This is a genomic window from Trinickia fusca (genome assembly GCF_003628145.1).
Classification (GTDB): domain Bacteria; phylum Pseudomonadota; class Gammaproteobacteria; order Burkholderiales; family Burkholderiaceae; genus Trinickia; species Trinickia fusca.
Window position 1 is genome coordinate 508493 of record NZ_RBZV01000002.1, and the last position, 57237, is coordinate 565729.

Sequence of the window (57237 nt, forward strand, 5' to 3'; positions counted from 1 at the left end):
ATTCATGCAGCGCTTCTTTGAAGTATTCCGCGTCGAGAGGGGTGACTACGACTTTCATCGCTATTTTTTGATGGAAGGCGAAGGGATTCTGTATCACTTGCTGATGAGGCTACTAAGAAAGCCACATACATTTAAGCGGGAAACCCTAACCGTTGGCATGCTTCATAGGGCACTCATTAACGGAAAGTGGGACTCGGAAACGCTATCGCAAGTTTCCCCAAGTCGATGACAGTGGTTGGGCGGAGCTGGTATCGGCGACGCCCATGGTCGGAGATGGGTGTGAGTATAGGCCGAAACGCTGAACTGGCCTCGTTCAACGCAGACGACAGACCGCTCTGCAAGCGCTGCTAGCACTCCCTTCCGGAGTGCATACACTTTTCACGCCAACTGCCACGACACCCCACTCCCCAAACCACCAAAATCCCTGTAGAATTGTTGGTTCTGCGGGCGTCGTATAATGGCTATTACCCTAGCTTCCCAAGCTAGAGACGTGGGTTCGATTCCCATCGCCCGCTCCACTCTCCCCCTTCCAAGCGCTTCAGTCGCACCGCGACCAGAAACCCAAGCGCCCCTGCTGCTCCGCTACCCACTTCCTGCCGTTGTTGCCGCTGTCGTTCCTGAATCGACGAACGCACCGTTACGTCTTTACTGCCTCAATCACCGAACCGGCAGGTCGAGCACCCCATCCCCATACGTCCGGATGACTTCGGAAATGATGACCTGATACCCGTCGAGCCAACGCGCTTGATTCGCCTTGGCCTTGAGATGGGCAGGATGCTGGACGAGCGCCTGAAGCGCCTCTAGCGACTCCCAGTAGTACACATTCGAGATCAAGCCCGTGGACGGGTTTTCCCATGCTTCTTCGCCGAGATAGCCCGGGATCTCTTTCGCGACGTCCGCAATGATTCGATCGAGCCGATGGAATTCGTCGTCGAACTGCTTTTTGGCAAAAACAAACGTAGAAGAGTACATACTCGAATCGATATCCAATGGCTGGCAAAAGAGAGGAAATCGTACGCGCGTTACGCGAAGGCGCGATTGTAGCGCTGCGTCGACACCCGCCCTCTCTGATCGCACCCTTTTGAACGAACGGAATTTCCGCCGACATTTGCTGTCGATACGTCGATCAAGCTGGTCGGGAATTCCGGCCGGCGATTTTCGCTCTCCCATTTCACGCCGACGATGGAACGGTATTTCATGTCTCGCACGAGTGCTGTTGCGCTGCTGGTCGATGCGCGCCAGTCGCTCGCCGCCGAGCTTCAGGAGAAGGCCAAGCACGCACCCGAGCACAGCGAGCAGATGCTGCGCGATATCGAACGTCTGTTGCTCGACGTGCGGATCCGCCGCGTGCGCGAGTTCCAGCTCGAATACCCGACGCGCGTCTACGTGATCGTCTCCGAGTGATCGCGCCCAAACGCCCGAAAAGGAACGCTCGCGGCCCGTGAGTGCCGCACCCGTGCGCGCTTCGTCTACAATCTCGCGCACGTTGCGCTTCGCGGCCGGTCCGATCGACCGACATCCGGCACGCCAGCCGCCTCATCGAAGGCGGCCGTTTCACGCACGCGACATCGCGATTGCCCGTCGCGCCGCGCATGACTCTCACTCCGATTGCTTTATCACCGATGATTCACGATCCGAACGACGCCGGCTTGCCCGACGAACCCACCGCTTCCGACGACACCTCGGCCGGCGCATCGACCTCCCCCGTCGAGGGTACGAGCGACGACGCATCGGAGCACGTGCTGTACCGGCGCCGTATCCGCAGCTTCGTCACGCGAGCCGGCCGCGTATCGACGGGCCAACGCCGCGCGCTCGACGACCTGGGCCCGCGCTTCGTCCTGTCTTATGCGGGCGAGCCCGCGAACTGGGATGCCGTGTTCGGCCGTCAGGCTCCGCGCGTGCTCGAAATCGGCTTTGGCATGGGCGCGACGACGGCTGAAATCGCTGCCCAGCGCGCGGGCGACGATTTCATCGGTGTCGAAGTGCACGAGCCTGGTGTGGGCGCACTGCTCAAGCTGATGGACGAGCAGCAGCTGTCGAACATCCGCATCCTGCAGCACGATGCCGTGGAAGTGCTCGAACACATGATCGAACCGGGCACGCTCGATGGCGTGCACATCTTCTTCCCGGACCCTTGGCACAAGGCGCGCCATCACAAGCGGCGCCTGATCCAGCCGCCGTTCGTGGCCCTGCTCGCCTCGCGCCTGAAACCTGGCGCCTATCTGCATTGCGCCACCGATTGGCAGAACTACGCGGAGCAGATGCTCGAGGTGCTCAGCGCCGAGCCGACGCTCGAGAATACGGCCGACGGCTACGCGCCGCGCCCCGACTACCGTCCCGTCACGAAGTTCGAACGGCGCGGCCTGCGCCTCGGCCACGGCGTGTGGGATCTGGTCTTCAAGCGGCGCATCGACTGAGCGACCTCACATTCCCCAGTCGAGCCAACCACCGTAGCCGGTGACGAGCACGAGCATGCCGAACGCGATGCGGTACCACGCGAACACTGTGAAGTCGTGCGTGGCGACGTAGCGCAGCAGCCAGCGCACGCACGCGAACGCACTCACGAATGCAGCCACGGTGCCCACGGTGATCAGGTCGGCCATGCCGCCAAGCGCATGGCCGCCGTGCTTCATCAGCTCGTAGCCGGTTGCGCCGACGATGACGGGAATCGCCAGGAAGAAGGAAAACTCGGTGGCGACGCGCCGCTCGACACCGAGCAGCATCGCCCCGATGATGGTCGACCCCGAGCGCGAAACGCCCGGAATCAACGCGCAGCACTGCGCGCAGCCGACCTTCAGCGCGTCGAGCGGACGCAGTTCATCGAGGGAGCGGATGCGAGCCGGCGCATCGCCGCGTGCGCGCTCGCGCGCCTGTGCCCACAGGATCAGCACCCCGCCCGCGACGAGCGCAAAAGCAACGGGTACGGGCGAGAACAGTACATCCCGGATCGCAGCCTCGAACAGCACGCCGAGCGCGACGGCGGGAATCGTCGCGACCACGACGTTCAGCGCGAAACGTCGCGCAGCGGCATCGGTCAGCAGCCCTGACGTCACCGACCCGATACGCCGCCGGTACTCCCAGCACACGGCCAGAATCGCACCGAACTGGATCACGACGTGAAACGTCTTTGCGCCGTCATGGTTGAAGTCGAGCAGGCTGCCGGCGACGATCAGGTGGCCGGTGCTGGAGACCGGCAGGAATTCGGTCAATCCTTCGACGATACCGAGAACCAGCGCCTTCGCGATCAATGCCCAATCCATCGATGCCTCCTGTCGCCATTCGCCGCAGCGCGCCGCCGTCACTTCTCGACGATCTGCACGCGTATGCCATTTGTAAGGATGGTGATTGTACCGGGTTCGAACGTAGCCCCGGCAAATTGCAGTTGCTCGGGCTTGAACGTGTAGATCGGGTAACCGTCGAGCCATTGCGCAGCGGCCAGCGCGCCCGCGGCCTCGATCTGCTGACGATAGGCGCGCGCCTCGCCGCCGGCATCGACCTGCTCGACGCTCGGCGCCCGGAGCACCACGGCATGGCTCGCACTGTCATATTCGAGCCGGCTCGTCAGTGTGAAAGTACCGTCGACGGGCTGTTGCAGGAATGGGCTAGCCACGTGCGCATCGATGCGCACCGCCAGGCGGTTCGCATCCGGCTCGAAGCCGACGACCGGATTGCTGAGCGTCACGTTGAGCACCTGCGACACGGTGCGCCGATATGGAAACTTGCGTGCCACGGCGTCCTGCACCTGCTGCTGCGAGAACGTGTAGTGATCGGGAATGAAGGGAAACGTCGCGCTCGCGCATGCGGCGAGCGGCGCGGCCAACGCGGCGACCGCGCAAAGCGTCCGCAGGAACCGGCGCCGGTCAGGCGCAGCGGCGTGCGTCATACATAACCTCCTGCTGATTGAATCGGGAATCGGGAATGATCAAGAATACCGGGCGGACTCGCGATACCGACACAGCATCGAGATTCCGATTTCGGCAGTTCGCGGCAATTCGTTTACGCCCGGCCCGGGCGCGTAGCCGTTTCCAGCTCGGTCAGCCACACCAGCGCCTCGTCGCGCGAACTGCCGCACATCTGGGGTTGCGGCTGCAATCCCGAGCAACACGCGGGGCGCTCGGGCCGCCCGAAAATCAGGCATCGGTTGCCGTCGGCCAGTTGCACGCAGCGCACGCCCGCAGGCTTGCCGTCCGGCATACCCGGAATCGGGCTCGTAATCGACGGGGCGATGCAGCATGCGCCGCAGTCTGGGCGGCATGCATGGGTGCCGGCGGACGGCGAAACGGAAACACTCACGACCTTGACCTCGAACGTCTACAGCGCGCGTCATGCGGCGCGCCAAGTCGGCATTGTGCCTGCGTTTGCGCGCCGCGGCTTTCGCGGGTAGAAACAGACCTTGGTAAAGTAACAACCCCTTTCCACGGCAGAATCGAGGACACATCATGCGCGGCACGAAAGCCATCCACGCAGTCGAACGGCTCAAGGCACGCAGCGGCAACGCCGCCTATGCCGCGGTAAGCCTGCCAGGCGGACGCTTCCGTCTCGTCGACAAGACCGGTGGTCAGGACGCGCCCGTCGGCGAGCCACTGCCGCTCGAAGCCTTCGTGACATTCGTCGATACGCTCTCGCCAGCCCAGCCGAAAAAGGCGAGCAAGCTCGATGTCGCGTTCGAGGCGCAAATCAAGCGCAGCCAGAATCGCTAACGGCGCCTCCGCGCGCACGCGCGGTAGCGCCCCCCGGTTTGGTACAATCCGCAGGTTTCTCTCCACCGTCGTTGTCGAACCGCTTTCGCCTCAGCCCGTCAAGTCATGAACATCGAGCAAGCCCGTTTCAACATGATCGAGCAGCAAATCCGCCCCTGGGATGTGCTGGACCAGGAAGTGCTCAATCTGCTGTCGATCGTCAAGCGCGAAAACTTCGTTCCCGCCGCGTACCGCGACATCGCTTTTGCCGACCTCGAGGTGCCGCTGCCCGCTGGCCAGCACATGCTCGCGCCGCGCGTCGAAGCTCGCGTGCTGCAGGAATTGGCCATCAAGAAACACGAGAGCGTGCTCGAGATCGGTGCAGGCTCGGGCTACATGGCAGCACTGCTCGCGCATCGCGGCCATCACGTGCTGACCGTCGACATCAAGCCTGAGCTCGTCGAGCTGGCGCAGCACAACCTTGCTGCGAACGGCGTGACGAACGTGCAAGTGGCGCTCGGCGACGCCTCGCGCGGCTGGGCCGCTGGCGCGCCGTACGACGTCATCTGCGTCTCGGGCGGCCTGCCCGTGCTGCCGCAAGCGTTGCTCGAGCAGCTGAAGATCGGCGGTCGCCTAGCCGCGTTCGTCGGCACGGCGCCGGTCATGAAGGCGCAGATCATCACGCGCATCGACGACAAGCAGTTCCGCGTCAACGACGTGTTCGAGACTTACATCGAAGCGCTCGAGAACGCCGCCGAGCCGCCGCGCTTCAAGTTCTAAGTCCCTGCACAGGGGCGTGGCCGCCAAGCCATGCCCTCGCCTCTCTTTCGCCCTACTCGTTCACGATGCAAAACCTGACCGCTCCCGCACTGGCCGAATGGCTCGCCGACAACGCGCGCCACGCGCCCGTGCTGCTCGACGTGCGCGAACCGTGGGAAATCACCACGGCCCAGATCGCCGGCTCGATCTCGATTCCGATGCGCGACATTCCCGCCCGCAGCGAAGAACTCGACGACGACGCGGAAATCGTCTGCATCTGCCATCACGGCGCCCGCAGCGCCAATGTCGCGATGTTCCTCGAATCGCGCGGCTTTACGAAGGTGTTCAACCTGCAAGGCGGAATCGATGCCTGGTCGCGTCAAGTCGACGCGTCGGTGCCGCTTTACTGAACACGGCAAGCGATATAAGAAAAAGCGGCCTGCATCCTCGATGCCGGCCGCTTTTTCTTTGGGTTCCTCATGGCGTGAGGCGGCTCATGCGGCATACCCGAAGCGCTCGAGACATTGCTGAACATCCTGCGGCACCTGTGAGAAGTCGTGGCCGCCATACGTTTCCCATGCGCCGACACTGCCCTTGAAGACGGGGCTCGTTTTCGCTTCCGACCAGCTCCGGTAGGCCGGCGACAACATCTCGTTCAGGTCGCTTTTGTGAAACCGGCGGTAATCGGTTGCTGTGCCGGGCTCCAGCATGCGAGGCTCGTACGCGATTTGCAGAAATACGCATATCTTGCGTAGTTCGCGTTCGGGGTCTTGAACGAAATCTTCATAACGAACCGTAAGAACCTGCTCCGGGCGCAGCATCTGTTCGCACGAGGTAGCGATCGCGCTCGCTTCCACAGCCCACCGAGCCAGATTCCGGCCGACGTCCTTGTGCCACCACGGTGTCCTTGCGAACGAAATCGCCACGTCGCGGCCATCCCGGACCATATGGATATAGCGCGCCTGCGGATAGAGCTCGTTCAGAATATCGATGCCCAGGCCGTACCAAGGGGTCTGCTCGAGACACACCGACTTGCCCTTCGCCTTCGCGATCTCCGCATAGAACTCGCCCATCAGCAACTTCAACGTCGCGACAGGGAATGACATGCCCTCGAGATAGCGCTCATAGTCGAAGTACGCGCGAAGATCGTGCGGGCACCGCTTCTGCACGAAGTCGATGTAATCGGCCGCGCCAGCTTTGAAATGCACACCGGCCTCGACGATTTCGTGCAGCCCCGCGCCATTGCCGCGGTACTGAAAGAGAAGCTGCGTTTCCGGGGGCACGCAAACATCAGAATGAGCGTCCAGAATCGATGCAAGCAGCGTCGTGCCGCACCTGCCCGTTCCGATAATGAATCCGTTCATCAATTTCCCAATGAAATAATTTAGGTGTGCAAATTAATATATCGATCTGATCAAGACCAACCCTAAACCACGAGCGTCGCTCCGCAGGCCGCGTCAATCCAAGCTGCGTGCGAGCCGGATGTGATCGCCGACGAATCTCGAGAGTGTAGCGAGGCTCTCCGTAATCGAGCCGCTCATCGTGTCGATTCTCAGATCGGGCGAAATCGGCGCTTCATAGGGGGAAGACAGGCCTGTGAATTCAGGTATTTCGCTGCGACGGGCCCGGGCATAGAGCCCTTTGGGATCGCGCGCCTCACAGCATGCCAAGCTGCTGTCGACATGGATTTCGAAGAAGCGGTCCTTGACGATGTCGCGTGCAAGTTCGCGGTGGGCCACGAGCGGAGAGATCAACGCACAGATGACGACGAAGCCCGTGTCCTTGAAGAGCGCGGCGACCTCGGCCGTGCGGCGAACGTTTTCGAGCCTGTCTGCGCTCGTGAACCCGAGCCCCGCATTCAGCCCGGTGCGCAGCTCATCCCCGTCCAGGACCATCACCAAGCACTGCCGGAGCCTCAGCTGCGTTTGCAGCGCGCGAGCGAGCGTCGACTTGCCCGCCCCCGACATGCCGGTCATCCAGAGCACGCCGCCAGGGCTCTCATTCTGTGTACGGTACGACGCGGGCAGCGCCCTCGGTAGGGGCGCGGTGTCTGCCGCCAGCATCGACGCAGACTGGGTGGACTGTTCCAAGATTCTCTCCAGCTCGCTTGCCGCACGGATGTTCGTTGTGGGCAACTGCTTGGGCCGCAGTATATGTCGTGACCCGCGAAGAATCGGAGAACGTCTGGAGTGCGAACTGTTACGGATCGTTTCCCACACCGCACCGGGTGGGCGCCGTTCCTTACAGCCGAAATGAAAATGCGGGACAGGCAGGAAAGGCCGCCCCGCCACTGCACGAAGCCGTGAAGAATCTTCTGAATTAATTGACGCGTCGCACTCCCTGCCGGCAGCGCGACGCGCCAGATGGTCAGTCGTTGTACTTCCAGATGTTGTAGAAGCTGACCTGCCCCGACGTCCAGCCCAATTGCACGAGGCGCGAGGCGCCCGCTTGCAATGCCGGGAACGCACATGCCGGCGTGCACTGCTGCGTGCCCGTCTGATCCATGCCCGCGGTCACCGTCGCCGAATACTGGCCGCTGGGGGCATACGTGGCAGGCCCGACCCACCAGCCGTCGACTTCGGTTGCAGGCGTCACACCCGTGCCCGGCGAAGCTTGAATCTGCGCCTTCATTACGAGCGGCGCGATGTTGGCCGTCGTCGTGTTGTTGGCCCATTGCAGGTTCACCGCGCCTTGCGCACTCGCCGCCGAGCCCGACGGACTCAGGAAGGCGCTCGTCGTGCTCGAGAGCAGCGATTGCCACGCGACGCCGTTGCCCGCCGCAGCCGGCAGCGTCGGACTCACGTTCGTCACGGTGAACGGCTGGCCGATCGCGGTGCCCGTAGCGTCATAGAACGTCACCGTATAGTTCGCGTACTGCGGCACGTTGGTCGTGTCGATCGGCTGCGGCGTATAGAGGCCGCTGTTGTTGCTGCCGGGCGCAAACGTGCCGGTGAGGCCCGGCAACGTCTGCCATGACCAGCGATACAGGCTCGTGTTCGAGTTCGTCGTCATCGGCGCAGTCGGTGCTTGCTGGAGCGCCGTGCTCGTGAGCGCGAGCAGCGTATTGCCCGTGCCGTTGCGCGGCACGAGATACACCGAGCCGCTGATGCCCGGGCCCGTCACCGACGCGGAAGCGAGATTGACCGGATTCGGCGTGCCCGCCGCGCCGACCGGAATGTTGATGCCAAGCCCTGCCTCGTAACGGCTGTATGGCTGGTTCGTCGCGTCGAGCGACTGGCGGCGCGCGAGGAACGAGCTGATCGTGACGTTGTAGGGTTGTTGATTGCCGACGATGTCCCACGTCCCGCCCGACTGTTGCACGATCGTCGTGGTCGAACCGAGCGTGCCGTCGGCCGCCTTGTAGCGCAGCAGCACGAGGGCCTTCTGCGTGCCGTTGCTCATGAAGAACTTCAGCGTCTGCGGCGTACCGAGCGTGACACCAGACGCTGCCAGGGCCGGATGAGCGGCAGCAAACGTCGAATAGCCGTTCTCCAGGTAGCTCGAATCGATCGCCTGCGAGCACGACGCCGAATTGCCGCCAAGGCACTGACCCAACGCAGTGACGACGGCGCTGAGGTAATTGGCTGCGGCCGGCGGCGCGACGAGCGGCGCGAGCGGCGACGAATTGACGTTCAGCGCAAAGCCGTTGATCGGGTCGGACGCCGACATCAGCTTCGTCCCGCCCGTCGGCGCCGCGACGATCTGCACGGCATCGATAGCGGCATCGGCACCCGTCTGGTTGGCCTTGAACGGCGTGCCAATCGGATCGAACGACGAAGCGTTCAGGCCGTTCATCGCCAAGATCGACTGCAGCGCCGTGTCGAGCTTCGTCACGGCCGATGCTACGTTGGCCTGCGTGACCAGCGAGGACAGATTCGCCGGCGAAGCCACGTCGAGTGAATTGCCACTGGAGGTCAGCAGCGCGGCCACGGCGGTCGTCAAGGTGGTCACGTTGGCCGTGATGGTCGCCGAGCCGGCCGGCACGCCAGCCAACACCGAGACGAGCGTCGGGCTGATGCCGGACGGATCGGAGGCGACGATGGCCAACGGCGGCGTCAGTGTCGTGATGTCGATCGAGTAGTTGCCTGACGAGTCGCTGACCGCAGCAGCGCTCACGCCCTTCGAATCGATGACCGTCACGTTCGCGCCGACGACTGCGCTACCGACTGCCACCGTACCCGTCATCGTCGTGGAAGCTGCGCTCGTCGGGCTCGAACTCGTCGAGCTCGACGAACTGCCCCCGCCCCCGCCGCAGCCGCTCAGCGCCGCAATGGCAAGCACTGCCGCAGCCGTCAATGCAAACCCCGTTTTGGCGCGAAGCCGTGTGGTCTTTTGGTGATTCACTGTGGTCCCCGTTGACTCGGTTTGTTTCGGTTTCGATACGGCTTATTTACAACTTCATTTTTTTTGCAATACGAATGCAAAACATCCGACATGAAGCCGTCCAATTTAAGCAGATGGTTTGGTGTGCCGTCTATCACGCGTACCAATGCCACCACACGCGCTGCGAGGCGGAGCGATTACGAACGGTTACACCAGACCGCAGCCAATCGGATGACGGCCGCGGACAACAAGGCAGCGAAGTGTGTCGATTACTTCGTTTCCCTAATCACTTGCGCAACAGTGGAAAACAATTCATCGATTTGCGTTTCGTCGATGATCAGCGGCGGCGAAAACGCCAATATGTCACCCGTATAACGGACCAGCACGCCCTTCTCGAAGCAGCCGACGAATACGTCGTAGGCCCGCTTGCCCGGCGCACCTTCGCGTGGCTGCAATTCGACGCCGCCAATGAGGCCGAGATTGCGCACGTCGATGACATGCGGCTCACCGCGCAACCGGTGGATGGCAGCTTCGAAATACGGTGCCAGGCGTGCCGCGCGCGCGAACAGCTGCTCGCGCTCGTAGAGATCGATCGTCGCGCAAGCGGCTGCGGCCCCGATCGGGTGGCCTGAGTAGGTATAGCCGTGGAAGAACTCGATACCGTCGGCCACGCCGCCAACGATGGCATCGTGGATCGCCGCACTGGCTGCCACGGCGCCAAGCGGCGCCGCCGCGTTGTTGGTCCCTTTGGCCATCGTCAACAAATCCGGCGTCACGCCGAAATATTGCGCGGCGAATGCTGCGCCCAGGCGCCCCCAGCCCGTGATGACTTCATCGAAGATCATTAGGATGCCGTATTGATCGCAAATCGCGCGAAGCCGTTCGAGATAGCCACGCGGCGGGATCAGCACGCCCGCCGACCCGGCAACCGGTTCGACGATGACGGCGGCAATCGTCGACGCGTCGTGCAGCGCGACGAGCCGCTCGAGTTCGTCCGCGAGGTGCGCTCCCCATGCGGGCTGGCCTTTCGAGAACGCCGCATGCTCGAGGCTCAACGTATGCGGCAAATGATCGACCGCGGGCAGCAACGCGCCCGAATACGCTCGGCGATTGGGCGTGATGCCGCCCACCGAGATGCCGCCGAAGCCGACACCGTGATAGCCACGCTCGCGCCCGATGAAACGCGTACGCTGCCCTTGACCGCATGCGCGGTGATAGGCCAGCGCAATCTTCAGCGCGGTATCCACGGCCTCGGAGCCCGAATTGGTCAGGAAGATGTGCTTGAGATCGCCTGGCGTGTGACGTGCGATTTTCGTGGCCGCTTCGAACGCGATCGGATGGCCCATCTGGAACGTCGGCGCAAAATCCATTTCTTCGGCTTGCGCTTTCACCGCGGCGACGATTTCGTCCCGGCAGTGCCCGGCATTGACGCACCAAAGCCCCGCCGTGCCGTCGAGAATGCGGCGCCCGTCATACGAGGTGTAGTACATCCCCTTCGCGCGCTTGAGCAGACGCGGCGCTTGCTTGAACTGACGATTGGCCGTAAACGGCATCCAGAACGCCGACAGGTCGAGCGATGCATCATTGGAATCGCGCTGGCTCATGTTGTGCCCTCCTCCACGGCCCGATTCTTTAGTCTAGGGGCCGTGTCGCGTTTCACCAATGTCGCTCGTGCGGCGCTGCCGTAACCTGTCAAACGGGGGTGCTAGAATGCGCGGCAAATATTTAAAGCGGGTCCGCTCATCCCCACCAGGAAGCGGGCACGCGTGTACCTAGCCATACGCATGACCAAGCCGACACGCCGCACCTCCATCCTGTTTCACATCGTCGAATTCAACGAAGGGGGCATCGAATCTTCGCTGCTTCAATGGTTGAAGATCTACGATCGCCGAGAATTCGACGTGAGCCTGTCCGTCATGTTCACGTCGCCCGCGTTCGAAAATCATTATCGGGCGCTCATTCCGGCCGACGTGAAGCTGGAGATGCTGGTCGATCGGCCCTGGCTCAACTACTTCCAGGCCCGCCGTCACGCGAACCGGCTCGGCAAACCCGGGCGTGTCGCGCGCGACGTATTCAACTCGCTGGCCGTGCGGCCCTATGTGACCCGACGTCTGGCCGCGCTGGCCCGTCAGCACGACGTGATCGTCGACTTCGATATGTCCCTGCGCCGCTGGGCTGGCCGCTTCGACATCGCCTGGCTCGGCGTCAATCATTTCAGTTTCGACGCGCGCCTCGGCCATCGCCCCCGCAAAGCAAAGAGGCTGTCGCGCCAGTACGCGCGTTATGACGCAGTCGTCGCCTTGAATGAGCAAATGGCGGCGGAAGCGACCTCGATGTTCGGCGACACCTTGCAGCGCCTGTTCGTCTTGCCCAACGCCATCGATGTCGACGGCATCCGCGCCAGCGCGAACGCGGCCGAGGCGCCGCGCGCGCCATGTTCGGCACCCTATATCGTGTCGGTGGCACGGCTCGACGAATACCAGAAGGATCATGGCACGCTGCTGCAGGCTTACGCGCAGCTATTGCGCGAGGTCGACGTTCCCGAACATCTCGTCATCGCCGGCGACGGCGGATCTCGACAGGCCCTTCAGGCGCGAGCCGCTGAACTCGGCATCGCCGCGCGCGTGCATTTTGTCGGCCATGTCGACAATCCCCACGCCCTCGTAGCCGGAGCAAGCCTATTCGTCCTCAGCTCGCGGTTCGAAGGCATGCCGATGGGGCTGCTCGAAGCGCTCACGCATGGCAAGGCGATCGTCGCCACGGACTGCCCGACCGGCCCGCGCGACATTCTCGACAATGGACGCTTCGGCATCCTGGTCCCTGTCAGCGATACCGCTGCGATGACTGAGGCGTTTCGCAACTTGCTGACCGTCGAGACGCTTCGCCACGAACTCAGCAGCAAAGCGTTCGCGCGCGCGCAGTACTACGGCATCGAAGAAAGCAACAAACGATTCGCTGCCTGCGTGGCAACCGCTCGCGGTGCACGCGGCGAGCCCGCCATCGCGACAGCGGCGCGCTGATATCGGGGGCTGGCATCGGCCAGCCCGGCTTTGCTCAGGTCTGAGAGGGCTGTGGGGGCTGTGAAGCCTGCGCATCGAGCAACGCCGCCAACACGTCGACGGTACGCGCCGTCGCGCCACGATGTCGCGCCGCGAACGCCGCAGCAGCCGCACTCATCGCTACGCGGCGTGGCTTATCGGCGAAGACTTCGCCAAGCACGCGCGCCAGTTCCGCCGGATCGGCCACCTGCACACAAGCGCCAGCCGCGACGGCGTCGGCCGTCGCCTGCGTGAAGTTGAACACGTGCGGGCCGATGAGCACCGGCACCCCCACAGCACATGCTTCGATCAGATTCTGTCCTCCGAGCGGCAACAGACTGCCGCCGATGAACGCGATGTCGGCCGCCGCGTAGTAGGCCCCGAGCTCGCCCATCGAATCCCCAAGCAGCACCGTCACGTCTTCAGGCAGTGGCGCATGCGCGACCTCGTCCGCCGCTGCCGCGCGTACCTCGCCACCCCACGCCGAACGACGCAGCGCGCGCAAGCCACGCCGCTCGATCAGCGCCGCCACTTCGTCGAAACGCTGCGGGTGCCGGGGCACGAGAATCAGCAGTGCGTCTTCAGTCGAGAGCGCGGTGAACGCATCGAGCACGAGACCCTCCTCGCCCTCGCGTGTGCTCGCCGCTACCCACACCGGCCGCGAGCCGATCGCGGCGCGCCACGCGCGGCCACGCGCCACCAACTCCGGCCGCGTGGCCATATCGAACTTCAGGTTGCCGAGCACGGCGACATTGCGCGCACCAAGGCCGCCAAGCCGCTCGGCATCGGACGGGCTCTGCGCGAGCACACGGGTAAAGCCGCCGAACACCTCGCGCACGGCCGAGCCGAAACGCGTCGCGCGCTTGAACGAGCGTGCCGACATACGCCCGTTGGCGAGCACGAGCGGCACGTCGGCACGTCGGCATTCGTCGATCAGCGTCGGCCACACCTCGGTCTCCATCACGATGCCGAGCGCAGGCCGCCATGCCCGCAGAAAGCGCCGCACGGCCTGCGGCATGTCATAAGGCAGGTAGCAACGCGACACGCTGTTGCCGAACAGCTGCACGCCCGTCGCGCGGCCGCTCGGCGTCATGTGCGTCACGAGCAGGCGCGCATCGGGGCGTGCCTGCATCAACGCATGAATCAGCGGCTCGGCCGCGCGCGTTTCGCCGACCGATACCGCATGGACCCAGATCAGCGGCGCATCGTCATCGAGCCGACGCGTCGGCCCGTACCCGAAGCGCTCGCCGATATGCTCGCGATAGCCGCGCTCGCGGCGCGAGCGAACCAGCAGGCGCACGACCGCAACGGGTGCCGCCAACCACCAGAGCGCGCGATAGAGGACTCTCAGCATGCGCGCCCTCGTTCGTCGAAGTCATGTCGGGCCGGCGCGCGCTGCGCCGGCGATGTCAGAAAGCTCATGCCGACGTTCAAACCAGCGCCCGTCCCTTCAAGCGCTCGAGAATGCCGAGCGGCGCGCATTCGGGCTGTGCCATCGCGCGCGCGGGCAGAAAGAACGTCTGCTCGAGCATGAACTGGCCCGACATGACCGCGTGCGAGGTCTGATCCGAAAAGCAGATCCACACGCTGCCCGGCGGGAACGGCATCGTCTGCTGCTGCGCGCTCTTCTGATACTCGAGATCGGCCTTCATGCCGTCATGCAGATGCAGCATCAGGTGATCGTATTCGCTGCGCGGCGTCTTCGTGATGTGGAGCAAATTCAGCAGCCACGCCGAGCCCGGCAGCTGCGGCTTGATGCGCGGCAGAAAATGCTTGGCCATGTCCTCGAACGGCTCGCCCACGCGCCACACGCGCGGCACGCCGTTGGGGTTCACGTTCGTGAACACGCGCAGGATGCGCTCGCCGCGATTGGGCCGCGAGGGGAACGCATCGACGTGCAGGCGGCTGTCGTCCTTGCGCCACGATGTATGGCGCGTTTCGACCTGCATCAGACGCAAGCTCGTGGGCGCCGCGCGCAGCTTGCCGTCGTACTCGGGGAACAGGCCATCGACGAGCGTGCGTGCGTTGTTCTGATAGCGCGCGATCAGCGCGCGCACGGCCGACTGCGTGACGGAATCGCCGATCACGCCATGCAGCGCGCCGCCGTTCGCATCGAGGCTGATGTTCTTGCGTTTCGGGTCGGCAAGCGCCGGATCGAGCAGCGCGGTCTCGCCGCCTTCGATCGCAAAGCGCAGGTTCGGAAAGTACAGCACCTTGCCGTTTTCGAGCGCGGCGCGCAGCGTCTCGCGCGGCACCGGCAAGCCCTGCCCCTGCCAGTCGGCGGCAGTCACTTCGACGATTTGTGATTCTTTCATGGTCTCGTTCAGCGCTATCGATTACAGCAGACCGAATTCGGCCAGCGCGGACTTCACTTGCGGCAGCGTCGGCGGTGCGCCGGCCGTGCCGAGATTGACGACGCGTGGCGACCAGTATCCGCCGGTGCGCCACGCAGTTGCGAAATTGTACAACTCGACGGTCGGCCGTTTCAGGGCTGCGGCGATATGCACCAGGCCCGTATCGACGCCGACGGTCGCCGCGGCCGCATCGAGCAGGCCGACGACGGCCGGCAACGACAGGCGCGGCGGCACGATCGCCGCGGCGCCGAACCCTTTCGCGAGCCGCTCGCTCGTCGCGCGCTCGGCCTCGCTGCCCCACGGCAGCACGAGCGACATGCCGCGTGCGACCAGCGCCTGGCCGAGCTCGATCCAGGCCGCATCGGGCCACTCTTTGTCGGCGCGCGAGGTCGCGTGCACGAACACGACATACGGCACGGGCAAATTCAGGCCGAGCTCCGACAGCGCCAGCGCCGCGCGCGACGTATTCAGGCCGAAGTCGATGTCGTCGGTCGGCTCGGGTTGCGGCGCATCGAGCGCGGCGGCCACGAGCTGGCGCGTGCGCTCGACGACGTGCGTGCGCGGCACGATCGGCACACGCCGACCGTAGAAGAAGCGGACCGGCCATTCGTAGCCGGCGCCGTCGGTACGATTGCCGAGCCCCACGAGCGGGCCGCGTGCCCAGCTCGCGACCCAGGCCGTCTTGATGAGCCCCTGGCAATCGATGACGAGGTCATAGCGCTCGGCGGCGAGCATGCGCTTGAACGCGGCGATCTCGCGCCACGTCTTCGGCGACAGCGGCTGCTTGCGCCAGCGCCGCAGCGAGAACGGAATCGCGCGATGCACGCCGACGACGAGCCGCACCAGCTCCGCGAAGCTCTCCTCGACGAGCCAGTCGATTTGCGCGTCGGGGTACTTGCGCCGGATGTCGGCGACGACAGGCATGTTGTGGACGACATCGCCGAGCGACGACACGCGGACGATCAGTATCTTTTGCACACTGAAAGAAAAAAGAAAGGGAAGACAGCCATGCGGCGGGGGCATGCAAATGCGGCCCCAAAGGGCAGCGATTCTACCCTGCCCGAGCCCAAGCCGGCCACGCAGGCTGCCCAAGCGTCGACGGCACGCCTGGACGCGGAGGACGTCACGTCGTTCCCGGGCGGATCGCACTACAATGCACGTCGTTCGAATCGTGCCGTACCGCAAGCGCCCTCGTTTAACCGATCATGCTCAATCCGTTTCGCCCCATCCGCCTCGCCTTGCCGTTCGCGGTGCTCGCCGCGTCGGCAGTGCTGACCGCGTGCTCGAGCACGCCTGCCCCCAAGTTTCAGCAGGAAATGTTCGATACGGGCGCGAGCCCCTTCTCGCGCACGGTCAGCGCCAGCGGCGCCGAAGCTTGTGAAGCGGCTCGCCGCGCGCTGCTCAACCAGGGCTATCTGACGACGGCCGCGCGCGCCGATACGATCGATGCGACGAAAGACTTTCAGCCGACCGGCGAATCGCACGTCACCGTCGACTTTCACGTCGTCTGCACAGACGGCGAAGAGGCCGACGGCACGAGCACGATCTATGCGAACGCCGTGCAAAGCGGCTATACGCTGAAGAAAAGCGACACGTCGGCCACCGTGGGCCTGAGCGTCCTCGGTTCGGTTTCGCTGCCGATCCGCTCGAACAGCGACGCGATGGTGAAGATTTCGAGCGAGACGATCCAGTCGGCCGCGTTCTACGACCGCTTCTTCCAGTATGTCGACCGCTACTTGCGGACCGTCGTGAAATCGACGCCCGTGCCGGCCGCGCCGATCTCGACAAGCGAGTTGCCCCGAGTCACCGCCCCGACGTCGGCGTCGCCGCTGTCGGCGCCGCTGACCGAAACAGCAAAGCACGGCGATACAGCAAAGCACGGCGATACCGCCACACCGCCTGCTGCGGCATCGGAGGCGGAGGCGCGAGCCCCTTCGGCAGCTTCACCGGCTTTGGCGGCGCCACCGGCTTCCGCGGCTTCGACTGCTTCCGCTCCCTCAGCCGCCTCCGCCGTCGAAGCACCACGCTAACGCAGCGCCCGCCCCTTCCCGCCCATGCCGCGCTCGCCTTTCGAGCGCGGCACCTCACACCTGGCGATGCTCAGAACGGCAGCTTTGCGTCGGGCTTGGCCGCCAGAATCACGCGCTTGAAGTCGTTCTGGATACGCGTGAGCGCTTCCTGGCTGTCCGCCTCGAAGCGCATCACGACGACGGGCGTCGTATTCGACGAGCGCGCGAGCCCGAAGCCGTCCGGGTACTCCACCCGCAAGCCGTCGATCAACACGATCTCGTCCGCCCCTTCGAAACGCGCCTCCTTCTGCAGGCTCGCGATCAGCGCGAAGTTCTCGCCCTCTTCGAGCTTCAGTTGCAGCTCGGGCGTCGACAGCGAATTCGGCAGATCATTGAGCACCTTGCTCGGATCGGACACGCGCGCGAGCAATTCGAGCAAGCGCGCGCCCGTATACAGGCCGTCGTCGAAGCCGTACCAGCGGTCCTTGAAGAACACGTGGCCGCTCATCTCGCCCGCGAGCGGTGCACCCGTCTCGCGCAGCTTGGCCTTCACGAGCGAGTGACCCGTCTTCCACATCAGCGGTTCGCCGCCCTTCTCGCGCACCCACTTCGCGAGATTGCGCGTGCATTTGACGTCGTAGATGATCTGCGCGCCGCGATGGCGGGCCAGCACGTCCTCGGCGAACAGCATGAGCTGACGGTCGGGGTAGATGATCTGTCCGTCCTTCGTGACGACGCCAAGCCGGTCGCCGTCGCCGTCGAAGGCAAAGCCAAGTTCGGCATCGGTGCGCGCAAGCTCGCGAATCACGTCCTGCAGATTCTCGGGATGGGCCGGATCGGGATGGTGGTTCGGGAACGTGCCGTCGACGTCGGTGAAGAGCTCGACGAGTTCGCACCCGAGGGCCTTGAACAGACGCGGCGCAAGCGCACCGGCCACGCCGTTGCCGGCATCGAGCACGATCTTCATCGGCCGCGCGAGCTTGATGTCGCCGACGATACGCTCGACGTACTTGTCTGCGATGTCGTATTGCGCATAGCTGCCCGCGCCCGCGGCAAAGTTCTGCTCGGTGATGCGACGATAAAGCGCTTGAATCTGCTCGCCGTAGATCGCGGCGCCGCGCAGCACCATCTTGAAGCCGTTGTAATCAGGCGGATTATGACTGCCCGTCACGACGATGCACGAATCGACGCTGCGTTCGCCACCCGGCAAGGCGAGCGGCACGCTCGCCGCGAAATAACCGACCGGCGTCGGCACCATGCCGATATCGACGACATCGACACCTGCCTCGCGCAATCCGTCGGCCAGTGCCGCGATGAGCGAGGGCCCGGACAGGCGGCCATCGCGCGCGACGACGACGGCATCGCCGCCTTGTGCGCGAACCTCGCTGCCGAACGCACGACCGATCAGACGCGCCACATCGGCATCGAGCGTCTTGCCGACGATGCCACGAATGTCATACGCCTTGAAGATGGATTGGGAAATCATGGATTGGCTCTCAATGGCTGCAAAAGAAAAAGATCAAAGCAAGGGCACGGTGCGTCAAAACCAGGCATGCCCAGGGCACTGCCTCACGCTACCTACCGCGCATCCGCGGCAGCGGGGGGGCGTGCGGACATTCCAACTTATAATTGCGGTTTTTCGACCGGCGCACGTCGCGCCCATTTTAATGCCTAGACGCTTCCCAGCCGCGTATTCGTTAGTCGACGCGGCCCGACCGACCGCCGACAGCGTCGCACGAGCAAGAATCCCACCGCACCCCACATGCTGAAGCGCCTCGCGAACCCGGACGTCGCCAAAGCCGTCGCGAACATTGTCTGGCTCGGGCTCGAGCGGCTCACGCAGATCGTCGTCGCGATTGCGGTGAGCGGTCTGCTGGCCCGTTACTTCGGCCCCGATGTATTCGGCAAATGGCAATACGCGAACACGCTGCTGCTCGTGCTCGCCCCGATCACCTGGGTATGCGGCGCCGAGATCCTCGTCCCCACGATCGTGCATCGCCCCGCTGCCGAACTGGGCACCGTGCTCGGCAGCGCGTTTGCGCTGCGCATTGCCGTGTCCGCGCTCGCGCTCGTGGCCACGTGGGCCGCCATCGCGGCCGGCGTGACCGACCCGACGGTCGGCGCGATGCTGGCGGGACTGGCCGTCACCATGATCTTTCGCGAGCCGTTCATCGGCGTGATCAACTCGTGGCTGCAAAGCATGACCTACAGCAAGCCGCAGCTGGTCACGAGCATGGCGACGGCGCTCGTCAAGGCTGGACTCGTCTACCTGCTCGTGCGCCTGGCCGCGACGCCTGCGCGCTTTGCGTGGCTGTGGGCGCTTGAAGCGGCCGCGATCGGCGGCGTGCTGATGGTCTATTACGTGCGCCGCCAAGGCGGTACGCTCGGCTGGCGCATCGACCGGGCGCTGCTGCGTCATTTCGCAAGCGCCGGCACCGTGTTCTGGATCGGGCTCGTCTGCATGTACCTGTTCCTGAAGCTCGATCGGCTCATGCTCGAACGCGCGATCTCGTTCGCCGACCTCGGGCGTTACTCGGCCGCTCAACAGATCAACGAGAACTGGATCGCGCTCGGGCTCATGCTCGCGCAGACGATCGCGCCGGCCTTCGTCTACCGCGTGCAGGACATTGCAAGCCTGCGCCGCAACGTAAAACGCCTGATGCTGCTCGCGGCCGCCATCATGATTAGCGGCGCGTGCGTGCTCGATGCGCTGGCGCCACTGGTCATCACGCGCGTGTTCGGCCCCAACTATGAGGGCGCCATTTCGATCTTCCGCTGGTGCGTGTGGCTCTCCGTGCCGGCCGGCATCGAAGCGATCGGCAACCTCGTCGTGCTCAAGTATCAAGCGAAGTTCGTGCTGCTCGCGAAGTGGCTGCTCGCGCTTGGAGTCGCTTTCGTCGTCAATCTGATCGCTATCCCGCGCATCGGTTCGTACGGCGCCCTCGTGGGACTCGCGGCCGGCTATCTGGCCGCTGCGTCGGTCAATCTTTACTACATCCGTTTGAAGCTGCGCCCATGACGACGCCCTCCTCCCTCCCTGCCGGACACGACGCACTCACCGACGTGACGGTGCTGATGCCCGCGTACAACGCGCAGGACGACGTCGAGCGCACGCTGGCCTCGTTCGTCGAGCATGCCCCCGTGCGCGTGCTGATCGTCGACGACGGCAGTACGCCGCCGATCGTCGCACCCACGCTACCCAATCTCGTCGTCGAGATCCTGCGCATGCCGCAAAACGGCGGCATCGAGCGCGCGTTGCAAGCCGGCATCGACGCCCTGGCCGCACGCGGCTGCCGGTACGCGGCGCGCATCGATGCCGGCGATCTCGCCGCGCCGGGACGGCTCGCGAAGCAACGCGCCTATCTCGAGGCACACCCGAACGTCGCGGGCGTCGGCATGTGGACACAAGTCGTGTCGCGCGACGGACAACCGTTGTTCATGCTGCGCCCGGCAACCGAGCCCGACGCCATCCGTCGCCTGCGGTTCCTGCGCTCGCAGTTCGTGCATCCGGCGATGATGCTGCGCGTGGATGCCGTGCGCGCCGTCGGCAATTACCGTATCGCCTATCGGGCGGCCGAGGACCTCGATCTGTTCCTGCGGCTGATGGAGCGTTACGACTGCGCCAATCTGCCCGAACTCGGGCTCTACTATGAACTCAACGAAGGCGGCATCAGCGCGACCAAGCGCCGTCGACAGATCGTCTCGACGCTGCGGCTGCAGATGCGCTATTTCAACGTCACGAATGTCTGCGACTGGCTGGGCCTCGCGAAGAACCTGCTGCATCTGGTGACGCCCTACACGGCGCTGGGCCGCGTCAAGCGTGCGCTGTTCGCCACGCACTCGGCATAATTCACGCAACATCCGTCATGACGCGTACCGCACCGCTTTCCGTCTGCCTCGTCTGCAACACTGCCTGGGCGATCTACACGTATCGTCAGGGGCTCATCCGCATGCTCGTCGCCCAAGGAGCTTTGGTGACCGTGCTCGCGCCACGCGACCGCACGTTCCCGCTGCTCGAGAAAATGGGCTGCCGCTGCATCGACCTGCCGGTCGCCTCGAAAGGCACCAATCCACGCCATGACCTGGGCACGCTCTGGGCGCTGTACCGCCACTACCGCACGATCAAGCCCGACGTCACGTTCCACTACACGATCAAGCCCAATATCTATGGCTCGGTTGCCGCGTGGCTCGCGCGTGTGCCGTCGATTGCCGTGACCACGGGGCTCGGCTACGTCTTCATTCAGCAAAGCCATGCCGCACGCGTCGCCAAGGCGCTGTACCGCTTCGCGTTCCGCTTCCCGCGCGAGGTGTGGTTTCTGAACCGCGACGATCTGGCCGCGTTCCTCGACGGCCGGTTGCTCGCGCACCCCAAGCGGGCGCGCCTGCTGCACGGAGAAGGCGTCGATCTCGAACACTTCGCCTACACACCGTTGCCGAACGCGCAGCACTTCACGTTCATTCTGATCGGCCGCCTGCTTTGGGACAAAGGCGTGCGCGAATACGTCGAAGCCGCGCGTACACTGCGCGCACGGTATCCGCATGCCCGGTTTCAAGTGCTGGGGCCGGCCGGGGTCGACAACCCGAGTGCGATCGCGCTCGAGGACGTGCGGGCCTGGCAGGACGAAGGCGTCATCGAGTATCTGGGCGAGGCGCACGACGTGCGCGCACACATCGCGGGTGCCGACTGCGTCGTGCTACCGTCGTATCGCGAGGGGGTGCCGCGAACCCTGATGGAAGCCTCGGCAATGGGCCGGCCGATCGTCGCAACGGACGTACCTGGCTGTCGCGAGGTGGTGGCGGACGGCGCAACGGGCTTGCTGTGCGCAGCGAAAGATGCTGCCAGTCTCGCCGCGAAGCTCGCGCAGATGCTAGAGATGAGCCGCGACGAACGGCGCGCGATGGGCGAGCGCGGCCGCGCGAAGGTCACCGCGGAATTCGACGAAGTATCGGTGGTCGAACGCTATCGGCAGACGTTACGCGAACAGACTGGCGTATCCCTTTGACTCTTACGCAGAAACGGAGAATGGCAATGGCCGAGAAAGGCACGATTCTGGTGACGGGCGGCGCGGGCTACATCGGCTCGCACACAGCCGTGGAACTGCTGGCGAGCGGCTATGACGTCGTCATCGTCGACAACCTCGTCAACAGCAAGCGCGAGGCCGTGCGTCGTATCGAGCAAATCGCCGGGCGCGCCGTCGCTTTCTACGAAGCAGACGTATGCGATGCACAAGCGCTCGAGCGCATCTTCGACGCGCATCCGATCAGCGCCGCCATTCACTTCGCGGCGTTGAAAGCGGTCGGCGAATCGGTGGCCAAGCCGATCGCCTACTATCGGAACAATCTCGACACCCTGCTCGTGCTGCTCGAAGTCATGCAGGCACGCAACGTCAAGCGCTTCGTGTTCAGCTCTTCAGCGACCGTCTACGGCGTGCCCGAGCGATCGCCGATCGACGAGACGTTTCCGCTGTCTGCGACCAATCCGTATGGTCAGTCCAAGCTGATCGCCGAGCAGATCCTGCGTGACGTCGAACGCGCCGATCCCGCCTGGCGCATCGCTACGCTGCGCTACTTCAATCCAGTCGGCGCCCATGAGAGCGGGCTCATCGGCGAAGACCCGGCCGGCATACCGAACAACCTGATGCCGTACGTCGCGCAGGTGGCGGTCGGCAAGCTCGAGAAGCTGCGCGTGTTCGGCGACGACTACGACACACCCGATGGCACAGGCGTGCGCGACTACATTCACGTCGTCGACCTTGCGCGCGGCCACATCGCGGCACTCGATGCACTCGCGGCCCGCGACGCGAGCCTCACCGTCAACCTCGGCACGGGGCGCGGCTACTCGGTGCTCGAAGTCGTGCGCGCGTTCGAGGCCGCGTCCGGACAACGCGTGGCGTATGAGATCGTCGCGCGGCGTCCCGGCGACGTGGCGCAGTGCTATGCGAGCACGGCCGCGGCCGAGCGGCTGCTGGGCTGGCAAGCGCAGTACGGCATCGAGCGCATGTGCGCCGATCACTGGCGCTGGCAGTCGCACAACCCGAAAGGCTTTGCCTGATCGGTACCGCGGGCGTGGCTGATCGTGGCGGGGTGTCATCCCGGCCCCGGGTTGATTCGTTTGTATAATTCGCCGTCCGTTTTTTGGCCACGCTCATGCTCAGTTTCGCGCTCGCATTCCTCGTTTCACTGCTCCTCACGCTATTGATCGTGCGCTATGCGCACACGCATGTGAAGTTTGCCGCCGACACCGACTTGGCCGGCGTCCAGAAATTTCACGCGCGACCGGTTCCGCGCGTCGGCGGGATCGGCATCCTGATCGGGCTTGCCGTCGCCGCGCTGCAGTTGCACGGCGCCTATCCGGCCGTCTCGCGCGGCATTCTGGCGCTGGTCGCATGCGGCATGCCGGCGTTCCTGTCGGGGCTCATCGAAGACCTCACCAAGCGCGTCACGCCGACCGTACGCCTCGTCGCCACGATGGGCGCGGCGGCACTCGCCTACTTTCTGCTCGATATCGCAGTCGTGCGCATCAGCGTGCCGCCGCTCGACTTCGTGCTCTCGTATGCGGCCGTCTCGTGCCTCGTGACGGTATTGGCGGTCGCTGCGCTCGCGAACGCGGTCAACATCATCGATGGCTTCAATGGCCTCGCGTCGATGGTCGCCTTGATGATGTTCGCCTCGCTCGCGTACGTCGCGTTCCGGCTGTCGGACCCGATCGTGCTGTCGGCCTCGCTGATCATGATGGGCGCCGTGCTGGGGTTCTTCATCTGGAATTTCCCGGCGGGCTTGATCTTTCTCGGCGACGGCGGCGCCTACTTCATCGGCTTCATGCTGGCCGAGCTCGCGATTCTGCTCGTCATGCGCCATCGCGAGGTGTCGGCTTGGTATCCGGTGCTGTTGTTCGTTTATCCGATCTTCGAGACATGCTTCTCGATCTATCGGAAGAAGTTCGTGCGCGGCATGTCGCCCGGCATCCCCGACGGCGTGCATCTGCACATGCTCGTGTATAAGCGGCTCATGCGCTGGGCGGTGGGTGCGAAGACGGCGCACGAGCTCACGCGGCGCAATTCGCTCACGTCGCCTTACCTATGGCTGCTATGTCTGGTGGGGGTGATTCCGGCGACGCTGTTCTGGCAGCACACGGTGCACTTGTTCGCGTTCGTCGTGGTGTTCGCAGCCACTTACGTGTGGCTTTACGTGAGCATCGTGCGATTCAGGTCGCCGCGGTGGTTGGTGGTGCGGCGGGCGCGCAGCAAGTAACCTCGCACCAAGCGCAGCGACGGGCGGTATCCGTGCTGCTCGGAAAAGCGGCGCACCTCCCCGATTCGCCAGTTGGCCGTCAGCGAGTGCGATGCATTTTGGCATCGCTGCCCAGACGCCCCCCTCGCTCGGCCATGCAGCCCATCACATCAACTGCTGGCAGCAACCTGCAACCCGGTGCGGAACGTCATCCTGCTACCGACCGACCGGCCGTACTCGATGCACGGGCGCTCGATCGTCGCATAAACGATCGAGGCGACGATGCACAAGACGAGCGCACCGCCCCCCGTAATTAGCCAGAAATACAGCACGTTGCCTGATACAAGCATGTTTCGCATCAGCGCGTTATCGAAGCCGACTGAAAAGACGAAGCCGTGCAGCAAGTAAATGGAGTAGCTGACGTGGCCCAAGCGGACCGCCGGGCGCGCGTTGAAGAGACCGAACATCGCCGCCCCGTTGCACACCAGGAAGAAGAATACGGCGAGCGGCAACGACTGCCCGATCGAGTACGGGCCGGTGTGAACGATCCACGGACCCGCCAGGGCGATAAGCGCCAACGCCGAAAGCAGCCATTCGGCGACCCGGAAGCGCAAGCCGGCTTCGCGAAGCGAGGCCGTCATCATGCCAACGGCAAACAGCACCGTGAAGTGCCAGATTCCATGTGAGGCGATGATCGTTCCGACGATCGAGGCGCAGAGCAGCAGAGCCGCAACGACGAGGTGCCAGCGGCCCTGGGCGACGACGGAAAGCGGCAAGAGGGCGAAGTAAAACTTCCACTCGTAGCTGAGCGTCCATACCACGCCGGCGAGGATCAACGCGGTTTGTGGCACTTGATTCACGTCGAGCCCCGGTAGCAAGCCGAGGCCGAACCAGTGCAACACTTCTCGCAGAACGGCCATCGCCGGCTCGTGCAGCGCCCAACCGGACCGGACTGTCACAACGAACAGCATGCAGACGATCGCCAGACCATAGACGGGCGCAATGCGGAAGAGTCGTCCGATATAAAGCGCCGTCCAATTGAGACGGCCCCCCTTCGCGACTAGCTTCCCCCAAAACAGGTAGCCGGTGATCATGAAAAAGAGGCTGACGGCGACGCTGCCCAGCAGTGGATAAAAGGGGTTCGCCGGCGGAAGCCATACGCCCGTCTGCATCCAATGGCGAGCAATGACGGCGTGATGCAGCATCACGCTGAGCGCGAGATAACCCCGTATCCCATCGAGAGAGCCGACGCGACTGCCGCCCTCGGCCGCCGCATCGTCGACGAACCGCCAGCAGCGCAGCGAAAATAACGCCGTAACGGCCCCGAGAATGAGGAAATAGGAAAGCAATTGGTCCATGTTCTTATTGTCGTGTTTCGGCTGCCCGGCCTTGAGCTAGCGAGGCGCTTGCTTGGCCGCCGGGGCGGCCAAGCAAAGCTGCGCGTGAGATCTCACACGGCGCAATTCACTGACGTCGTCTTATTTGAGATTGCTACGCCTGGTAGAGCGTGATTCCGGCGACGCTCTTTTGGCAGCACACCGTGTACTTAATATCTTCGTCGTATTGCGTCATTACGTACGTTTGGCTTTATGCGAGCAGTGCGATTCAGGTCGCTACGGTGGCGGGTGTGGTGATACCGGCGCAAAACCCTCCGGTAGTTCAGGCACAGGGCGAAGAGAAGAGCGCACGACACAACGTGCGCTCGCGCTTCAGGAACGTGCGGCTGCCTGCGACTGCGACGAGACGGCCTGCAGCACTGGCACGCTGGTCGGTCGGTATTCCGGCACCCAACGGCGCAAGTCGCGGCGCACCTCGTCGTCGGACGGCACGCGATGCTGCGTGAGCCAGGCCAACAAGTCGTCGAGCAACGGATCCTGCACCTCTCTTGCCTGCGCAATACGCAGCTTGGGATGCGGCGTACGTGTCGTTGTCTCGTCGTCGGCAAGCAGTTCTTCGTAGAGCTTTTCTCCGGGTCGCAGCCCCGTGAATTCGACGCGGATCTGCTCGTCCGTATAACCACAGAGCCGAATGAGGTCGCGCGCCAAATCGACGATGCGGACCGGCTGGCCCATATCGAGAATGAAGATCTCGCCCCCCTGTCCCATGCTCGACGCCTGCAGTACCAGCTGCGAGGCCTCCGGGATCGTCATGAAAAAGCGCGTAATGTCAGGGTGAGTGACCGTAACGGGCCCGCCCTTCGCAATCTGTTGCTGAAACTTCGGAATGACGCTGCCCGCGCTGCCGAGCACATTCCCGAACCGCACCGTTTCGAACTGCGTGCGCTCGCTCATTTGCTGCAACGCCTGACAGACCATTTCCGCCAGGCGCTTGCTCGCGCCCATCACGTTCGTGGGATTGACGGCCTTGTCGGTCGAGATCAACACAAAGCGGTGCACGTCGTTGCGGATCGCCGCACGCGCGACGCGATAGGTACCCAGCACGTTGTTACGCACGGCTTGCCACGCATTGAGCTCCTCCATCAACGGGACATGTTTGTACGCGGCCGCGTGATAAACGATGTGCGGCACGTATCGCGACATCACCTGGTCGAGCAGCAGCGAGTCTTTCGCATCGCCGACGATCGGCACGACCGATAGCTCGGGAAAGCGCTCGCGCAGCTCCTCTACGAGCCGGTACATCGCGTACTCGGAAGCATCGAATGCAACGAGCTGAGCCGGTGCGAAGCGCAGAATCTGCCGGCAAAGTTCCGATCCGATCGACCCACCCGCCCCTGTCACCATCACGACCCTGCCGCGCAACAACGCTTCGACATGCGGGGTATCGATATTGACGGGTTCGCGGCCGAGAAGATCCTCCAGATCGATTTGGCGGACTTGAGACAGAAACCCCTGGCCGGGAACCAGTGTCATCAAGGAAGGCAATACCATTGCGCGTACGCCCGCGCGAACACACGAAGTTGCGACGGACCGCTGCGCCTCCACCGAAGCCGACGGGATCGCAATGATCGCGTGCTCGACCTTCAACGAACTGGCCCAGTGCGCCAAATCGCCGATCGGGCCAAGCACCTTGTAGCCATAGATCTCGCGGCCCCGCTTCGAAGGATCGTCGTCGAGCAGTCCGACGAGGCGCCATTCACTCGAACGTGCCAGCTCGCGTGCCAAGCTGGCACCCGCGCTACCGGCGCCAAGGACCAGAACAGGCTTACCTTGTGCCACCAACGCGCCGTAAAGATAAAACTCCTTGGTGGTACGGTAGATCGCACGCGCACCGCCCATCAGCAAGAACAGCAAGATCGGCGAAACGACGACGACCGAACGCGGGGTGATCGGCATCGGCTGCACGAGCAGGGACGCCACCATCGTGATCAACGCGCCTGCCGCCACGGCTTTGCAGATGCGTACGAGATCGGGCAGGCTCGCGAAGACCCACATCCCGCGATATAGGCCGAATATGCGGAACATGAAGCCGTAGGCCGGAAGCACCCAGCCTAGTGCGCGCAGGGCCCCAAATAGAAATTCAGGAGGAATCGATCCGTTGAAGCGGATCAGATAAGCGACCAGCCAAGCCGCGAAAACAGCGCAAAGATCGAACAGAAATGCGCAGAACGACAGCCACGAGGCCTTGTTATTTCGAAACATTGGCATCACCCCTCAGCTTGTCCTAAAACGTTTGCTCGAAAGCGCTTCCAGCGCGCATCGATGGCTACACCGATCAACATCAGCACAACGGCCCACGAACCGACAATGCACCACTGAATCAATATCGGGCGACCCAACGCCCAAACGGCGAGCGCCGTGCCCGCAAGCATGACGGCATACCAGCAAAGCGCCGTGCGAGCATGTCCAACGCCCGAGCGCACCATACGCTGATAGTAGTGCTCACGATGCGCTTGCCAAAACTTTTCGCCACGTAACAGGCGTCGGGCCAGCGTCACCGATGCATCGCCAATGAACGGCGAGAACGTCATGACCGGAAACCAGATCGGCCAGATGCCACCACGCCAGCCCCAATATCCCAATGCGCCGGCCAGGAATCCGAGCGGGATCGATCCTGCGTCGCCGAGAAATATGCGCGCCGGGTGGAAATTGAAGACGAGGAAGCCCGCGGCGGCACCCGCTGTTGCTACGCAGATGAGGCCAAGCTCCGGCGTCACGTGCGGCGCCATCCACGCGGCCAACGCATAGCCACCGAAGCCGAACAGCGCCATTCCGCCCGCGAGACCATCTGCACCGTCCATGAAATTGTATAAGTTGACAAGCCACGTCAGCAAAATCGACATGACGGCAAGCAGCCACCAAGGTGCCGCGGCACGATAGGCGAAGACCACTGCCACCACCGCCATGAGGTGTGCGGCGAACCGTACGCGTGCCGGCAACCCACGACGGTCATCGATCTGCGAGATCGCGGCAAGAAAGGCTGTGCAAACGGCGATGAGCCACAAATGAGGCGCTGCAGCGAAAATGGCGACGATCACCATCGGCACGACCCCCCACCCGCCGACGCGCGGCGTTGGCCGCTCGTGCAACGAACGCTCATTGGGAATATCGGTCGCGAGCCGCCATGCGAAGCCTGTTTTCAACAAGCCAAACAAAATAGCCGCGCAGCCGAGCGACGCTGCAATAGCGACGATCAACAATATGGACAACGAATAAAGACCGTTTTGTTCGAAGACCATGTCTGCCTTAATGCGTCGCCCGGTACCACCGGACAGTTCTCGCGAGAGCGTCGTCGAGCGAATGGCTCGGCTGCCAACCCAGCACAGCGCGAATGTGGGCACTGTCCACGCGCAGATTACTGGTCAGCCGCTCGACTTGTGGCAGACGCCCTGTTACTCGACCGACGAAATTCAGCCACTTGGGCGGCACGGGCAGTAGCCGCGCAGGCTTTTGCAAATGCTCGCCGATGGCACGCGCCAACTCGGCCACAGTGAGGTATTCGGCATCGGCCACATGGAAACATTCACCCGCTGCACGGGCATCCGCGACGCAGCGCGCGATTGAATCGGCCAGATTATCGACGTAGACGAGGCTGCGGCGGGCATCGATGGCGGCCAATGGCAATGGAATCCCGGTAGCGACCGCGTGCATCAGGGAAAAGAAATTTGCCCCGACGCCCGGGCCATACACAAGCGGTGGACGAATGATGACCACCTCCAATCCGGAATGCTTGCCGAACTGCCGCAGGGCGCCCTCGGCCTCGAGCTTCGAGCGCCCGTAGGCGTCCTGCGGGGACGCCGGATCGTCTTCGCGCAACGGCCAGCCCGGATCCGTTTCGGCGACGGCCTTGATACTGCTCACGAACACGACGCGGCGAACACCATTTTCATGTGCCGCTTTCGCCACCCGGAGGGTGCCTTCGACGTTTGTAGCGCGAAAGGCAGCGAGCGGATCAACGGACCTCTCCCGCATTACATGCACACGGGCCGCAAGATGAACGACGCAGTCGGCCTGCAAGTTGCGCGGCCACGTGCGCCCGATCTCCTCGAAGTCCGCCCCCGTCAGCACCCATTCGTCGACGCCGGCGATGCACGTACCCGCTTGCCTGACCACTCCCGTGACGCGGTGTCCAGCCCCCACCAGCGCGCGACAAACCGCGCGGCCGACGAATCCGTTGGCACCAGTGACGACGATGCGGCTCACAACCACTTCCAGCCGAACCGGTTGTAGAACTTGAAGGCGGACGCCATGAACATACGGATATGCGCCGCGCCTTTGCGCGCCGCGCCTCCGCCGTGATGGACGGCACGCACTGCCGGGACATAGACCACGCGCGTGAGTTCATGCGCGCGCAGGCTCAGGTCATAGTCCTCGAAGTAAAGGAAATACCGCAGATCGAAGCCTGAGAGGCGCTTGAGGACCTCAGTGCGAAACAACATGAAGCAGCCGCTCACGATCAAGGGATCCCACACGACATCGTTGCCGTTGATGACATCGCGCATTTCATAGCGCCCAAGACGGCTGGCGAAGCAGCGCCGGATAGCTTCGGGAAGGAAGCCGCGCACGAACAAATCGAGTACGGTCGGGTAGCGGCGGCACAAGTACTGAATGCCGTGCTCATCGTCATCGATGCGAGGCGCCACCAGACCGGCCTCGGGATGTCCATCAAGAAAGTCGAGCGCGCTCACAAAAACATTCGCGTCCATATCGATGTCCGGGTTCAGGACAAGGTGAAACCGGCTGGTCGCCCGCTCGATCGCCAAATTATGGCCGCGACCATAACCAATGTTGCCGTGCCCACCCAAAACGGTATGAACGATGCCTTGCTTGGCCAGCAAGGCGAGTGAATGGGCGATGTCCGGCTCGGGGAGCCCCCCGTTGTCGACGATAAAAAGCGTCAGCGGAACTTGCCCCCGAGCTTCGCGCAGCCGGCCATATGCCTCGGCCACGCTCGCAAGCGTCCGATTAAGGAGGGCAATGTCAGGCCGATAAACGACCACTGAGATCGACAAGCCCGCCTCGCCAGTCGAGGAGGCTTGCGAAACCGCTAAGTTCGAAGAATCTGGTCTATCCATTCACTACAGGCCGGCCGAACCTTCCATAGGCCGAAAGTGTGCTCAAGTTCGCAGACCGAGGCAACGCCCAGTTACGTTTCTTTGCGAAAATTCGTATTTCGCGACACAAAATCGCCCAGGGAGCGTTGCAAAAAATATGAGGGGCTAGTAGCGCGGCAATCAACGGCGACCGCTGCCCCCGTTGCTTGCGGGACCACCCTGCGCCCAAGCGCAGGCACCTCAGATGTTAGGGTGTCTATCCCATTGCTGGCGAAAAACCCACATCTTCGCCGAAACGAAATTCACGATCATCCCCGCGATCGAGCCCGCAGCCACGGCCAGCAACGGTCGAAGTTTGCCGTCAGTGAAGACCGACATGACCGTGTAGTAGGCCGCAAAATTGACGAGCCCGCCCACGGACATTGCAGCCATATAGTTGGCCCATTCACGAAACGCGCTTCGGGATTCATCGGCGGCGAAAGTGAACCGCCGATTGATGAACCATGTCACGTAAGCCGCACAGAAAAAGGATACGAGCCGCCCAACGAAATAGTTGAGCGAGCACGCCAGCAGCGCATACAGGACTATGGCATCGACGACAAAACCCATCGTGCCGACAACGCCAAACCGCAAAAACTGGGATGTAGTCCCGTTCAGCGGGAACACCCGGCAGATCAGATCGCGTATGAAATTCAAGTTCTTTCCCGGCTATCCGCAGACTCGCTGACGAAGGAATGGTACAGGCTGATATCGGAAGGTCACCGCGATGTCGCCATTCGGCACGATAGCCGACCGAAACAGCCCCTCATAGGGCTCCGTCTCGACAGGTTCACCGTTGACGCAGGCCTTCCAGCCTGGCGCATGGACGTCCCCTAGCACGATACGACGCGCCTGTGGAGAATGGCACCGAACCGATACCGAGGTCATCTCGAACGAAGTGACCTCGCAAGCGCTTTCGGTCCCGTCAGGCGCAATGGCCATGGCACGCGCAAGTGGATTGCCAAGCTCCCAAATTTCGTACGCACCTGGAGCATCAAGTACGTGGGCCCAGGTACTGCCGCTGAGTTCCGCCCGAATCCGCTTGATTTCGCTACCCATTGCGTCGGAGCCGCCGCTGTGGTCGAGCGTAGGTCTGTAGAGCAACACATATCGCACACCCAAACGCCGATAGGCGGAGCTATCGTAGTTCGGCGATAGGGTTGTGAACTGCTTGGGAGAGGATTGCAGATTCTCCGCCCCGATGACGTGATTGTATGAACTCAAGCTGATCGGCGAATAGCCTTGCGTGGAGAACACACGATATGCGATCGGCATCGATGCGCCAAGCGGTCCACCAAGCGCCTCCATCCGGAACGAAGGATTCGTCCCCGCGACGCCATGATCCCGCAGGAAAGCAATCGTCTGGCTCAACGCCCCGTCCCTTCCGGCAGCCGCTTCGCGGTTGGCATACATCATCGCCAACTCCGATCCACGCACATGGGGTGCAAACGGAGATACGATGCGTCCAACGGTGGCGATGTCGACGATCGTCAGACCAATTAAAGCGGGAGCCATCCACCGTCGAGAATCGACACGGCGACACCATTGGACCGCGACGAGAACAGCTGCGACCACGCCGAGCCGTCGCCCGAAAGAATGAAATACGATGAGAAGGTCATTGAAATGGCCTTGCGCCTGTGCATAACGTACCAGTAGCGCAAGCGGGACACCAAGTGCCACGAGCCATAACGACACGATCGCAAACCGCGCCATCCCCTGCGGCATGCGAGCTCGCTCGAATTTCGGGGATATGGCGATCAACAGCGCGACGAACAGGTTCAGAAAATACGCACCGTCCGCCGGGCGCCGAAATGCCGAAAAACCTGGCAGATGATTGAACATGGCGCCGTACACTGGCGTGTTCGTGCCCATTGCGAAAACGAACCAGAACACGGCGCTGCACAAGCACAGGCTCGCCATACCTGATATGCGCCGGCGTTGAAAGGTCGCCGTAATTAGAACGAGCGCGGGGACCAGCCCGATGTACAGGTAGTCTTCGGAGAGATCGGTCGGCGCCCATACACCGCTTTGTGGGCCATGTACGCCGAACAGGCCTGGCAAATACAGGCTTGAGAGGTCAAAGAAAGGAAGCGACGAACCGCTCGAAGCCTGGAGACCCAAGGCGGCACGATTTGAAAACTTGACGAACTCGACGATAGCCGAAAGCGCGGGAGCGTCCACAAGCAATGCCAGCGCGCCTGCGACGGCCAACGCGATGATCGCCCTACCCCGCTGTCGTGCCTCGTTGAGATGAAACGCAACAAAGGGGATCAGGGCGAATGCCGACAGAAACACCACCTGGTTAGGATTGAGCGCCCCCGCGGCCAAAGCACCGGCGAATGCGAGCACGCTGAAGACGGAGGGTCGCAAGCAAACAACCCGCAACGTCAGTAGCTGCAGCGGTAAAAGCCCATAAGACACGATCTGCGGGACGTGTTCGAGCCGACTCGTCGCAACGCCTCCGACCATGAATACGAGCGCGCCCAGAATCGGAGTGAGCCAGTTGCCGCTGTATCGACGCGCATAGCGGACCAATGCCAAGCCACCGAGCAGCTCCATGGCGAGCGTCGTCACGTCGAACAAGTGAAGACCGAAATGACTACCCGACAGGACGCCGATCAATGTGTGCGGCGTAAAGATCATGCCTTGAGGATCGCCCAGCACCGGCGCGCCCCCATACATGAACGGGTTCCACCATGGTGCTTGACCAGCCCTGATTGCCGAAACGACGAACTTCACCTGCGGGAAGAACTCGTCGAAACTATCCCAAGGAATGAACGAAATCCCGCTCAGAAACTGTAAGTTCATGAGCACCCACGCGCCAACGATCACCAAAGCGGCGCGCCAAAATCCCTCTGTTGGCTCCGCAGCGTGCGCTCGCGACGCCGTATCGGTGGTTCGCTCATCAGAAAGGGCGGCGGACTCCGGCGCTTGCCTATCGGACTTGGATCTCAGCAACGTCTGAAACAGAAGAGCCAATGGAGTGGTCCCGAATCGAAGAGTTGACAGGCATCGGTGGACGCCCGCGGAAATGGGTGGTCTAGCTGCCAGCAATCAAACGCATCCGTCTTGCGACGGTGCTTCAGTTCGATCCAACTGAAAACAGCTTCTGATAAGATAAACCGGCCGCCGTTTGGATTCGATGTAAATGCGCCCGACATACTCGCCGATGATGCCGATACCGATCAGTTGAACACCTCCCATGAAGAGGATGCTCACGAGTAGCGAGGCGTACCCCGGCACAGCAACCCCTTTCACGAGCGTCTTGATGATGATCTCGCACGCGAAAGCAAACGAGAGCAAGGCGATTGTCGAGCCGAGGTAGAACCAGATCCGTAAAGGCGCGGTACTGAAGCTCGTCAATCCTTCAAGCGCAAAATTCCAGAGCTTCCAGGCCGAAAAGCTCGTCTCACCCGCACTTCTCGCTTCGCGTACGTAATCCACCATCGCAGTGCGAAAGCCCACCCACGCGAAAAGGCCTTTCATGAAGCGACGCGACTCGGGAAGATGCTTGAGCGCTTCGATGACCTCGCGCGACATTAAGCGGAAATCGCCTACGTTCTCCGGGATCTTGACATCGGCAAGCTTGTTATGGAAGCGGTAAAAGAGGAGGGCCGATTTCCGCTTCATGAAGGTGTCGGACCGACGGTCGACACGTCGAGCGACCACTACGTCGAACCCCTCTCGCCACTTGGCCACCATTTGGGGAATCAACTCAGGCGGATCCTGAAGGTCTGCGTCAAACGGGATGACGATGTCACCCTTGGCCTCGTCGAGCCCGGCCGTCAACGCCGCTTCTTTTCCAAAATTACGGGTCAGATCGATGACGCGGATGCGCGCGTCTCCGCGGGCTGCGGCGACCAACGCCTGGTAAGTTCCGTCACGGCTGCCATCGTTCACGCACACAATTTCGAAATCGACGCCGTCCAGGCCGTCCAGTATTGCCGTCACACGAGGAAAAAAATGTGCGATGGACTCCTGCTCGTTGTAAAACGGAACAACGAGCGATAGCAATGTGCGGTTCATCGTAGTGCAGCCCCGAATTTAAGAAAACATAACGCGTAGCATCACGCGCTGAGCGCCTTGACTCATTTTGGCGGTGGCGGCCTCCCATGCTGCCCATTCTTCCCTATTGGGCGACCATAAGAAGCGGATCGCCGCCGCTCAACGACCGGCTAGATATTCAGCGATGATCTGTTCCGGGGGCCCGTCGGCCTTGACCTGCCCATGGTCGAGCCATATGACGCGATTGCATAGAGACTTCAAAAGCTCCATGTCATGAGAAACGCAAACCATGATGCTAGCCTTGTCGATGAATTCGGCCATCCGTTTTTTAGCCTTCTCGATGAACGAGGCATCACCGCCTGCGAACACTTCGTCGAGAATGAGGATCTCCGGATGAACTGCCGTAGCGATCGCAAAAGCCAGCTTCATGTACATGCCGGTAGAATAATATTTCACCGGCGTGTCGATAAATTCCTGCAATTCGGTGAATTCAATAATACCCGCCTCCAGTCGCCGCAATTCATCCTTCGAATACCCAAGGATGCTGCCACTAAAGTAGATATTATCGCGACCACTAAATTCAGGATTGAAGCCCGCACCAATTTCTATCAAGGGCGCCACGCGACCACTGATTCGCACCTGCCCGGATTGGGCGGTATAAATCCTGCAGATCGTCTTGAGCAACGTGCTCTTCCCGGCGCCGTTATGCCCAACAATACCCACACGATCACCACGCTGAATCGTCAGACTTACATTTTTCAGCGCCCAAAAATCTGTAAAATTATTCCTAGCCTTCGACTTGAAGAAATGCAACACGTAGTCTTTCAAATTCGGCGTCTTATCATGATAGAGGCGAAATTTGAGCGAAACATCCGCCACCTCAATGCAGGACATAATCAAAGCCTAAAAATAAGTTTATGCTCAAAGGAGCGAAATACCGTGATTCCGAGCACAGCACTTGCAACCACCAAACCAAGCACCACTTCGATCGTTCCGATCGACGGAAGCTGCGACCGGTAGATGGGCGCGCGAAACAGCTCTATAAAATAAAACAAAGGGTTCAGCCGGATGAAAGCCTGCAACTTGGGCGACAGCGCCTCGGGCTGATACATGATTGGCGTCAAGAAAAACAAAGCCTGAAGAAGCACGCCGATAAGATGCTGCAAATCCCTGAAATACACCATCAGCACCGAAACGATGAGCGCCACACCTGTCGCAAAGACGTACAAAAGCAAGAAGGACAACGGCAAAAAGAATAGCGCCCAGCTCGCATGCGCCCCCACCACCAAGGCAATAACAAAAAGCGCAACGAGGCCGAAGAGAGAGTCCAGCAGACAGCCTGACGCCGTCGCTACCGGAAAAACTATTTTCGGAACGTAAACCTTCTTTATCAAACTCTCGTTCGCAACGATGGCGCTGCCCGCCTGGACAACACATCCGTTGAAAAAATTCCAGGGCACGGTGGCCGCAAACAGAAAAATAGCGTAGTCGCGCAGGCCAAAACGGAAAATATGCGAAAAGACTACCGCAGAAACCGTCATCATCATCAGCGGGTTCAGAATCGTCCACAGATAGCCAAAGACCGTGCGGCGATATCTCGCAAGCAGTTGCTGCGTTACCAGCTGAGACAATACATGTCGATAGTCATACAACTCTTTTGCTAGCATTCTCTAGATCGATGTAGCGCCGACACTTCGGCAGAGGGGACGGAGCATGAAATACGGCGATGCATCCGAGCGAGCCGGTGGAACGAACGCGTCCGCTGACAGGCGCGCAATTATAGCAGCCCCTGGCGTGGATCTCCCCTTGCGCCAGGGCCAACCAACAACCTTCATGACCTCACACGACCGTTTGCGAGCTTGCGCTTGACGCGGACGGCCAAACCACGCCCGCCGAGGTAAAGCCGCCGCACCGTCCAGATGCCGGGAACCCGCGCGGCGATGGCACGCAGGCGACTCCGGGAAATGGCCACCGGATACATGATCTTCGCCAACTCCGTCGCATACGCGATCACCTCGTTCGGCGTCATCTCCACGACCATCCGATCGCGGGCACGAAGCGCCTTTTGATAGTAGTCGTCGAGCTCCTTGAGGCGCGCACTCGCGTGATCGTTTCGCGCCGGAACGCGATAAGCCGAGGTCACACGCTCGATCAATTCGTAGCTTTCCTTCTGACAGTAGCGCACCCAGAGGTCCCAATCCTCCAGCCGATCGAGCTCAACATCGAAGCCCCCGAACCGGTCAAATAAATCGCGACGGAACAGGATGGCCTGAATAGGCATCAAGTTGTGATGCCAGATCGCCGCCCTTGAAAAGGGTTCGCGAACGGCAACATATCGGCCGACATCGCGATATCGCCACGGATCGTGACTGATCACCTCGGTGTCAATCTGGAACGCGAGTGAATAGATACCAGCGAGATCAGGGCGCTTGGCCAAACGCGGCGCAAGAACCTCGATGTGGTCCGCGTAGAGGAGATCGTCGTCGTCGAGGAAGCACGCATAAACGCCCTTGGCAGCAGCGAGGCCCACATTGCCGGCCACGCACCGCCCCGCCTTGGCAATAGGGTGATACTGCACGGCCGCCAACGAACCGCTCGCCGCGACTTCACTGACGAATGCCTGCGCCTGCGTCGAACCGTCTTCGACGACGACCAATTCGATGTTCGGATAGGTCTGGTGCAGCACGGAACGGACGGCCTCCTGCAACTTGCCGACGCGGCCCGCACAAGTTCGCACGATGATGCTGACGAGCGGAGCATCCGCAGGCAGCTCGCCGAACTCGACGAACGCTCCCTCCCGCGACTGCTCGTAATCCCATCCGCGAAAGCCGAACCGAATATCCGACTTCTTGCGTGTCCGCAAGAAGTACCAGCCATCACGCGCGATCTTTCGCAAACCCGCCAACAGCCCTTTCAAGCGACCTGGAACGGGCGTCGGGATCAAGAACAACCCCAAATACATCGACAAGCCAGCCAAGACCTCGGGCCGAGTGCCGTAACGAAGTCGCAAGAGAACGTTTGCCAGCGTGCTGCCAAAAAACTGGGCAGGCTTCAATTCATTGGCAGTCTCATACGTGTAGTGCCAACACACCGCGTCGACACAGTAGCGAAGCATGTAGCCATGATCGCGCAGTCGGTATGACAGCTCGACGTCTTCCCCATAAAGGAACAGCCTGGGCTCGTAACCGCCGACATGCTCGAAGGCAGAACGCCTGAACAATACGCACGCGCTCGACGCCCAATTGACCTCCAGCGTGACGGGGTCGTAGCACTTCGGATGTTCATAAGGCTTTTGCCTGAACTCCCATGCAGCAACGCGATCGTCATCCGTCGTCGCAGTGCGCACGACGTTCTCGATACCTTGCGAATCGAAGGTCAAGTCGACGTTCGTGACGAGACAAAAGGCGGCGTTTCCGCGGGCGATATTGGCGTTGTGTCCTCGCCCAAAACCGACGTTCTCGCCGGCATCCACCGACACCGCGGCAAAGCGATGGCCGTCCTCGGCAATCAACGCCCGCAAGGCATTGACGGTACCGTCCTGCGAGCCATTGTCGCGAACCAGCAAGGAAATCTTGTCGAGCGGGTATCGCTGAGTGGTCAGGCTGCGCCAAAACGACGCGATCCAACGTTCCGAGTTGAATGTGACGATCGAAACGTCGATGACGGGAAAATCAAAATTGTCTGGCATAGCGAGAAAAACGGAGCGCGAGCTGACTACTACAGCGAACCGGCGAAGGGCACTTTTTGGACGAACTTGCTGATGGCACGCGCCAGTTTCCAAGATCGAGAAGCATGAATCTCCTGGAGCGTCGCTTGCAATCGACCCGCCTCAGCAGCGAGCCGTTCGGCGGGCACGCCCAATCCGATATCGTCGAGCAGGATCTGAAGCGGATCGGACGTATAGTCGCGCAACGGCGGCGAAGGCAGCGCGTCATGCCCTGCTGCTATCGTCTTGCGCAACGCATCCAGCGTATGAAATTGATCGAAACGAGCTCGCGCCCACAATGCCTCCTGCTGCAGGCCCTGCGCATCCAACGCAGCCAGATGGGCCAGCAACTCGTCGGGCGTGCTCCACGAGTATCCCTGCGGATACAACATGTCTGTGGCGCCGTGGAAACGAGACAGGTAGCTCTGATGCGCGATGACTGGCGTCCCGGACCCGAGCGCCTCGACGGTCGCCCGCGCCCCCGCTACCGGAAAGGAGCCGATATAGACATCGACAGCCTCGTCCTGAAGGGCCTGCCAGACGCTCGGCACCCATTCTATGTAGGTGAATCTTTCGGCGGGAACACCCGCCCGGCGCATCCCTTCGGCAATGCACTCAAGCGTTGAATCCGACAGCACGCCTATGTGCACATGCGAACCTTGCGTCGCTGCGAGCATTCTCGGCACCAAATCGCCGTACTGGAACCGATATGGCTGCTCAAACTTGTTACGCGTGCCTGTCGAGCAGGTTCGCAACCCGCCGCCCGCCGTCAAGCTGCGTCGATGCAGCCCCGGGGCACCTCGATCCTCCGCGGTCAACGGCCAATAGACATTGGCGCGCATACCGAGCTGCTCCCGACAATTGTGATAGCCCGCCGGCGACGGGTCGACGTGCAGGTCGTACGGCAAAGTCACACCGAGGCAGAGATGGTGGTCGGCGTGATGATAGAAAATTGTCTGCGCCGCCAACGAAGGCTGCGCCGCAGCGATCGCGACGCTGTCCTGATGGTGATTGAAAAGCAGCAGATGCGTTGGACGCAGCGCTCGCAGGCGCGTCAGCGTCCATCTCAGCCGATCTTCAAGAGAGCCGTCAGGCACACATTCGATGTTGACGCTGTAGGCAGCGAATCGCCGCCGGATCACCTCGAGGTTCACCGTCCCGAGAACGTTCGTCAACAGAATGGTCGGATGCTCACCGAACGAGCCTGCTTTGAGCAGATCCTCGAGAACAGCCGTGTGCCCTCCGGTCGCATACAACTCAGTTGCCAGGTACACCGGGCCGACCGCCGCCCCCTCCGACATTTCGGCAACATTGTCAGCCGCCATTCGAGCAAGTACGCGCGCACCGAGCGCTTGGCAAAAATCGTCCAGCGATCGGTCGGCAAAAACCCGCGCGATCGCTCGAGGGTCTGCATTGACGGCCGTTACAAATTGCTGAACGAGCCGCAATGCATCACTGATTTCGTCAGCGTCGAGGCGTGCATTTGCCTCGCCCAGCAAGTCATCGACAGTCGGGTAAAGACCGCTTTCGGTGAGCGGCTTAACCATGCCCCTCCAACGCGGCAAGGAGCGCATCGCAGACCTCGTCAACCGCCTTGATCGTCATGTGCGGGCCCATCGGCAAACTCAGCACTTCGCGGCTCAGCGCCTCGGCAATCGGCATACTACCGGCCGAGAAGTCCATGGAAGCGTAGGCACCGGAACGCGACGGCGGGATTGGGTAGTGAATCTGCGTCGCAATGCCGCGCTCGGCCAAAAACTTAGCCACAAGCTCACGTTGCTGCACACGCACGACAAAGAGGTGCCAGACGGGCACGGCGCCATCGAGCACATTCGGCAGAATCAAATCGGCGCCCTTCAGGCGCGTCATGTAGTGCGCCGCGATCGCCCGGCGCCGCTCGTTCCACTCGTCGCACCGCTCAAGCTTGACGCGCAGAAACGCCGCTTGCAACTCATCGAGCCGCGTATTGAAACCGAGCGCATCATGATGGTATTTCTGACTCGAGCCGTAATTGCTGAGCTCACGAACACGTTTGGCAAGCGCGCCGTCATTGGTGACCACACACCCTGCATCGCCGAACGCCCCGAGATTTTTTCCGGGGTAGAAGCTGAACGCCGCCGCGCACCCAAGGCTGCCAGCAAGCCGACCATGGTAACGCGCCCCTTGCGCTTGAGCGGCATCTTCGATGACCTTCAGACCGCGCTCGCGCGCAAGCGCCAAAATCGGCTCCATGTCAGCGGACTGACCGTACAGGTGCACCGGCATGATCGCCTTCGTCCGCGGGGTAATCGCTTCGGCGATTCGGGCCGGATCGATGTTGTGCGTGGACGGGTCCGGCTCGACGGGAACGGGGGTCGCCCCCGCATGCGTCACTGCCAGCCAGGTCGCGATGAAGGTGTTGGACGGCACGATCACTTCGTCGCCGGGACCGATATCGAGCGCGCGCACGATCAGGCTCAGCGCATCGAGACCATTGCCGACGCCAATGCAATGCTCCACGCCGCAGAACCGGGCGAATTCTTTCTCAAACGCTTCAACTTCACGACCGAGGATGAACCACGACGAGTCCATGACTCGACGATAGGCTGCATCCAGTTCCGTCTTCAGTTCCTGATAGCCCGCCGACAAATCGAGAAATGGCACCATCACGCGAGCCCCTTCACTGCACGCAGAAAATCGTCGTAGTTGCGGTAGTAGTCCGACTCCGCATAATGCTCCGACGCAAGCGACAAACAGACCGAACCGGCTGAGAAGTCATCGATCTCGCGCCAGATCATCCGCGGCACATACAACCCCAGATACGGGCGATTCATATGAAAAGTCTTGCGCTCGCGCCCGTCGTCGACATGCACGTCGAAGCTGCCGGAGATGGCGACCAGCACCTGCTGAAGCTCTCGGTGGCTATGCCCGGCGCGGCTGGCACCGGCCGGCACATCGTAGATATAATAAACGCGCTGAATATCGAACGGGATCTGTTTTCCGCCCTCGATCGGGGTCAGGGAACCTCGCGGATCCAAAATGCGTGGAAACTCCAGTAACTGGCAATCTTTGACGCTAACCATAGGGGGGAATTTGAGTCGAAATTTGGGTCGGATCGAAATACGCGAATTCATCCGCGCTGACCCGAGAGAGAACAAGCCTGGCGTGCGCCGGCCCCGCCCTTTGCGCGGCCGTCCGCTCCACCCGGTTGTCCGGCCGGGCACGGGCATGTATATTACCGGCAGCCTCGCCGGCTGTCGAGAGCCGCCCCGCGTGAGCTGACGAGACAAGGCGGAGACAAGGCCCGGCAAGAGACGCGGCCGTTCCCGAGGTTCGCACGGGAGTAGGCAAGCCCGCACTCCTCGCCCAACCCAAACCCTTTTATTCGAAAAACTGGCCACGGTGACGTGGGCATGAAGCAGGAAAGCAATCGAGACAGCCCGCCACGACGATGAAATTAAAATCAGATCTGGTCAAATCCTACTTCATAAAGCTATTTTCCCTACTACACATAGTCGATAGGGACTATTATTTGGCACGCTATCCGGATGTAGCGGCAACGGGAATCGACCCCGTAGAGCATTATCTGTTATTCGGATTTCGCGAAGGCCGGTCCGCCAACCGAGCAGCCGGGCGCATTCGTGCTCTAACACGGAAGATACTGCATGTCTGCATCGCGCGCCTCATCGGATTCGATCCGGCATTTTATCTGGCGCAATACCCGGACGTAGCACTGGCAGGGGTCAATCCACTCGGCCATTATCTTGGATATGGAATTCTCGAAGGTCGCTTTCGCAACGCGAATATCGCGCGACGCAAGAAGGCCACGATTCTCTTGACCGTCCTCATGGCGTCGACGAGGAAGGGTGCGCGCGCGGCATTGTTACGCTGCCGCCGCGAGTTCGCGTTCGAACTCGCGAAAAGCGGTGCAGGCGTTCGAGTGCGCTCGGTGATCTGGTTTGAGCGGATTCTCTCGCGCTATGCCAAACGGAGCATATTCACTCAATGCCTCCCGGTGGCGGATGTATCGAAGGAACAGTTCGATTGGATATCGATCACTCACGTCGAGCCCGCTTCGCAATATTCGTTCGTCGAGCCCGAAATCATCGACGAGCCAAACCCTCGCCCTCACAGAACCGTTCAGGTACCGGCCAAGTGGGTGGCATCGGTCGACAATGCCCTGATCATCGGCGGCTTTCAGGTTGTAGCGCAGGATCATTTCATCCTGTACGAGCCGGCCGGCGACCCCCATAGCGACTTTGTCGCAGGGAGCTGGCCCTACGTACAAGGCATCACGGGCACCCCTGCCGTTGCGCTGTGGTATCAGTATGAACGTCGAGTGGAGCTCGATGAAGCGATTCTGTTAAGTGGGCGATGCAGCCCCAACTACTATCACTGGCTGATCGAGTACCTTGGCCGTCTCTACACGGTTAGCCAACTCGAGGCGCTACGCAATGTCCCGCTGATCGTGGATGCCGACATGTATCCGCAGGAATTCGAGTCTCTGGCTGCCATCTGCCCGGACTGGCCCATCTATCGACTCGAGCGCGGCACGCTGTTGAAAGTGGCCAGGCTTCACATTCCGTCGATTTCGACTTTTCTGCCGGACAGCGTTCGCATCCCTTTCTGGCAGGGAAGCGCACTTTGCCACTCGACGTTGGCCTTCTTGCGCGACGCCGTCTTCAAACGATATGAAATACGTCTCGTCAAACCAACAAGAAAAATCTTCCTGGTCCGCCGGGGCGCGCGGACCATACTCGATATCGAACAGATCGAAAGCGCGTTGACGAATATCGGTTTTGAATGCATCGATACGGGAAAATTGACTTTCGAGGAGCAAGTGCGACTCTTCGCCGAGGCAGCAATGATCGTCGGCCCGATGGGTGCAGCGTTCACTAACGCCATCTTTTGTCATCCAGAATGCAAGGTCCTCGCCCTGACATCGCCATATGGGAAGCGATTCTGCCTTCAAGGGAACCTGGCATCGTTTGCGGGTAGTCAGTACAAGATTTTTGCCGGCGGACATCCGTCCTACGAACCTGGCGACGAATATGCCATGGAGGATGTTGCGTTCGTGCATTCAAGCTTCAGCGTTTCGTCGCAGCGGCTCGTCGCGGAGATCCTTGACTGGGGGCATGAAGCGAAACAGGACGGGATCGCCACCGCAAGTTGATCAAGAGCCGTCGCCGCAGGCCAAAGGCCGGGGACGGCCTGGCAACCCGTGTCGGCATGTTTTGGACTCGCGTATCATTGCGTTTTTGTCATGCGAACTGCGGTGACGTTTCGCCAGTGCGGGCGGATGTTGCCGCCTATGCTGAAGGTTGCATGCGTGGAGGCTGACGCCCTGCCTTGATCGGACCGAACGCTTGATCGGCTCGCCGGCCCGCATTGTAAGCCGTTGGCCGCGAAGCGACACTTGTGACAAGCACTTCAATCAATCGAACACCATCAATGAAAGCAGTAATCTTAGCCGGCGGACTTGGCACGAGAATCAGCGAAGAAACGAATATCCGTCCCAAGCCAATGGTCGAAATAGGTGGCAAACCGATCCTCTGGCACATCATGAAAATTTACTCCCATTACGGGATAAATGACTTCATTGTCTGCTGCGGCTATAAGGGCTACCTGATCAAGGAATATTTTGCCAACTATTTCCTCCATATGTCTGATGTAACGTTTCATATCCGGGAAAATCGGATGGAAACGCATCAGCAGTACGGTGAGGATTGGAAGGTCACGCTGATCGACACCGGCGAGACCACGATGACCGGTGGCCGCTTGGGTCGAATCCGAAGCTATCTCGCCGACGAAGACGCCTTTTGCATGACGTATGGTGACGGCGTGAGCAACGTCGACATTTCAAGTCTCGTTGATTTCCACCGACGGCACGGGCGCTTGGCAACGCTCACAGCGACCCACCCGCCTGGACGTTTCGGCGCGCTCGATATGGAAGGCGACCAGGTTGCATCGTTCAAGGAAAAGCCCAAAGGTGACGGCGGGATGATCAATGGCGGCTTTTTTGTCCTTTCGCCCAAAGTGCTCGACCTCATCGCGGATGATCAAACCGTCTGGGAGCGCGAACCACTGGAACGCCTGGCGAACGACCAACAGCTGTCGGCGTTCCGTCACGACGGCTTCTGGCAACCGATGGACACCTTGCGGGACAAGAACTATCTGGAAGAGCTCTGGCAAAGCGGCAAAGCGCCGTGGAAGGTGTGGAAATGAATCGATCGTTCTGGCGCGGCAAGCGCGTCCTTGTCACGGGGCACACCGGGTTCAAGGGAAGCTGGCTGTGCACCTGGCTTCAAAGCCTCGGGGCGGACGTCACGGGCTATGCGCTTAGGCCGGCCACCCAGCCCAATTTGTTCGATGTCGCACAAGTAGGCAATGAAATGAAGTCGGTGATCGGCGACATCCGCGATGCAGATGCCCTGCAAGCAGCTGTTCGCGACGCTGCACCGGAGATCGTCATCCATATGGCTGCCCAGCCGCTGGTTCGCTACTCCTACGCAAACCCGGCGGAGACATACGGCACGAATGTGATGGGGCTCGTCAACTTGCTTGAAGCGGTTCGCGCAACGCCATCGATCCGCGCGGTGGTCAACGTGACGAGCGACAAATGCTACGAGAACCGGGAATGGGTATGGGGCTACCGAGAGTGCGACCCGATGGGGGGGCACGATCCCTATAGCAGCAGCAAGGGATGCGCGGAGCTCGTCACCTCGGCGTACAGGAGCTCGTATTTTTCGAGCGAGCGCTATCAGGACCATGGCGTCGCCCTAGCCAGCGCTCGCGCCGGGAATGTCATTGGCGGCGGCGACTGGGCCCAGGATCGGCTGATTCCGGACATCATCAGATCGATCCAACGCGGCGAGCCTGTTCGCATCCGCAATCCAAAGGCGATTCGGCCATGGCAGCATGTACTTGAACCGTTGAGCGGATATCTGGAGCTCGCCGAACGCCTATTCACGGTCGGGCCGGACTTCGCGGAAGGGTGGAATTTCGGCCCCAACGAATCCGACGTCAAGACCGTGGAATGGATCGTGGATCGATTCACCTCCCTATGGGGTGACGGGGCAAGCTGGCAATTCGACGAAGCACCGCATCCGCATGAGGCGACCTATCTGAAGCTCGATTGCTCCAAGGCGGCCGCACGGCTCGGTTGGCATCCCCGCTGGAACCTCGAAACGAGTCTTCACCGCATCGCGACCTGGCACAAAAACCATGCCGCCGCGCAGGATATGCACGCAGTCGTCCTCTCGCAAATCACCGAATTTGAAAATTGTTACGTAGGTTGAATATGGAATCTCTGGACAAAGACGCATTGCGTCACAAAATTCTTGCACTGGTCGCGCAATACGGTAATTTGTCGGAGCAAAGACCGGCATTCGAGGGCGGCGCCATGGCCATCCCTCCCTCGGGCAAAGTCATCGGTGCACGCGAAATGGAATTGATGGTCGAGGCCTCTCTCGATGGGTGGCTGACCACGGGCCGCTTCAATGATGCTTTCGAGCAGCAACTGGCCAAGTTCCTTGGCGTCCGGCATTTGCTGACGACCAATTCGGGCTCGTCCGCCAATCTGCTGGCGTTTTCGACGCTGACGTCGCCGCGCCTTGGTGAACGGGCGATCAAACCGGGAGATGAAGTCATCGGTGTTGCCGCAGGCTTCCCCACCACGGTCAATCCGATCATACAGTTCGGCGCGGTTCCGGTTTTCGTCGATATCGACATTCCGACCTACAACATCGATCCGGCAAAGATCGAGGCGGCAATCGGCCCGAAGACAAAAGCCATCATGCTCGCCCACACGCTCGGCAATCCTTATAACCTCGATGTGGTGGTCGAACTGGCCCGGAAGCACAATCTTTGGCTCATCGAAGACTGTTGCGATGCATTGGGGTCAACTTATAACGGAAAGCTGGTTGGTACGTTCGGCGATATTGGGACGTTGAGCTTTTATCCCGCGCACCACATCACCATGGGCGAAGGTGGCGCAGTATTCACGAATCATTCCGACCTGAAGCCGATTGCAGAGTCGTTCCGCGATTGGGGACGCGACTGCTACTGCGCGCCGGGCAAGGACAATACGTGCGGCAAACGGTTCTGCTGGAAGCTCGGCGAGCTTCCAGAGGGGTATGACCACAAGTACACATACTCGCACCTCGGGTACAACCTCAAAATCACGGATATGCAGGCCGCATGCGGTCTCGCACAACTGGAGCGGGCCCCCGAATTCATCGAGGCTCGTAAGCGGAACTTCAAATTCCTGAAGGAACGTCTCAAGAGCTGCGAGGATTTCCTGATCCTTCCTGAGGCAACGCCAAACTCTGATCCGTCCTGGTTCGGATTTCCGATCACGCTTCGACCGTCTAGCGATGTCCGGCGAGTCGACTTCATTTCATATCTCGACCAGTACAAGATCGGCACGCGCCTGCTTTTCGCGGGCAATCTGATTCGTCAGCCTTATATGATCGGACGCAACTATCGTGTCAGTGGCGATCTGTCCAACACGGACATCGTCATGAACGACACGTTCTGGATAGGCGTTTATCCCGGCCTTTCCCAGGAAATGCTTGAATTCGTCGTCGCAAAGATTGAAGCGTTCTTCGGCGTCAACTTCGATTGATCGATGACTGCGCTCATCAATGCCCCCCCTTCCCAAGTGCGACGAATCTTGCACGAAGATTTGCAGTTCATTGCACAAACAACGTCCGAGGACGTATGGGAACGCCTGCGCGGCCGCCGGCTGTTCATCACCGGCGGCACGGGGTTTGTCGGCTGCTGGTTGCTCGAGGCGCTCGTCTGGGCGAACCATAAGTTCGAGCTAGGCGTACACATCGATGTGCTGACGCGGCGCCCCGATGCGTTCACCTTGAAAGCGCCGCGTTTGGCAAACGATCCATCGATTCGCCTAATACAGGGCGACATGAACGATCTCGCGTCGATGGGTGGACAGTACGACCTGGTCGTTCATGCCGCCACCGATGTCGTATCTCCTAGCAGCGACCCCTATGTAGCGTTCGATGCGATCGTCAACGGCACGAGTCAGGTGCTGGACTTGGCCTCTCGCGCCGGCGCTCAACGCTTCCTGTATGTCAGTTCGGGCGCGGTGTATGGACGCCAGCCCACCGACATGCCGGGCATGGCCGAGAATTACTGCGGGGCGCCGAGCATCGACGATCCCCGAGCGGCTTATGGACACGGCAAGCGCGTATCGGAATGGCTGGTCCGTAGCCTTGCCCGGCGACATGGCATCGAGCCGGTGATAGCGCGGCTGTTCGCGTTAGTCGGCCCATATCTTCCCCTTGACGCGAGATTCGCGGCGAGCACTTTCATCAGCGATGCGCTGGCTGGCAGACCCATCACGGTCACGGGGGACAGGCGCACGGTACGCTCGTACATCTATTGCGCCGATATGGCGGTCTGGCTGCTCACGCTGCTCGCGAAGGGCGAGGCATTTGGAGCCTACAACGTCGGCTCGGATCAGCCAATAACGATAGGAGAACTGGCAAGCCGCGTCTCGGAGCGCTTCGGAAGCGGCATGCCCGTCAATTGCTTGGCCAGCTCGAGCACCGGATCGGACGATGAGCCTGCGGAACGTTACGTGCCGGACACCCAAAAAATCCGCAGCGACCTCGGCCTCCAGCTGTACACATCGCTGGACACCGCATTAGCCAGAACAATTTCCTGGTTTCGTGAAGAACAGGCCCTCTGATGCTTCGATTTACACCCACTTCTCTGCGCAAAGCCGTCCTCAGGATGGCTTATGCCGGCTCGACAGTACACGTCGGGTGTGCATTTTCAATCATCGAAATCTGCGCCGTCCTGTACCGCAACCATCTGCGCTATCCAGGCTTCGATCCACGGGCCCAGGATCGCGACTATCTGGTGTTGAGCAAGGGACACGGCGTAATGGCGCAATATGCGTGTCTCCACGAATTGGGCTGGATCGCCGACGACGAGTTGGACCGCTACTTTGGCGACGGCACGCGACTCAAAGGCCTCTCGGATGCGCACGTTCCCGGATGCGAAGTCACGTCGGGCTCGCTAGGTCACGGACTGTCGGTCGGCGTCGGCCTCGCCATGGCGGCCAAGTTGCGGAACACGGATCAGCGTTGCTACGTGATCGCCGGCGACGGCGAAATGAATGAAGGGACCATGTGGGAGGCGCTGCTCTTTGCTCGCCATCAAAAGCTCGACAATCTCACGCTCATCATCGACGAGAATGGATTTCAAGCCATGGGGCGAACCGATGAGGTGCTTGGGCTCGGCGATCTCGCCCGCAAACTGGAGTCGTTCGGGTTCGAATCGCGCACGGTGGATGGACACGATGAGCAAGCACTCGACGACGCGGTCCGGGCGCTCAATGCAAGCCGAAACGATCGTCCGAAGGCAATCGTCGCACGGACCGTCAAAGGGAAAGGCGTGTCCTTCATGGAAAATGAAAATGCCTGGCATTACACGCGATTGAGCGCCGATACGTTCGCTCAGGCGATGGTAGAACTGGAAGAACGATAATGCGAGCAACGTTTTCACACGCAATTGTCGCGGCGGCCAAATCGGATCCGCGGGTTCTCCTGCTAACGGGAGATCACGGATATGCGCTATTCGACGATTTTCGCCGTGCTGCGCCGGCTCAATTCATCAACGCCGGCGTTGCCGAGCAAAACATGGTCGGCGTCGCGGCCGGTCTGGCGAAAGCGGGCTTCAAACCCATCGTGTACGGCTTGAGCGCGTTCGTGCCTGTGCGCGTGCTCGAACAGATCAAGCTAGACGTCTGCTACGAGCAACTGCCGGTTGTGTTCATCGGCGATGGCGCCGGTGTCGTATATAGCAGCTTGGGCGGCAGCCATCAATCGCTTGAGGACATCGCTGCGCTGCGCGCTTTGCCGCACATCGACATTCTCTCACCAGCCGACGCCTACGAAATGGCATTTGCAATGGCTCACGCATTGCAAAGTACACGGCCTGTGTATGTGCGAATGGGCAAGGCGGATCTCGGCAACGTACATGACAAACCCATCACCGCACCGATCGGAGATCTCCTTCCGTTGCGCGCCGGGCGTCCAGGCAGTGCTGCGATTGTCGCCACGGGATCGATGGCTCGAACGGCTTTAGCGCTGTCCGAGACGATTCCCGGCGCAGGTGTCTGGAGCGCGCCGTCAATCGCGCCCATCAATTACACGCAGGTGGAGACGATCGCACGCTCAGTGAATACGCTGATCGTTCTGGAAGAGCATTCTTCGATAGCTGGCTTAGGCGGTCTCGTCGCGGAAATTGTCGGCGAGATGATGGATGGCCGGTGTCGCGTGATCCGATTGGGTGTGGACAGCCGCTTCTCCCAGTACTGCGGAACTTATCAATATCTGCTGAAAGAACATCGCATCGACGTCGAATCGCTGCGCGCGCGTCTGGTTGAAAAAGGTGTCACCTGTGGCTAGCGAACTACCGGCCGCACAAGGATCAATGCGCCAGCGACTTGTTTCCTCGCAGTTTCTGCGCTTCCTGCTTGTCGGACTGCTCAACTCGCTGTTCGGCTACGGATGTTTTGCGGCATTTCTCGCATGCGGCTTGCATTACACGTTCGCACTGCTTGTTGCGACCGTTATTGGAGTGCTGTTCAACTTCAAGACGACAGGCAAACTGGTCTTTCGGTCACACTCGAACAAGCTCATCTTTCGATTTGTTGGCGCTTATTGCATCGTTTATGCGACAAATCTTTCGTTGATGAAAGCAATGCTGATGATCGGAGTGAACACCTATATGAGTGGCGCTGCACTGCTATTGCCGATGGCAGCGTTGTCCTTTTTCCTCAATAAAAAATTCGTGTTCAAACATGACTAAGCTAATCAGCATCGTAACCCCGTGCTACAACGAGGAAGACAACGTGGAGGAGCTGGCAGCTCGCATCGCAGCGACGATGGCCACGCTCCCCTATCGCTACGAACATATCTTCATTGACAATCACTCGACTGACCGCACGGTGGAGCTCGTCAAGAAGCTCGCGGCCGCAGATCATCGCGTCAAGTTGATAGTCAATGCAAGAAACTTTGGGCACATACGGTCGCCGTTTCACGGGATTCTTCAATCGACAGGCGACGCGTGCATTCTAATCGCATCGGATCTGCAAGACCCGCCTGAAATGATTCCAGAGTTCATCAAGCAATGGGAATCAGGCTACAAAACCGTGCTTGCCACCAAACCGGAAAGCGAGGAATCAGCTGCGATGTTTCTCGTCCGCAAAGTTTATTACAGACTCGTCGCACGCATTTCCGACGTGCCCCTGGTGAAGAACGCGACGGGGGCTGGGCTCTTCGACCGGGCCGTCGTTAACATTCTTCGTCAAGTCGACGACCCCTACCCGTACTTCCGCGGTCTTGTCTGCGAAATCGGCTATCCGATCGCCACGGTTCCCTTCAAGCAACCCAAGCGCAAGCGCGGCATCACGAAGAATAACTTCTATACCCTTTACGATATCGCGATGCTTGGCATCACGAATCACTCCAAGGTTCCTCTCCGATTGATGGCTCTAGGTGGATTCGCGATGTCCATCCTCAGCATGGCATTGGCTTTTATTGCGCTGATTGCCAAGCTTTTGTTCTGGAATCGATTTCAACTTGGCATCGCACCAATCATGATCGGCATGTTTTTTTTCGCATCCATCCAAATGCTGTTCATGGGCCTGCTTGGCGAATACGTCGCGGCGATCTATACCCGCGTGCGCCGCCTTCCATTGGTGGTTGAGCTGGAACGCGTAAATTTCAAAACTGACGAAAATTCTGATTGACCCATTCCATCGCCAAGAGCGGTGAAATATATGCCGTCACGTCAGGCAATGCCACCCCATTCGACTCCATTCGAAAGCCTACCTTGTCCGCAAGCGATCGTTCGCCAGCGTTCTTTGCATCGGTGGCCTGAGCGTCGACGATGGGGCCACGCACATGAACGTGGCCCCCTATATCAGGGAACCCATCAGGTCCGGGAACTCCGCTCGCTTTCGGAGTAACACTCCTCGCCAACGCTCACCGCACCCGCGAGGCGTTTGCGCAACGAGAACTGGCTCCATGCAATTGATGCGAGCATGATGCACATGACAAGACCGTATATCTTAATCAGATAGAAGTAGCGCACCTCGAACTGAACCAACGAGAAGATGACAAAAAATCCACCGAAGAAAGATAAATTCGCCCAAAGCAAGATGGGCCAGACAGGATGCTTTCTCGTTGCCCCCAGCAGTGGCACTATCATGACAACACATGCCATTAGGACCAAGTTTACGATGCGCTCCACCAATGACGCGGGGTATCGAATCAAGGACATATTTCGCGGCGATGCCATCCAATAGTCCGGGACCAAGGAAAGCTTGATGCCGTACCATTCAGGCATATGATGAAGGAAGGCCTTGAAAAACAAAGATTTCTCGGTTTTTCCACAATAACCGGGCTCCAGGCGGCACGCCAAATTCCCTCCCCCGGCAATTACAAACTCCCCGTCACCGGCAAGCAAAATCTCGTTCGAGCTCAGAGCATTCTGGATCACGATATCCATCGTCTGAACCCAGCCCATCCCTCCTCTGTCATGGTAGTTGCGAATACGCCACGGTAGCATCAGGACGTGTGCCACCATAAGCGCAACCAACAGTGACCTGACAATGACTGTGGCTTGATGCTTGGTTTGTGCGGCACCGCGCACGATTTTGACGGCTTGCCATAAAACCAAGGGCACTGCCACGGCCGTTGCAGCCAACATCAGTGATTCGTACTGTGAGCGGAAATAGGCTGCCACGGCAAGAAAAAGACCTGCTAGGACAGCCCATGCGAGCCGCTCGGCTTGAATAGCCCGCAGCACAAGCAATACCCCAGACAAGAAGCTCGCAACCGAAAACGCCTCACCTAAAATTACACCTGCCGGCTCGACTAAAAAAATACGTGCAACCGGAAATAGAAATAATATAAATGGCGCCACCTCGGATGCCACACGCCCGATTAGCGGCCTCAAAAAATCTCGCTGCAGCAGCAACATGACGCCGAGAAAGGCGCAACAAAAAAATTCCAAGACAAAGATAATCGGCACATCCGCGCCAAATACTTTCAGGATGCCGGCTTCCAAAAAAATAAAGCCGGGCGGCCAAAGATGAAAGATCCAAGCGTTATCACCAGAAAGCTGCCCATGAGCCGCAATATCCTTTGCGGCCGTCCCGAATGAGCGCGGATCGTTCCAACCAACCAATCCATCTACAAGATGATCAACCGAGGCCATAAGCCTGGGCAAAGGCCATCCGTCCCTCATGAACAAACCGATTATGAGGAGCACGAGAAAACTGAAAGCGAAATACAACCAGGATGGGGTTTTCTTCAATGGAGTCTTTTCAAATCGCATCATTCGAATACCGGCCAGGTCGACCGGTCAGAGCACTCGGAGCACCAACAACCACTCATTCTTTCCAGCGCGCGAGCAGGCTGCATTTCCGCACGCCAATCCCGGCTACGACGCCGTCAAGCAAAGGGCAAGGGCTTCGCGCCAGTCCGGCGGCGCAATGCCGAACGTCGCCAAGAATTTTTCATTCGAAAGCCGGGAATTTTTCGGCCGCCTTGCTGGCGTAGGATATTGCTCGGTACCGATCGGGTTGACTTTGGGGCGCACGGCAAGCGTTGCCAGTTCAAAGATCGCTTCGGCAAATCCCGCCCAGGAGGTATGGCCGGATGTGGTCAGGTGATAAATGCCCGATTTCTCCGCCCACCATTGGTTGTCGTTTGCATACCTCAGGAGCCCCAATGCCGCAACATGGGCGGTCATCGTCGCCAGCGTATTCGACCAGGTAGGCGCACCGATCTGGTCCGCAACAATTTGCAATTCCGGCCGCTGTTCGGCAAGTCGCAACATCGTACGCAGGAAGTTCTGGCCACGTGCCGCATACACCCAACTTGTACGGAATACCATGTGCATTGCGCCAACCTGTGCGATTGCACGCTCGCCTGCCAGCTTGCTCGCACCATACACGCTCAGCGGGCTCGTCGAATCATCCTCTAGATAGAAGCCTTCCTTGCTCCCGTCGAAAACATAATCGGTCGAATAGTGGAAGAGTACCGCGCCAACACGCTTTGCCTCTTCGGCAAGTATGCCTGGTGCCTCGCCGTTGATGCGCATCGCGGCATCGGCATCTGATTCGGCTCGATCAACCGCCGTATAGGCTGCAGGATTGATAATCAGTTGCGGCTTGACGTCCCGCACGACCCGTCGAACCTGATCGAAATCGGCCAGGTCGAGCGTACGCCGATCCGCCGCAACTACCCGCCCAAGCCCCTGCAAACTGCGCAGCAATTCGAACCCGACTTGACCAGTGGTTCCTGTTACCAGAATGGTACGTTCCAGAGGATTGGGCATAAGAAAATGATCAGGAGTCCATGATTAGCGCGGCATGCCTGCCGCTGATTTCACGCGTAAGTCTCGCATTCCGAGAGACGCAAGGCAGCCTTGTCCTTGGCTGCCAATGTCGGCTCGAAATCAATAGGCCATTCGATACCGATTGCCGGGTCGTTCCAGAGAACACTTCGCTCATGCTCCGAAAACCAGTAGTCCGTCGTTTTGTATAGGAAATCAGCCGTCTCCGACAAAACGAGGAAGCCATGTGCGAACCCCGGGGGGATCCATAGTTGCCGCTGATTTTCGGCCGAAAGAATGACGCCTTCCCACTTCCCGAAAGTCGGTGAACTTCTTCGGATATCGACAGCAACGTCGAAAACCTCGCCGTCCACGACGCGCACGAGCTTACCCTGCGCGTGCTCGATCTGATAGTGCAGCCCGCGCAGCACGCCCTTCCGCGAGCGCGAATGGTTGTCTTGAACGAACTCGACGCCGGCCTGGACCTTCTCGGCAAACTCGCGAGCATTGAAGCTTTCAAGGAAGAAACCTCGCGCATCGCCGAATACTTGCGGTTCGATGAGTTTCACCTCGGGCAAGGCGGTAGCGGTTACTTGGATGGCCATGCCACTTGATCCATAAGAAGGTTCTTCAGATACTGCCCATAGGCGTTCTTTGCGAGCGGCTCGGCGAGCTTGCTCACCTGTTCCGCGCTGATCCAGCCACGGCGGAATGCGATCTCCTCGGGGCAGGCTACGACGAGCCCTTGCCGCTTCTGCAACGTCGCGATGAAGGTAGCGGCTTCGATCAACGAATCATGCGTGCCGGTGTCGAGCCACGCGTAGCCACGGCCCATGATTTCCACATCGAGCGAACCATCGGCAAGGTAGCGCGAGTTGACATCGGTAATCTCGAGCTCCCCGCGAGCGGAAGGCTTGATGTCCGCCGCAATGTCGCACACGCGGTTGTCGTAGAAATAAAGGCCTGTCACCGCGTAGTTCGAGCGCGGCGACTTGGGCTTCTCCTCGATCGACAGCGCACGGAATTGCTTGTCAAACTCGACAACGCCGTAGCGCTCGGGATCGTGCACGTGATAGGCAAACACAGTCGCCCCGGCGTCTTTCCTTGCGGCCCGCTCCAGCTGCTTCGCCAGATCATGTCCGTAAAAGATGTTGTCACCGAGAATCAGCGTCGACGGATCGTTGCCGATGAACTCCTTGCCGATGATAAATGCCTGCGCGAGACCGTCCGGCGAGGGCTGCACCGCATATTGAATATTCATCCCCCATTGGCTGCCGTCCCCAAGCATCGCTTCAAAGCGCGGTGTGTCTTGCGGTGTCGAGATGATGAGTACATCCCGAATGCCGGCCACCATCAGCGTCGACAGCGGATAGTAGATCATCGGTTTGTCGTACACCGGCAGTAGTTGCTTGGAGACGACGTGCGTAATCGGGTAAAGCCGCGTGCCAGATCCACCGGCGAGAATAATGCCCTTGCGTGCCATGACTTCAGCCTTTACGCGCGCTGCGCGTAATTCGTCTCGACCCACTTCCGGTATTCGCCGGAAGCGACCTCGTCAACCCATTCCTGGTTGTCCAGGTACCACTGCACCGTCTTTGCCAAGCCTGTTTCGAACGTTTCCGCGGGCTTCCATCCAAGCTCCCGCTCAAGCTTGCGCGCATCGATCGCATAACGGCGATCATGTCCCGGACGGTCCTTCACGAAGGTCATCTGATCACGATAGGAGCCGGCCGCTTTCGGGCGCGCTTGATCGAGCAGATCGCAAAGCGTATGGACAACCTCGATGTTCTTCTTCTCGTTCCAGCCGCCTACGTTGTAGGTTTCGCCCGGCTTGCCACGTGCCAGCACCTCGCGAATCGCGGCGCAATGGTCGCCCACATAGAGCCAATCCCGCACGTTCTGGCCGTCGCCATAGACGGGCAGCGGCTTGCCTGCCAACGCGTTGGCAATCATCAGCGGAATAAGCTTTTCCGGGAACTGATAGGGACCGTAGTTGTTCGAGCAATTCGTCGTCAGCGTCGGCAAGCCGTACGTATGGTGATACGCACGCACCAAATGATCCGACCCCGCCTTCGTCGCGGAATACGGGCTATTGGGCGCATAGGGCGTCGTTTCGGAAAATTGCGGGTCCGTTGAGGACAGCGAACCGAACACTTCGTCCGTGGACACGTGAAGGAAGCGGAACGCCGCCTTGTCGGCATCGCTCAGCCCAGTCCAATAGTGGCGTGTCGCCTCGAGCAACGCAAACGTACCAACGACGTTGGTTCGCACGAAATCTGCCGGACCGTGAATCGAACGATCTACATGGCTCTCCGCAGCGAAATGCAGCACGGCGCGCGGTTTGTATTCCGCAAAAAGCTTCGCGAGCGCTGCATCGTCACAGATATCGACCCTGGCAAACACGTGCTTGGGGTTGCCCTGCAGCGACTTGAGCGTGCCGAGATTGCCCGCGTAGGTCAGCTTGTCGACGTTGAGAACAGCCTCGTCCGAGTGCCGCAACCAGTCAAGCACGAAATTGGCGCCGATGAAACCAGCACCGCCTGTAACCAGGATCATGGAGATTTCCTTCTGAAAAATTCGGATGTCCGCGCTTGGGTAGTAGTATGTGCGCGTGCGCGACGCACACCCAAGCGGTGGCCTTGGCCATTTCCACTGCATCTATCCGATGGACGCAGCAAACGCAGAATACAAGGGGCCGCACGCCCCCTCTCCGCCGTCTTGACCGATGGCAATTATAAAGGCCCGACGACCAAAATCCTCTAACGTTCACCGGACGTGGATAACGGCATAAGAAATGTCGTATCACCGAGACGTTTGCCGGGTCCGAGCTTGACTTGACGAATGCGCATCAGCCGCGCTCATGGAGCCGCCCCCTTCCCAATGACTGCCCCCCCCTCTACCAGTCCCTTCGCCTTCGGCGACCTCCAAGGCTGCCACACGCCGTTTCGACGCCTACTCTCGCAACTGCCCTCGCACGATACGGTGCCGTTGTGGTTCGCGGGCGATCTCATCAATCGAGGCCCCGATTCGCTTGCCACGCTGCGCGACGTAGCCGCGCTGGGCTCGCGCGCGCAGGTCGTGCTTGGCAACCACGACCTGCACCTGCTAGCGGTCTCGGCCGGCATCCGACGCCTGAAGGGCGGCGACACGCTCGCCGATGTGCTGGCTGCACCCGATGCGGCCGAACTGCTTGAATGGCTGCGCCATCGCCCGTTTGCGCATTTCGAGAACGGTATGTTGATGGTTCATGCGGGCGTGTTGCCGCAGTGGGATGTCACGCTTGC

General features: G+C 60.7%; 55 protein-coding genes, 1 tRNA gene and 1 pseudogene (2 of these 57 only partly in view). 25 read left to right on the plus strand and 32 right to left on the minus strand.

The genetic code is table 11. The annotated features are described in order from the left end of the window. Both D7S89_RS07015 and D7S89_RS07020 read left to right on the plus strand, forming a co-directional pair. Nucleotides 1–229, plus strand: the 3' portion of a protein-coding gene (locus D7S89_RS07015; RefSeq protein WP_121276912.1) for a DUF1493 family protein. The gene continues 131 nt to the left of window position 1, outside the view; the window shows 229 of its 360 coding nt (coding positions 132–360); its start codon lies off the left edge, out of view; its stop codon occupies nucleotides 227–229. Nucleotides 230–443: 214 nt separating this feature from the next. Further along, a tRNA-Gly gene (locus tag D7S89_RS07020) sits at nucleotides 444–518 on the plus strand. Nucleotides 519–657: 139 nt separating this feature from the next. On the opposite strand, the gene D7S89_RS07025 is transcribed toward D7S89_RS07020, so the two are convergent. After that, nucleotides 658–972, minus strand: coding sequence for an antibiotic biosynthesis monooxygenase family protein (locus D7S89_RS07025; protein ID WP_121276913.1), 315 nt, complete (start codon nucleotides 970–972; stop codon nucleotides 658–660). Nucleotides 973–1022: 50 nt separating this feature from the next. Beyond that, on the minus strand, nucleotides 1023–1199 hold the full coding sequence (locus D7S89_RS27385; RefSeq protein ID WP_183085115.1) for a hypothetical protein: 177 nt from the start codon (nucleotides 1197–1199) through the stop codon (nucleotides 1023–1025). Here D7S89_RS27385 and D7S89_RS07030 point away from each other — a divergent pair. Both D7S89_RS07030 and trmB read left to right on the plus strand, forming a co-directional pair. After that, nucleotides 1198–1404 (plus strand): hypothetical protein, encoded by a 207-nt coding sequence (locus D7S89_RS07030; protein ID WP_147426605.1) that lies wholly within the window; start codon nucleotides 1198–1200, stop codon nucleotides 1402–1404. The two genes, D7S89_RS27385 and D7S89_RS07030, sit on opposite strands and share 2 nt — an antisense overlap. Before the next feature lie 218 nt (nucleotides 1405–1622). Next, nucleotides 1623–2417 (plus strand): tRNA (guanosine(46)-N7)-methyltransferase TrmB, encoded by a 795-nt coding sequence (gene trmB / locus D7S89_RS07035; protein ID WP_121276915.1) that lies wholly within the window; start codon nucleotides 1623–1625, stop codon nucleotides 2415–2417. 6 nt (nucleotides 2418–2423) lie between these two features. Here the strand turns inward: trmB and D7S89_RS07040 are convergent, their stop codons facing one another. From D7S89_RS07040 to D7S89_RS07050, 3 genes are all read right to left on the minus strand, one after another. Beyond that, a complete protein-coding gene (locus D7S89_RS07040) occupies nucleotides 2424–3260 on the minus strand; it encodes an undecaprenyl-diphosphate phosphatase (RefSeq protein WP_121277336.1) in 837 nt (278 codons plus the stop codon). 38 nt (nucleotides 3261–3298) lie between these two features. Next, nucleotides 3299–3883 carry a DUF1439 domain-containing protein gene (locus D7S89_RS07045; RefSeq protein ID WP_121276916.1) on the minus strand — a complete coding sequence of 195 codons (585 nt, stop codon included), beginning with the start codon at nucleotides 3881–3883 and terminating at the stop codon, nucleotides 3299–3301. 113 nt (nucleotides 3884–3996) lie between these two features. Then, nucleotides 3997–4293: a YkgJ family cysteine cluster protein gene (locus D7S89_RS07050; RefSeq protein ID WP_121276917.1), complete on the minus strand. Its 297-nt coding sequence runs from the start codon at nucleotides 4291–4293 to the stop codon at nucleotides 3997–3999. A gap of 146 nt (nucleotides 4294–4439) precedes the next feature. Between D7S89_RS07050 and D7S89_RS07055 the strand changes: the two genes are divergently transcribed. The 3 genes from D7S89_RS07055 to D7S89_RS07065 all read left to right on the plus strand — a co-directional run bounded on the left by D7S89_RS07055 (nucleotide 4440) and on the right by D7S89_RS07065 (nucleotide 5848). After that, a complete protein-coding gene (locus tag D7S89_RS07055; RefSeq protein ID WP_121276918.1) occupies nucleotides 4440–4700 on the plus strand; it encodes a hypothetical protein in 261 nt (86 codons plus the stop codon). A gap of 105 nt (nucleotides 4701–4805) precedes the next feature. Further along, nucleotides 4806–5459 carry a protein-L-isoaspartate O-methyltransferase family protein gene (locus D7S89_RS07060; protein WP_121276919.1) on the plus strand — a complete coding sequence of 218 codons (654 nt, stop codon included), beginning with the start codon at nucleotides 4806–4808 and terminating at the stop codon, nucleotides 5457–5459. Between the two features lie 65 nt (nucleotides 5460–5524). Then, the gene (locus tag D7S89_RS07065) at nucleotides 5525–5848 is read left to right on the plus strand and encodes a rhodanese-like domain-containing protein (protein ID WP_121276920.1); all 324 of its coding nucleotides are present in this window, start codon (nucleotides 5525–5527) and stop codon (nucleotides 5846–5848) included. Between the two features lie 84 nt (nucleotides 5849–5932). Here the strand turns inward: D7S89_RS07065 and D7S89_RS07070 are convergent, their stop codons facing one another. The 4 genes from D7S89_RS07070 to aptA form a co-directional block, all read right to left on the minus strand. Beyond that, on the minus strand, nucleotides 5933–6802 hold the full coding sequence (locus D7S89_RS07070; protein WP_121276921.1) for a sulfotransferase family protein: 870 nt from the start codon (nucleotides 6800–6802) through the stop codon (nucleotides 5933–5935). Nucleotides 6803–6895: 93 nt separating this feature from the next. Further along, the gene (gene cysC / locus D7S89_RS07075) at nucleotides 6896–7528 is read right to left on the minus strand and encodes an adenylyl-sulfate kinase (protein WP_245982736.1); all 633 of its coding nucleotides are present in this window, start codon (nucleotides 7526–7528) and stop codon (nucleotides 6896–6898) included. A gap of 277 nt (nucleotides 7529–7805) precedes the next feature. After that, nucleotides 7806–9782: a hypothetical protein gene (locus tag D7S89_RS07080; RefSeq protein ID WP_147426606.1), complete on the minus strand. Its 1977-nt coding sequence runs from the start codon at nucleotides 9780–9782 to the stop codon at nucleotides 7806–7808. Nucleotides 9783–10030: 248 nt separating this feature from the next. Further along, nucleotides 10031–11365, minus strand: a complete 1335-nt coding sequence (gene aptA / locus D7S89_RS07085) for an omega-aminotransferase AptA (RefSeq protein WP_121276923.1) — start codon at nucleotides 11363–11365, stop codon at nucleotides 10031–10033. A 180-nt stretch (nucleotides 11366–11545) separates the two neighbouring features. On the opposite strand from aptA, the gene D7S89_RS07090 reads away from it, so the two are divergent. Further along, on the plus strand, nucleotides 11546–12781 hold the full coding sequence (locus tag D7S89_RS07090) for a glycosyltransferase (RefSeq protein ID WP_121276924.1): 1236 nt from the start codon (nucleotides 11546–11548) through the stop codon (nucleotides 12779–12781). A 34-nt stretch (nucleotides 12782–12815) separates the two neighbouring features. On the opposite strand, the gene waaA is transcribed toward D7S89_RS07090, so the two are convergent. The 3 genes from waaA to waaC form a co-directional block, all read right to left on the minus strand. Next, nucleotides 12816–14153, minus strand: a complete 1338-nt coding sequence (gene waaA / locus D7S89_RS07095; protein WP_121276925.1) for a lipid IV(A) 3-deoxy-D-manno-octulosonic acid transferase — start codon at nucleotides 14151–14153, stop codon at nucleotides 12816–12818. Between the two features lie 76 nt (nucleotides 14154–14229). After that, complete coding sequence (gene kdoO, locus D7S89_RS07100) at nucleotides 14230–15114, minus strand: Kdo hydroxylase KdoO (protein ID WP_121276926.1); 885 nt, start codon at nucleotides 15112–15114, stop codon at nucleotides 14230–14232. A 21-nt stretch (nucleotides 15115–15135) separates the two neighbouring features. Beyond that, on the minus strand, nucleotides 15136–16131 hold the full coding sequence (gene waaC / locus D7S89_RS07105) for a lipopolysaccharide heptosyltransferase I (RefSeq protein ID WP_121276927.1): 996 nt from the start codon (nucleotides 16129–16131) through the stop codon (nucleotides 15136–15138). Between the two features lie 227 nt (nucleotides 16132–16358). On the opposite strand from waaC, the gene D7S89_RS07110 reads away from it, so the two are divergent. Next, nucleotides 16359–17183: a DUF2242 domain-containing protein gene (locus tag D7S89_RS07110; RefSeq protein ID WP_121276928.1), complete on the plus strand. Its 825-nt coding sequence runs from the start codon at nucleotides 16359–16361 to the stop codon at nucleotides 17181–17183. A gap of 70 nt (nucleotides 17184–17253) precedes the next feature. Here the strand turns inward: D7S89_RS07110 and D7S89_RS07115 are convergent, their stop codons facing one another. Continuing rightward, on the minus strand, nucleotides 17254–18648 hold the full coding sequence (locus D7S89_RS07115; RefSeq protein ID WP_121276929.1) for a phosphomannomutase/phosphoglucomutase: 1395 nt from the start codon (nucleotides 18646–18648) through the stop codon (nucleotides 17254–17256). Nucleotides 18649–18924: 276 nt separating this feature from the next. On the opposite strand from D7S89_RS07115, the gene D7S89_RS07120 reads away from it, so the two are divergent. From D7S89_RS07120 to D7S89_RS07140, 5 genes are all read left to right on the plus strand, one after another. After that, nucleotides 18925–20181 (plus strand): lipopolysaccharide biosynthesis protein, encoded by a 1257-nt coding sequence (locus tag D7S89_RS07120; protein WP_121276930.1) that lies wholly within the window; start codon nucleotides 18925–18927, stop codon nucleotides 20179–20181. After that, the gene (locus tag D7S89_RS07125; protein ID WP_121276931.1) at nucleotides 20178–21011 is read left to right on the plus strand and encodes a glycosyltransferase; all 834 of its coding nucleotides are present in this window, start codon (nucleotides 20178–20180) and stop codon (nucleotides 21009–21011) included. The genes D7S89_RS07120 and D7S89_RS07125 overlap by 4 nt, the downstream gene beginning before the upstream one ends. Before the next feature lie 17 nt (nucleotides 21012–21028). Beyond that, a complete protein-coding gene (locus tag D7S89_RS07130) occupies nucleotides 21029–22165 on the plus strand; it encodes a glycosyltransferase family 4 protein (protein ID WP_121276932.1) in 1137 nt (378 codons plus the stop codon). Nucleotides 22166–22191: 26 nt separating this feature from the next. Then, complete coding sequence (gene galE / locus D7S89_RS07135; RefSeq protein ID WP_121276933.1) at nucleotides 22192–23214, plus strand: UDP-glucose 4-epimerase GalE; 1023 nt, start codon at nucleotides 22192–22194, stop codon at nucleotides 23212–23214. Between the two features lie 95 nt (nucleotides 23215–23309). Continuing rightward, on the plus strand, nucleotides 23310–24413 hold the full coding sequence (locus tag D7S89_RS07140; RefSeq protein ID WP_121277338.1) for an MraY family glycosyltransferase: 1104 nt from the start codon (nucleotides 23310–23312) through the stop codon (nucleotides 24411–24413). 149 nt (nucleotides 24414–24562) lie between these two features. Here D7S89_RS07140 and D7S89_RS07145 read toward each other — a convergent pair whose 3' ends face one another. Beyond that, nucleotides 24563–25750: an acyltransferase family protein gene (locus tag D7S89_RS07145; RefSeq protein ID WP_121276934.1), complete on the minus strand. Its 1188-nt coding sequence runs from the start codon at nucleotides 25748–25750 to the stop codon at nucleotides 24563–24565. Nucleotides 25751–25838: 88 nt separating this feature from the next. On the opposite strand from D7S89_RS07145, the pseudogene D7S89_RS27730 reads away from it, so the two are divergent. Continuing rightward, nucleotides 25839–26026, plus strand: a pseudogene (locus D7S89_RS27730) (glycosyl transferase); the annotation flags it as partial. 75 nt (nucleotides 26027–26101) lie between these two features. On the opposite strand, the gene D7S89_RS07150 reads toward D7S89_RS27730, so the two are convergent. The 13 genes from D7S89_RS07150 to D7S89_RS07210 all read right to left on the minus strand — a co-directional run bounded on the left by D7S89_RS07150 (nucleotide 26102) and on the right by D7S89_RS07210 (nucleotide 41655). Then, nucleotides 26102–27991 carry a polysaccharide biosynthesis protein gene (locus tag D7S89_RS07150; RefSeq protein ID WP_121277339.1) on the minus strand — a complete coding sequence of 630 codons (1890 nt, stop codon included), beginning with the start codon at nucleotides 27989–27991 and terminating at the stop codon, nucleotides 26102–26104. A gap of 5 nt (nucleotides 27992–27996) precedes the next feature. Beyond that, nucleotides 27997–29028, minus strand: a complete 1032-nt coding sequence (locus D7S89_RS07155) for an MraY family glycosyltransferase (RefSeq protein ID WP_121276935.1) — start codon at nucleotides 29026–29028, stop codon at nucleotides 27997–27999. 7 nt (nucleotides 29029–29035) lie between these two features. Beyond that, the gene (locus tag D7S89_RS07160; protein WP_121276936.1) at nucleotides 29036–29992 is read right to left on the minus strand and encodes a UDP-glucose 4-epimerase family protein; all 957 of its coding nucleotides are present in this window, start codon (nucleotides 29990–29992) and stop codon (nucleotides 29036–29038) included. Then, nucleotides 29989–30864 (minus strand): glycosyltransferase family protein, encoded by an 876-nt coding sequence (locus tag D7S89_RS07165; protein WP_121276937.1) that lies wholly within the window; start codon nucleotides 30862–30864, stop codon nucleotides 29989–29991. Before D7S89_RS07165 ends, D7S89_RS07160 begins: the two co-directional genes overlap by 4 nt. Before the next feature lie 219 nt (nucleotides 30865–31083). After that, nucleotides 31084–31539 carry a GtrA family protein gene (locus tag D7S89_RS07170; protein ID WP_245982738.1) on the minus strand — a complete coding sequence of 152 codons (456 nt, stop codon included), beginning with the start codon at nucleotides 31537–31539 and terminating at the stop codon, nucleotides 31084–31086. 12 nt (nucleotides 31540–31551) lie between these two features. Next, nucleotides 31552–33690: a hypothetical protein gene (locus D7S89_RS07175; protein ID WP_147426607.1), complete on the minus strand. Its 2139-nt coding sequence runs from the start codon at nucleotides 33688–33690 to the stop codon at nucleotides 31552–31554. A gap of 246 nt (nucleotides 33691–33936) precedes the next feature. Continuing rightward, nucleotides 33937–34908 (minus strand): glycosyltransferase family 2 protein, encoded by a 972-nt coding sequence (locus D7S89_RS07180; protein WP_121276939.1) that lies wholly within the window; start codon nucleotides 34906–34908, stop codon nucleotides 33937–33939. 138 nt (nucleotides 34909–35046) lie between these two features. Then, complete coding sequence (locus D7S89_RS07185; RefSeq protein WP_121276940.1) at nucleotides 35047–35781, minus strand: ABC transporter ATP-binding protein; 735 nt, start codon at nucleotides 35779–35781, stop codon at nucleotides 35047–35049. Nucleotides 35782–35783: 2 nt separating this feature from the next. Continuing rightward, nucleotides 35784–36554: an ABC transporter permease gene (locus tag D7S89_RS07190; RefSeq protein WP_121276941.1), complete on the minus strand. Its 771-nt coding sequence runs from the start codon at nucleotides 36552–36554 to the stop codon at nucleotides 35784–35786. A 164-nt stretch (nucleotides 36555–36718) separates the two neighbouring features. Then, complete coding sequence (locus D7S89_RS07195) at nucleotides 36719–38668, minus strand: glycosyltransferase (protein ID WP_147426608.1); 1950 nt, start codon at nucleotides 38666–38668, stop codon at nucleotides 36719–36721. Next, nucleotides 38605–40140, minus strand: a complete 1536-nt coding sequence (locus tag D7S89_RS07200) for a hypothetical protein (RefSeq protein WP_121276943.1) — start codon at nucleotides 40138–40140, stop codon at nucleotides 38605–38607. Before D7S89_RS07200 ends, D7S89_RS07195 begins: the two co-directional genes overlap by 64 nt. Then, nucleotides 40133–41239, minus strand: a complete 1107-nt coding sequence (locus D7S89_RS07205; RefSeq protein WP_121276944.1) for a DegT/DnrJ/EryC1/StrS family aminotransferase — start codon at nucleotides 41237–41239, stop codon at nucleotides 40133–40135. Before D7S89_RS07205 ends, D7S89_RS07200 begins: the two co-directional genes overlap by 8 nt. After that, a complete protein-coding gene (locus tag D7S89_RS07210) occupies nucleotides 41239–41655 on the minus strand; it encodes a sugar 3,4-ketoisomerase (RefSeq protein WP_121276945.1) in 417 nt (138 codons plus the stop codon). Before D7S89_RS07210 ends, D7S89_RS07205 begins: the two co-directional genes overlap by 1 nt. A gap of 368 nt (nucleotides 41656–42023) precedes the next feature. Here D7S89_RS07210 and D7S89_RS07215 point away from each other — a divergent pair, with 368 nt between their 5' ends. From D7S89_RS07215 to D7S89_RS07255, 9 genes are all read left to right on the plus strand, one after another. Continuing rightward, nucleotides 42024–43745: a glycosyltransferase family 61 protein gene (locus tag D7S89_RS07215; RefSeq protein WP_121276946.1), complete on the plus strand. Its 1722-nt coding sequence runs from the start codon at nucleotides 42024–42026 to the stop codon at nucleotides 43743–43745. Between the two features lie 278 nt (nucleotides 43746–44023). Next, complete coding sequence (gene rfbF, locus D7S89_RS07220) at nucleotides 44024–44797, plus strand: glucose-1-phosphate cytidylyltransferase (protein ID WP_121276947.1); 774 nt, start codon at nucleotides 44024–44026, stop codon at nucleotides 44795–44797. Further along, nucleotides 44794–45870 (plus strand): CDP-glucose 4,6-dehydratase, encoded by a 1077-nt coding sequence (gene rfbG / locus D7S89_RS07225; RefSeq protein ID WP_183085116.1) that lies wholly within the window; start codon nucleotides 44794–44796, stop codon nucleotides 45868–45870. Before rfbF ends, rfbG begins: the two co-directional genes overlap by 4 nt. Before the next feature lie 11 nt (nucleotides 45871–45881). Then, entirely contained in the window at nucleotides 45882–47198 is a 1317-nt protein-coding gene (gene rfbH, locus D7S89_RS07230) for a lipopolysaccharide biosynthesis protein RfbH (RefSeq protein WP_121277341.1), read from the plus strand. Between the two features lie 3 nt (nucleotides 47199–47201). Then, nucleotides 47202–48287 (plus strand): NAD-dependent epimerase/dehydratase family protein, encoded by a 1086-nt coding sequence (locus D7S89_RS07235; RefSeq protein ID WP_121276949.1) that lies wholly within the window; start codon nucleotides 47202–47204, stop codon nucleotides 48285–48287. Continuing rightward, a complete protein-coding gene (locus D7S89_RS07240) occupies nucleotides 48287–49090 on the plus strand; it encodes a transketolase (protein WP_121276950.1) in 804 nt (267 codons plus the stop codon). Before D7S89_RS07235 ends, D7S89_RS07240 begins: the two co-directional genes overlap by 1 nt. Next, a complete protein-coding gene (locus D7S89_RS07245) occupies nucleotides 49090–50013 on the plus strand; it encodes a transketolase family protein (RefSeq protein WP_121276951.1) in 924 nt (307 codons plus the stop codon). The genes D7S89_RS07240 and D7S89_RS07245 overlap by 1 nt, the downstream gene beginning before the upstream one ends. Continuing rightward, a complete protein-coding gene (locus D7S89_RS07250) occupies nucleotides 50006–50416 on the plus strand; it encodes a GtrA family protein (RefSeq protein ID WP_220702125.1) in 411 nt (136 codons plus the stop codon). The genes D7S89_RS07245 and D7S89_RS07250 overlap by 8 nt, the downstream gene beginning before the upstream one ends. Next, nucleotides 50409–51359 carry a glycosyltransferase family 2 protein gene (locus D7S89_RS07255; protein ID WP_121276953.1) on the plus strand — a complete coding sequence of 317 codons (951 nt, stop codon included), beginning with the start codon at nucleotides 50409–50411 and terminating at the stop codon, nucleotides 51357–51359. The genes D7S89_RS07250 and D7S89_RS07255 overlap by 8 nt, the downstream gene beginning before the upstream one ends. 185 nt (nucleotides 51360–51544) lie before the next feature. Here the strand turns inward: D7S89_RS07255 and D7S89_RS07260 are convergent, their stop codons facing one another. The 5 genes from D7S89_RS07260 to rfbB form a co-directional block, all read right to left on the minus strand. Continuing rightward, a complete protein-coding gene (locus D7S89_RS07260) occupies nucleotides 51545–52954 on the minus strand; it encodes a hypothetical protein (RefSeq protein ID WP_121276954.1) in 1410 nt (469 codons plus the stop codon). A gap of 102 nt (nucleotides 52955–53056) precedes the next feature. Then, complete coding sequence (rfbD, locus tag D7S89_RS07265; RefSeq protein ID WP_121276955.1) at nucleotides 53057–53956, minus strand: dTDP-4-dehydrorhamnose reductase; 900 nt, start codon at nucleotides 53954–53956, stop codon at nucleotides 53057–53059. A 50-nt stretch (nucleotides 53957–54006) separates the two neighbouring features. Beyond that, complete coding sequence (rfbC, locus tag D7S89_RS07270) at nucleotides 54007–54558, minus strand: dTDP-4-dehydrorhamnose 3,5-epimerase (protein WP_121276956.1); 552 nt, start codon at nucleotides 54556–54558, stop codon at nucleotides 54007–54009. Further along, nucleotides 54543–55436: a glucose-1-phosphate thymidylyltransferase RfbA gene (gene rfbA, locus D7S89_RS07275; RefSeq protein ID WP_121276957.1), complete on the minus strand. Its 894-nt coding sequence runs from the start codon at nucleotides 55434–55436 to the stop codon at nucleotides 54543–54545. Before rfbA ends, rfbC begins: the two co-directional genes overlap by 16 nt. Before the next feature lie 11 nt (nucleotides 55437–55447). Continuing rightward, nucleotides 55448–56509 carry a dTDP-glucose 4,6-dehydratase gene (gene rfbB, locus D7S89_RS07280; RefSeq protein ID WP_121276958.1) on the minus strand — a complete coding sequence of 354 codons (1062 nt, stop codon included), beginning with the start codon at nucleotides 56507–56509 and terminating at the stop codon, nucleotides 55448–55450. A gap of 324 nt (nucleotides 56510–56833) precedes the next feature. Between rfbB and D7S89_RS07285 the strand changes: the two genes are divergently transcribed. Further along, nucleotides 56834–57237 carry the beginning of a symmetrical bis(5'-nucleosyl)-tetraphosphatase gene (locus tag D7S89_RS07285; protein WP_121276959.1) on the plus strand. The gene runs 445 nt beyond the window's last position, so only the first 404 of its 849 coding nucleotides appear in the window; its start codon is at nucleotides 56834–56836; its stop codon lies beyond the right edge, outside the window.

Bases quoted from the DNA above. Each gene is read 5' to 3' on its own strand.
- D7S89_RS07115 (WP_121276929.1), bottom strand. From the start codon at position 18,648: ATGATTTCCCAATCCATCTTCAAGGCGTATGACATTCGTGGCATCGTC.
- D7S89_RS07145 (WP_121276934.1), bottom strand. From the start codon at position 25,750: ATGGACCAATTGCTTTCCTATTTCCTCATTCTCGGGGCCGTTACGGCG.
- D7S89_RS07055 (WP_121276918.1), top strand. From the start codon at position 4,440: ATGCGCGGCACGAAAGCCATCCACGCAGTCGAACGGCTCAAGGCACGC.
- D7S89_RS07045 (WP_121276916.1), bottom strand. From the start codon at position 3,883: ATGACGCACGCCGCTGCGCCTGACCGGCGCCGGTTCCTGCGGACGCTT.
- D7S89_RS07040 (WP_121277336.1), bottom strand. From the start codon at position 3,260: ATGGATTGGGCATTGATCGCGAAGGCGCTGGTTCTCGGTATCGTCGAA.
- D7S89_RS07235 (WP_121276949.1), top strand. From the start codon at position 47,202: ATGACTGCGCTCATCAATGCCCCCCCTTCCCAAGTGCGACGAATCTTG.
- rfbF (WP_121276947.1), top strand. From the start codon at position 44,024: ATGAAAGCAGTAATCTTAGCCGGCGGACTTGGCACGAGAATCAGCGAA.
- D7S89_RS07150 (WP_121277339.1), bottom strand. From the start codon at position 27,991: ATGTTTCGAAATAACAAGGCCTCGTGGCTGTCGTTCTGCGCATTTCTG.
- aptA (WP_121276923.1), bottom strand. From the start codon at position 11,365: ATGAGCCAGCGCGATTCCAATGATGCATCGCTCGACCTGTCGGCGTTC.
- D7S89_RS07255 (WP_121276953.1), top strand. From the start codon at position 50,409: ATGACTAAGCTAATCAGCATCGTAACCCCGTGCTACAACGAGGAAGAC.
- D7S89_RS07090 (WP_121276924.1), top strand. From the start codon at position 11,546: ATGACCAAGCCGACACGCCGCACCTCCATCCTGTTTCACATCGTCGAA.
- rfbD (WP_121276955.1), bottom strand. From the start codon at position 53,956: ATGCCCAATCCTCTGGAACGTACCATTCTGGTAACAGGAACCACTGGT.
- kdoO (WP_121276926.1), bottom strand. From the start codon at position 15,114: ATGAAAGAATCACAAATCGTCGAAGTGACTGCCGCCGACTGGCAGGGG.
- D7S89_RS27385 (WP_183085115.1), bottom strand. From the start codon at position 1,199: ATGAAATACCGTTCCATCGTCGGCGTGAAATGGGAGAGCGAAAATCGC.
- D7S89_RS07165 (WP_121276937.1), bottom strand. From the start codon at position 30,864: ATGGATAGACCAGATTCTTCGAACTTAGCGGTTTCGCAAGCCTCCTCG.
- D7S89_RS07065 (WP_121276920.1), top strand. From the start codon at position 5,525: ATGCAAAACCTGACCGCTCCCGCACTGGCCGAATGGCTCGCCGACAAC.
- D7S89_RS07240 (WP_121276950.1), top strand. From the start codon at position 48,287: ATGCTTCGATTTACACCCACTTCTCTGCGCAAAGCCGTCCTCAGGATG.
- D7S89_RS07155 (WP_121276935.1), bottom strand. From the start codon at position 29,028: ATGGTCTTCGAACAAAACGGTCTTTATTCGTTGTCCATATTGTTGATC.
- D7S89_RS07120 (WP_121276930.1), top strand. From the start codon at position 18,925: ATGCTGAAGCGCCTCGCGAACCCGGACGTCGCCAAAGCCGTCGCGAAC.
- galE (WP_121276933.1), top strand. From the start codon at position 22,192: ATGGCCGAGAAAGGCACGATTCTGGTGACGGGCGGCGCGGGCTACATC.
- rfbC (WP_121276956.1), bottom strand. From the start codon at position 54,558: ATGGCCATCCAAGTAACCGCTACCGCCTTGCCCGAGGTGAAACTCATC.
- rfbB (WP_121276958.1), bottom strand. From the start codon at position 56,509: ATGATCCTGGTTACAGGCGGTGCTGGTTTCATCGGCGCCAATTTCGTG.
- waaA (WP_121276925.1), bottom strand. From the start codon at position 14,153: ATGCTGAGAGTCCTCTATCGCGCGCTCTGGTGGTTGGCGGCACCCGTT.
- D7S89_RS07110 (WP_121276928.1), top strand. From the start codon at position 16,359: ATGCTCAATCCGTTTCGCCCCATCCGCCTCGCCTTGCCGTTCGCGGTG.
- D7S89_RS07060 (WP_121276919.1), top strand. From the start codon at position 4,806: ATGAACATCGAGCAAGCCCGTTTCAACATGATCGAGCAGCAAATCCGC.
- D7S89_RS07125 (WP_121276931.1), top strand. From the start codon at position 20,178: ATGACGACGCCCTCCTCCCTCCCTGCCGGACACGACGCACTCACCGAC.
- D7S89_RS07215 (WP_121276946.1), top strand. From the start codon at position 42,024: ATGAAATTAAAATCAGATCTGGTCAAATCCTACTTCATAAAGCTATTT.
- D7S89_RS07070 (WP_121276921.1), bottom strand. From the start codon at position 6,802: ATGAACGGATTCATTATCGGAACGGGCAGGTGCGGCACGACGCTGCTT.
- D7S89_RS07025 (WP_121276913.1), bottom strand. From the start codon at position 972: ATGTACTCTTCTACGTTTGTTTTTGCCAAAAAGCAGTTCGACGACGAA.
- D7S89_RS07210 (WP_121276945.1), bottom strand. From the start codon at position 41,655: ATGGTTAGCGTCAAAGATTGCCAGTTACTGGAGTTTCCACGCATTTTG.
- D7S89_RS07260 (WP_121276954.1), bottom strand. From the start codon at position 52,954: ATGATGCGATTTGAAAAGACTCCATTGAAGAAAACCCCATCCTGGTTG.
- D7S89_RS07180 (WP_121276939.1), bottom strand. From the start codon at position 34,908: ATGAACCGCACATTGCTATCGCTCGTTGTTCCGTTTTACAACGAGCAG.
- D7S89_RS07190 (WP_121276941.1), bottom strand. From the start codon at position 36,554: ATGCTAGCAAAAGAGTTGTATGACTATCGACATGTATTGTCTCAGCTG.
- trmB (WP_121276915.1), top strand. From the start codon at position 1,623: ATGATTCACGATCCGAACGACGCCGGCTTGCCCGACGAACCCACCGCT.
- D7S89_RS07200 (WP_121276943.1), bottom strand. From the start codon at position 40,140: ATGGTTAAGCCGCTCACCGAAAGCGGTCTTTACCCGACTGTCGATGAC.
- rfbG (WP_183085116.1), top strand. From the start codon at position 44,794: ATGAATCGATCGTTCTGGCGCGGCAAGCGCGTCCTTGTCACGGGGCAC.
- D7S89_RS07245 (WP_121276951.1), top strand. From the start codon at position 49,090: ATGCGAGCAACGTTTTCACACGCAATTGTCGCGGCGGCCAAATCGGAT.
- D7S89_RS07130 (WP_121276932.1), top strand. From the start codon at position 21,029: ATGACGCGTACCGCACCGCTTTCCGTCTGCCTCGTCTGCAACACTGCC.
- D7S89_RS07205 (WP_121276944.1), bottom strand. From the start codon at position 41,239: ATGGTGCCATTTCTCGATTTGTCGGCGGGCTATCAGGAACTGAAGACG.
- D7S89_RS07030 (WP_147426605.1), top strand. From the start codon at position 1,198: ATGTCTCGCACGAGTGCTGTTGCGCTGCTGGTCGATGCGCGCCAGTCG.
- rfbA (WP_121276957.1), bottom strand. From the start codon at position 55,436: ATGGCACGCAAGGGCATTATTCTCGCCGGTGGATCTGGCACGCGGCTT.
- D7S89_RS07140 (WP_121277338.1), top strand. From the start codon at position 23,310: ATGCTCAGTTTCGCGCTCGCATTCCTCGTTTCACTGCTCCTCACGCTA.
- D7S89_RS07185 (WP_121276940.1), bottom strand. From the start codon at position 35,781: ATGTCCTGCATTGAGGTGGCGGATGTTTCGCTCAAATTTCGCCTCTAT.
- D7S89_RS07175 (WP_147426607.1), bottom strand. From the start codon at position 33,690: ATGAACTTACAGTTTCTGAGCGGGATTTCGTTCATTCCTTGGGATAGT.